Below are 57,671 nucleotides of genomic sequence, written 5' to 3' on the forward strand. Positions count from 1 at the left end.
AAAGTAAAACCCCCCTCTGCGAAAGCAGAGGGGGGTTTTCTTTTGGCTGCAGAATTCTTGTTAATTGTGATTTTCATTGCTATATTTTTAGGATAATAAATCGTTAGCTTCATATTATTAGGCGTGAGGATAGTTATGAGCAAAGAACCAAGCTGGTATGAGTTTCAAGAAGATATTAAAAAACATTTTGATTCGCTAGGAGCTGATGCAGAGAGCAATGTTAGAGTTCAAGGTGTGCGAACTTGCCATGATATAGATGTACTCGTCAAAACTAGATTTCTTGGTGAAAATATTATTTGGGTTGTTGAGGCGAAACATTGGAAGAGTAAAGTAACTAAGGCACAAGTACTAGTGCTGAGATCAATTGTAGACGACATAGGTGCAGACCGCGGTTTTATTATATCTGTAGAGGGGTTTCAAAGTGGCGCTTTTGAAGCAGCTAATAATACCAATGTAAAACTTAAAACCTTCGATGAATTAAAGATTGATACTAAACATTTAATTGAAGCTGAGATTTTAAAAACATACTATAAACGTCTTTCAATTTTAGAAGATAGATATTGGTCACATTCTAAAAAATTGAGAATTGAATATGGGTTGCGTCACCATACTGCAGACTACTCGATGCAATTTACTGGTCAGCAACTACTAACTATTGCGCGAATAGCTATTCTGGCAGCAGAAGAGCGAAACTATCCTATTGATTTGAATTCTTTTTTAGAGGAACAGAAGGGTGAGAAAGTTGCTCAGAACTTTCAACAGCTTTCGATGTGGCTGAACCTTAATTTAAATTATTTTGATGAAAAGCTACTGATTGCTGAGTTGGAAATGTATAAAAATGGTGATTATAAACCTAATACAGAATATAGAAATAGAGGCTATGAAAAATCTACTACCGAACTTATGGCTAACGCAATATATAATGCTAGAAAAGACCGTCGATAAAGTTAAAGCGAAATATATATAACGATCAAAGAGTAGATATCGTTACTTAACTTTAAATGAAAATTTTTACTCTTTAAAGCAATTCATCAATCTCAAGCACTTCATCAAAATCAAATCCCACCTATTCACTTTTAGACTGTCACATCTGCTTGATGCTCAGTTGATGTCCAAAAAAATGTTGCAAATACTGAATAATAATGTGCGATTTTAACGTTATTGTTTTTACCAACTCAATGCTATGCTGATTTTCTATTATTTATATACAGCAATTATAACAACATCAATAAGTGAGATTATACGTGAACGTTATTTATATTCATGGGCTAGATAGTGATGCTAACTCTACTAAAGGAAGGTTGTTAGAGGACTATTGCCATAAGTACCATTCTGATATCAAAGTATTACGCCCTGATTTGAATAAAAGACCTGACCAAGTTTTTAAGCAAATAGTGTCCTCAATCGAAGGCTTAAAGGTTCACAATACTATTAAAAATGAGCAGTGTGAACCTTCAAATACGGTATTGATAGGTAGTTCATTGGGTGGCTACTTTTCTACTTTGATAAGTAATCATACAGGCTGCCCTGCGCTATTATTAAATCCTAGTATTCAACCACATATTACTTTACAGCGATTTGCTGAAGATTCGACGCTAACTAATAATGTTAAAGAGGAAGGTTTGAGTAATCAGGTTATTCATTCAACAGTAGGTGGTTGGGATATTACCAATGTAGATTTACAATGGTTTGAGAAACATCAATTATCAACTATTCATTATCCCAATAAAGTTACTGTGCTCATCAAAGATGGCGATGAGTTACTCGATTCTCAATTATCTGCCGAATTTTATAGACAGCAGGGAGCTAGGGTTGTATTACAAGCCGGTGGTAATCACAGGTTTAGTGATTTTGCTGAGCATTTACCGATGGTGATTGAGACTCTAAGGCAATTACAATAGATTAAAATAGCACCGAATATTTAATAATTATGTTAATTAGAATAGACGACATCATATGACGTAAGACGCTGCGTATTCAAACTAATGATACTAATTTTCGTTATAATGGTTAGATATAATTAATTATTTTGAATACTAAAGGAAGCCGTGTGAGTCAATATAATGCGCAGTCGTTAGAAGTTTTAGAGGGGCTAGAGCCCGTTCGCCGTCGACCAGGCATGTATACCGATACGACGCGCCCCAATCATTTGGCGCAAGAAGTTATCGATAATTCGGTAGATGAGGCGTTAGCAGGTTTTGCTAAAACTATTAAAGTGCAGTTATATGCAGATGGTTCGCTATCGGTAGAAGACGATGGTCGTGGTATGCCAACGGATATGCATCCTGAGTTTGGGCAAACGGGTATTGAGCTAATTTTGACTCGTTTGCATGCGGGTGGTAAATTTTCGACCTCGAATTATCAAGTATCTGGTGGGTTGCACGGGGTCGGTATTTCTGTTGTTAATGCGCTATCGACGCGAGTTGAAGTAACGGTTTGGCGTGAAGGCAGTCAGTTTGATATGGCGTTCGAAAATGGTGCACCAGTAACGGCATTAGATGAGTCAGTCAGTTCAAATAAGCGTAAGCGCGGTACCAAGGTACGCTTTTGGGCAGACAGTCATTTTTTTGATACGCCTAAATTTAATATTAAACAGCTAAAGCACAATTTAAAAGCCAAAGCGGTATTAGCGGCAGGTCTGACAATTGAATTTATTGATGATATTAATAATGAAAAGGTCGTTTGGCAGTTTACCGATGGCGTGGTTGAATATCTAACCGAACAGTTAGATGGGTTAGAGACACTACCACCTCAACCATTTTATTACCATTATGAAGCAAAAGATGGTGAACGCGCGGCAATTACCTTTGCACTCTCTTGGCTACCGGAAGGTGGTACTCCCATTCAAGAAAGCTATGTCAATTTGATTCCTACGGCGCAAGGCGGCACCCATGTGAATGGCTTGCGTACCGGTATTTTAGAAGCGTTACGGGAATTTTGTGACATTCATAATTTACTGCCCCGCAGTGTGAAACTAACAGCAGAAGATGTTTGGGATGGGGTAAATTATATTCTGTCCTTAAGGTTCTCAGAGCCACAGTTTTCAGGACAAACGAAAGAGCGCTTATCGAGCCGTGAAGCTGCAGGAGCCGTACAAACGTTAGCAAAAGATGCGTTTAGTTTATGGCTGAATAAACATGCAGAATTGGGCGCGCAGATAGCGGAACTTGCTATTAATAAAGCGGGCAGTCGCCTTAAATCTGCGAAAAAAGTAGCCCGAAAAAAAATCACTCAAGGTCCAGCTTTACCTGGGAAATTGGCAGATTGCCGCGGTGATTTGCGCGATGGTGCTGAGTTATTTTTGGTAGAAGGCGACTCAGCAGGGGGCAGTGCCAAGCAAGCGCGCGACCGTCATTATCAGGCGATACTACCTTTACGAGGGAAGATTTTAAATACTTGGGAAGTCTCGTCAGATACCGTATTATCCAGTCAGGAAATTCACGATATTGCGATTGCCATTGGCGTTGATCCTGCCTCGTCGGACTTGTCTGAGCTGCGCTATGATAAGGTTTGTATTTTAGCGGATGCTGATTCTGATGGTCTGCACATTGCCACTTTGATTTGCGCGTTATTTGTGAAGCATTTTCCCGCATTGGTTGAAGCGGGACATCTGTTTGTCGCCATGCCGCCGCTGTATCGTGTTGATATCGGTCGCGAGGTTCATTATGCATTGGATGAACCGGAACTTACTCATATTCTGGCTGGTATCACGGGGAATAAAAAAGCACAAATTACCCGTTTTAAAGGGCTTGGCGAGATGAGTGCTGAACAGTTGCGCGAAACAACGATGAATCGCGATACGCGTCGTCTAGTGCAATTGGATATGGATGACATGGTATTAACAAATAGTGTGATGGACATGCTACTGGCGAAGAAACGAGCAGGGGATCGTAAGCTGTGGCTTGAGCAAACAGGTAATTTGGCAGATATCGTACTATAGTTTTTATTACGCTACAATGCGCTTTTACTTGGTAATTTTATAGTAATGCTTATTTAATATATTGGTAGTATTGCTATTATAAAGCTATGCTGTTTGTTCTGGAATACCACCACTACAATATCTATTTATACTGATTTTTCTAATGTGAGGGCGCTGTTTATCATGCCGATGTCATCAAAATTATCTGAGTTACGCTCGTTGTCTACCGTGTTTCCGAGAACAAAGTTGCCTAGATTAACTCGGAATGATTTAGGTCGCTCCATACCAAGACGTGGTGGAAAGATAACGCCCGTCATTGCCGCTTATTTGCTAAAAATAGCGGGTTGGCGTACGGTTGGATATATACCAGACATTCCACAAGCTGTTGTGTTGGCGTTGCCGCATACGTCGAATATCGATGGTGTTTACGCTATTCCTAGCCTATTTGCCTTAGATTTAAAAATCAGTATTATGGGTAAACATACACTATTTAAAGTGCCAGTTTTAGCTCAGCTATTACGATGGATAGGGATCATTCCTATTGATCGCGGTAATAAAGGTTCTGTCTTACAAGCTAGTATTGACAAGTTTAAGATGGGTGAACCATTATTTCTCGGACTGTCTCCAGAAGGCACCCGAAAATACACTGAAAAGTGGAAAACGGGCTTTTATTATTTGGCATTGGAGGCGAACGTGCCGATATTGCCCGTTGCGCTAGATTATAAAACCAAAGAGATTCGCTTTTTATCGCTTATATATCCAACTGGTGATATTGAAGCAGATTTACCCAAAATCTATAATCAGTATTATGGGGTGATACCGCGCCATCCTGAGCGTTTGTCGCAGCCACTACAGGATGTAAATAACGCTGCACATTAATAGATTTTTTCTTGATAAGGTAGTAAATTTATCTCTTACCTGAATAATTAAATTAATTTTTAAAATCTGGGCTGACCGTTAGAGGCGCTTACTCCGCCATCGACCGGTAGATTAACCCCAGTAATCATCGCAGCTTCATCACTTGCTAAAAATGTAATGGCAGCAGCGACCTCTTCAGGCGTTGCAAAACGTCCCATCGGACAACGCTCTATAAATTTATCCGTTTTAATCGCATCCTGTTGAATCGTACTGGTCATATTTGTTTTTGTGACACTTGGATTCACAGCATTGATGCGTACGCCATCAGCGCCGTGATCTAATGCCAATGTTCGGGTTAAGTTACTGAAGCCAGCTTTGGCGGCATTGTAAGCTGCCATGTTCCAATCACCGCCCATGCCCGAGAGTGAAGAGACGTTAACAATATTACCTTTACTGGCAATCAGGTGCGGCATGGCTGTCTGACAAACATAAAAAGTACCGTTTAAGTTAACATCGATTGCAGTCTTCCAATCTTCGGCAGTCAGTTCGGTAATTTTGCCTTGTACAGCTTTACCTGCATTATTAACTAAAATATCAATTTTATCGAACTTATCTATCACAAGCTTAATCATCTCTTTTACTTGGGTCTGAATACTGACATCGCAAACGACAACGAGATAGTTATCTGTATGAATCCAGGTGCGGTCATGTGGAAACGCGCGAGCCGTTTCTTCAAGCGTTTGCGCCGTACGCCCGACTAATACTACATTTGCGCCTTCGCGAGCAAAGCGAATAGCGGTTGCTCGACCAATTCCAGAACCTGCACCCGTCACAATGACGGTTTTTTCTTTAAAGCGTTTCATGACATTCTGTCCTTGTTATTAACTGATTGGGAAAGGCATTAATTTATCATAGCAAGTCACTGGTGTGAAAGCGATCGCTAAGCAATACGATTTTATCGTCTTTTCTTATTTGAAAACCTCTAGCTTAATACTAAATATATGCCATATTCAGAGCTAAAAAATTATTTCTCTAAATAATATCAATAAAAAAGACAGCCTAAGCTGTCTTTTTTTTATTACGGAAAATCATTGACCTTAATTATTCAATATCATTATCAGTTAATTTGCCATACTGATTAGTCGAAGTCGTATCTACGATATCGGTAGTTGGAGCATTCGGCGTTGTACCTGTTACGGTAGTACTTGCTGCTCCAGTGCTAGTTACTCCAACATTCGTTGCTGTAGTACCTGTTGATACTGTATTTGGCGTCGCAGCACGAACAGCGTCAGCGACTTTGTCTGTAGTGTTAGACGTAGTCTTAGTATGACGTGTGGTATGGACTTTCATACCAGTACGCTCTTCATCCATCTTGTCCTGCATTTTACGTAAGAAGCGAGCTGCTGCTTCTTGACCGCCAAGACCGAAAGATAGAGCAAATGCAACCGCAACCGCACCTAATGTTAGACCAAATGCTAGGTTAACAATAGAGTCTGCAATACCCATGGCTTTTAGACCCATGGCTAGCACTAAGCCCATGATCAATACGCGTACGATATTGGCTAGAAACTGTGAACCTTTCTCAGAGCGTTCGACAACACCGGCAATAATATTGGCAAGCCAAAAGCCGATAAACAGAATAATCGCACCCAGAATAATGTTAGCACCAAAGGCGATAAACATTGTGATGATGCCTGAGATAGGCTCAAAACCAAGCAAGTCAGCTGCTGCGATAGCAGCAAATAACATAGCAAAGAAAATAATCGCATAACCGACTAAGTCAGAGATTCTCTTATTGCCCATGGTTTCTTGCAAACCTACTTTCGCAGGTAACTGATTGATTTCAGTGTTTTCGATTAAACCTTTGATAATATTAGCAACCATACGTACCACATAATAAGTCACAATCAAGATCGCTGCTGCCATAAAGATATTTGGCAAGGCTTCCATGATTTTATTTAACATATTAGTTGCAGGACGTGCAATCACTTCGATTTTTAGAGCGTTTAAAGCAGCGATAATCGTTGGAATAATCACTACTAAAAATGCTAAAGAACCGGCGATATTTGGCAAACTGTTCTGTTCACTTAAGCCAGCTTTTGATGCAAGCTCTTGTACATTAAAGGTTGATACAAGGTTGGTCACGATGCCACGTACGACTTTGGCGATGATATAACCCACCACGAAAACCACACCAGCAATCAGGATATTCGGAATAAAGCTGAAGATTTTGTCAACCATATTGGTTAAAGGAGCAAATAAACCGTCTAGCTCTAATTGACCAAGAACCATAGTAAGAACAACCAATAAAATAAACCAGTAAACCATATCAGCGATGGTGCTGCTCATAGGCTTAACGCCAGCTTGGGCGCTTAAACGCTCATCCATATTAGTTTTTGAAAGTGCAGCATTTATTGCAGTGCGTGCAACTGTGGCAATAACCCAACCCAGTACACCAACGGCAATCGCGCCAATGAGGTTCGGAATAAATGCCAATACTTGATTTACCATGTTGGCAAATGGAGCGGAGATCGAGTTTAGGTTAAGTTGGCTTAGCGCGCCTGAGATGGCGATAATAAAGATAAACCAGAAAACAATCTTAGAGATAATGCCTTCTAAATCGTAAGTTTTGCCAGTAGTTGAATTCATACGTTGGTTAACGTTAAGTTTAGCAAGGACATTGCGCACTAATGCAGCAATTCCTAAAGCGACCAGCCAACCAATGATAAAAATCAAAATGGCGCCAATAATAGACCCTATGGGTCCACCAAGATAACCGTTGAAAGATGTGTATGCTGGGTTCATCCCGACCTCCTTTTAAGTATGATATAAGTATTATAATTTTAAGGTTCATAAGCTGATGTTAAGCTTTAAAAAAAACTAAAGCGTTACTCTTTTTATGACACTCATTAATAGTGATCACTATTATTAGTATTGTTGTTGTCGTTAAAATTGTTCATATACACAGTAAAAAAATATATATAAATATTATGGGATAAACATTTATTGTTAATTGAGCGATAAATAAAATAGCACTACCGCAACAATTATCTTTTAATACAAAATTTAACTGTGCACTATAAAAACTAACTGTCCATGATAAAAAACATACCTTTGGTTACTTATCATCTTAGCTGATATAGTGAAACGGTTAAAGACAGAAAGCTTAACTTCTTACTATAATTGTGTGATAAGTTGTTATTTTCGTGGTCATTATTAACAGAGATTATACATTAGCCCGATAATTTCATCGCAGACGTGGTTCCTAAAACTAAGATTTGCTATTATGGTGCGCAGGCAATCCTCTGCCACTATTTTGATAATGTGTTTGATAATTCGAGAAAACTTTATGAAAAAAATGACTACCTTGACGATCACGGCATTGACCAGTGCGATGTTACTAGTAACTGGCTGTAGTACCAATAACGGTAATAAAGAAACGGCTGCTAAAAGTGTAGCAGTGACTGAGCAAAGTCCAGCTGCTGAAAAAGTCGGTTATAGCTTGGGCTTTATGATGGCTGAAGGCAATAAAGATGCCGTCAAGGATTTGAATTTAGATAAGTTTGAAAAAGGTTTTCGTGATGGTTATGAAGGCAAAGAGCCAGCATTGACCCAAGAGCAAATGCAAGAAGTATTAATGACGTATCAAAAAGAACAGGAAGAAAGTTTCGTGAAAGAGATGCAAACTAAAGCTGGTGAAAATAAAACCAAAGGCGCAACTTACTTAGCAGAAAATGGCAAGAAAGCAGGCGTGACCACGACGAAATCAGGCTTACAATACAAAGTATTGAAAGCTGGCACAGGCAAAGCACCAAAGGCAACTGATGTGGTTGAAGTCAACTATGAAGGCAAGTTACTTGATGGTACAGTATTTGATAGCTCGTATGAGCGCGGTGAGCCAATTGAATTCCCATTAAACCAAGTAATCGCTGGTTGGACGGAAGGCTTACAGTTGATGAAAGAGGGTGGTAAATACGAGTTCTATATCCCATCAGACTTAGCCTATGGCGAAGCGGGTAACTCAGGTATCGAGCCTAACAGCACCCTTATCTTTACCGTTGAATTGCTGAAAGTAAAAGCGAAATAATATGCTTTTGATAATAGGCTGATTTTTTAACTATTTATAAAGGTAAAAAGTAGCCTAGCATTTATAGATTAGTATTCACTAATAAAAAGCCCTCATATTGATGTATGAGGGCTTTTTTGGATAAGGATTTTTGCTTTCGCATTAGCAACGATAATCATTGTTAAAGATTATATGCTCTAGGCTAGAGCATTTTTTGGAAAACTTTTGAGTTGCGGCCATTGTTATATTGCTGCTGGCGTGCTTCAGGTAGAGCGCTGGCATCGACTTCTACAAAGCCGTGCTCAACAAACCAATGCGCGGTACGGGTGGTTAATACAAACAACCTTTGCATTCCATGACTGCGCGCTTGCTGCTCCAAAAATGCTAATAAATCAGCACCACGGCTACCACTGCGGTATTCAGGGTGTACTGCCACGCACGCCACTTCTGCCGAAGTCTCATCAAGTGGATTAAGCGAAGCACAGCCCAAAATCATCCCGTCACGTTCAATCACGCTATAGTTGTCAATCTCTTGCTCTAAACGTTCGCGCGAGCGTGCTACCAAAATTCCTTGTTCTTCAAGTGGGGTCAGCAGTTCAAGCATACCAACCACATCATCAATATTGGCACGGCGAATCTCTTCATACGGATCATGGCTGATCAAGGTGCCAGAGCCGTCACGAGTGAAGAGCTCTTCAAGTAACGCCCCATCTTTGGCATAAGAGATGATATGAGTACGATGCACGCCTTGACGACAGGCGCTGCTGGCACAATGCAAGAAGTAATTAATCTCACAATTTAAGTCGCGTCCACGTAAAAAACGATCGACTTCATTTGGAATCATCTCGCGCAGTAAACGGTCATTGTCATTAATGCCCGTTTCTTCGCCTAATAAAATAAGCTTATCGGCACCCAGTGCTACTGCTGCGCTTAACGCCACATCTTCTGCCAGTAAATTAAACACTTCACCAGTAGCTGAATAGCCCATTGAGCCCAAAATCACAATATGGTCATGCAATAAGTTATTTTTAATGGCTTCCACATCAATAGAGCGCACTTCACCGGTCATCTGATAATCAACGCCATCACGAACGCCGTAAGGACGTGCGGTGACAAAATTACCTGAAATGGCGTCAATACGTGAGCCATACATGGGCGAATTTGCCAGTCCCATAGACAGTTGGGCTTCAAGTTGAAGGCGAATTGCACCAACTGCTTGCAAAATAGATGGCATAGCAACGCGTGGCGTCACACGAATATCTTGATGCAGCGCCGCGGCAATACCTGCCTCTTTAATATTTTTTTCAATTTGCGGGCGGGCACCGTGAACTAATACCAACTTAATACCTAAGCTGTGCAATAACGCAAAATCATGAATTAAGGTGCTAAAGTTAGGATGATTGACCGCCTCACCACCGAACATAATCACGAATGTCTTGCCGCGATGGGTATTAATGTAGGGGGCTGAGTTGCGGAACCAATGGACGTATTCTGGATTGATCTGAGGCATGGCGCTAGTAGTCATAATAGGAGCAATTATAGTTAGAATAAAGGAGAAGGAATGACAAAAATTTGTCGAACGTTAAAGATTTACCATAGCAAAAAATGTCGATATGAGCTATCTTTTTATTTTGAGCAAAACAATGCTACTCTATAGTTGTATTATACAGAAGCGCAACAAGGCGTTAGGATGATGCTAAAACGTTTTTGTTATGCTACGCTTTGCTAACATTGTTTATGACTTATAGTTGTAGGAAGTAGCCTATATCTGGCGTAGCTATAATTTTAACTGTCCGATTTAGTAATTGTCTTATTTAGTAGTTATTTTCTTTAGCAATTAGCTGCTTTAATAGTTATTTGCGTCATAGCGTTATTACCTTAATCTTGGCGTATGTTTTGAGTCTCCTTTAGTAACCTGTTGATACCTCCTATATCCCATTACAACGCGTGGCTGTCCTATTGCTGCTCCTTGTAGGCACCGTTTTACCGATACATTAACTAGGAATAATAATTATTATGAAAAAAAGCAACCAATTTGCCAATCCATTTGCTGCATGGACGGGTCATCGCTTATTTCACGTTGTTGCTGGCACCTTAGTTGGCGCGATGGCAGTGACACAAGCATCCGCTATGTTGCCCACGCCAGAGCCGACGATTAGCGGTCCAATCGCTGTGCAATCGGCAGACAATAATAGTCGCTCGACCAGTCAGGCAATAAACAGCAAAATAACGGCTTCTTTGATAAGCGTTGATCCTAATGGTAAAGAACTATTGGTGCCTGTGACGGGCAGTACGCGTTTGCAGTCTGGTAATATCTTAGAGTATCAAGGTCTGTTTACCAATACCAATCCGGATAGAGTGCGTAAAATGACGGTGACCATGACCATTCCTGAGCAAGTTGAAATGCTGGGTGGTATGGCACCAGATTTCCCATTTGGTAGTGCGGATGGCAATACTTTTGCCCGTATGCCGCTACGTGCCAATATTGATGGTAAGCTGCAAGAAGTGCCGTTAACTTTTTACAAAGCTGTCCGTTGGGATTTAGAAGGTTTAGGGTTAAATGAGACCGTTATGGTTAAATACCGCGCTCGCGTTAAGTAACTATTAAGAACTAAAATATCTATAGCCAAATAGATAAAATGGTTTAACGATAGATAGTAAAAAAAGCACGACAGTGAATGACTGTGGTGCTTTTTTGTTTTTATATAAATCATTATTTAACGTTTAAAGCGTGGCGTATTTGCTATTGGACTTTTCAATAATTAATTGTTTGATGGCGGCAATTTGTGAGGTCGTAGCTTGCATGCCAGCATTGATTAAGGCACGGCGCTGGCTAGTATCTAAGGAGCTTATTTGACTGACGTTAGGCGTAATGACGATGTCAGCGCGTTGCCGTTCAAGTCGAGATGAGGTAGTAGTAGCCACGGCATTACTGCTGACATTTGCCATGACATTATATTCTAATAAGCCCCAAAAGCTACTTAACGAGGTGATAGTTGGTAATTTAGTAACCGTTGGTGCTATATTACTTTTCTTAGCATCCGTACTATTAGTACTATTGTTTTTAGCGCCAGTATGCGGGTCAGTGACGTCAACAGCAATGATAATATCTGCGCCCAAATCGCGAGCGCTATCAACGGGCACCAAACTGACCACGCCACCATCAACATATTTTTTGCCCACCTGTTCTGGAATGCGCGGGGCAATAAAAATATTAGGGACACTACAAGAAGCTTGCACGGCAAGACCAGCATCGCCCGTTGTAAAGACGGCTTTGGTTAACGTGTTCTTTTCCGCAGCAATCGCGGCAAAGGTAATGGGAAAGGTTTCAATTGGACGCCCGCCAACTTTATTATTAATAAAGTTTTTAAGTTTTATCCCTTCAATAAAGCCTTGATTTGATAAAGTGAAATCCATCAGCGCACTATCGGGCGTGCTTAAGGCAATTTTTTCCAATTCAGTAGAGTTATAGCCGCTGGCGTATAGACTACCCACCAAACTACCCACACTGGTACCCACCACCAAGGTTGGGGTGATGCCGTTTTCTTCTAACGCTTTAATCACGCCGACATGGGCAAAGCCTTTGGCACCGCCGCCGCCTAATACCAAAGCGACACTTGGAATATAGGGTTCTGGAGCTGCCTGTATAGGGTTGGCACTAGGGATGCTATTGCAAGCACTGGTCAATACAGCAAGCGCACTAATAAGGCTGGCGCGCTGCCAGTATGATAAGATTATTGTGCTTATTATGCGCTGTATAGTAGAGGGTAAGGGATGAGCAAACATAGATATACCTTGAAAATAGTCGTAGCATTTTTGAATAGTTATCATATTTTAAACGTATGGATAATTGACCCTTTATAAGATAGACATCATGACTAGCAGGTTAAGATAGCAAGGTAAATAGCTAGACGCATCATTACCAAATCGCTTAGCATAAGCAATACCTTTGTCAGCTATAATGACCGTCATATATTATTTTTAATCGCTACTATAGACGTTTACCAATCAATGGGTTAGGACATTTTTGATGCCAATATCTGCCAGCCGCCCCGCTATTTCAGCCATGTCTGCGCCTATGAGTAAGGGTCATGCGCCATCGTCATTAGATATGCCAGTGACGGCGCTGGCAGGCGTTGGGGTTAAGGTGGCGGAGCAATTGGCACAATTAGGCATTGAGCGCATTTTTGATTTATTACTGCATCTACCGCGTGCTTATGAAGACCGCAGCCGTATTGTCGCGATAGGGGATGTGGCACATGGGCAGTCGGCATTGATCACAGGTCGCGTGGTGCATGTGGATAATAAGCGTAGCGGCATGACGGTAATTATAGAAGATGCAACCGGCAGTATCTCATTACGTTTTTTTAAGGTATATCCTGGGTTAGCGCAAACCATGAGTGTCGGCACGCATTTGCAGCTGTTCGGTGAAGTGAAGGTCAGTCGCTATGGCAAGCAGCTGCACCATCCAGAATATCAAGTCATCACCGATAGTGCGGCAATCGTCGATACCGGGCTGCAGCCAATTTATCCAACGGTCAAAGGCTTACATCAAAATAAACTACGTACGTTGATTAAATTGGCATTGCAAACCGTGCGTAGCCAAGGTCTACCGATGACCCTGTTTACGCCTAATGATTTTGCGGTGGTTGCTGATATGCCGTTAGCGCCTTTTACGCCTATAAGAAAACAGATTGCAGAGACGGGCGAGCCGGAAGATATATTTTCTATGCTGGCGCAACGTGTGCCGGAAAACCAGGTTCAAAAAGCAAATCCTACGAGTTATGAGGTTGCCAATACTAGCTTCAATCTCAATTCTAACACCAGCCCACACCATTCAACGGCTCATAATGTCTATAACTTAACAATATTTGAAGCCTTAGTATTACTGCATACGCCACCGATTTATACTGAGATTACTCAGCAATATGAGCTATTAACGCAATTAAGTGCGCGCAGCCATGCGGCTTGCCAGCGTCTTATCATTGAAGAATTAACCGCGCATCAGCTCAGCCTGTTATATCGGCGTCAGCAATTGCATCAACATAAAGCCCCGAAATGTGCCATTCAAAGCCCGACTACCGAGCAGTTATTTGCCGCGTTGCCGTTTAGCTTAACAGGGGCGCAAACGCGCGTTATGAAGGACATCACTGCGGATATGGCAACGTCGATTCCGATGCTGCGCTTGGTGCAAGGAGATGTGGGCGCTGGTAAAACCTTGGTGGCGGCAGGCGCGGCAGGATTTGCGCTCGATAGTGGCTGGCAAGTGGCGGTGATGGCACCGACGGAGATACTTGCAGAGCAGCATTTAGTCAATTTTAAGCAGTGGTTTGAGCCGTTAGGTATTGGTGTCGGCTGGCTGGCGGGTAAACAAACCGCCAAGCAGCGCCGCGAAGCGTTAGAAGCAGTGGCGGAAAATACGGTGCAAGTGGTCGTCGGTACTCATGCCTTATTCCAAGAGCAAGTACAATTTGCCAAATTGGGCTTGGTGATTATTGATGAGCAGCACCGATTTGGCGTTGAGCAGCGGATGGCGTTGACTAATAAAGGCGTTACTGGCAGCACGCCGCATCAACTGATTATGACCGCAACGCCTATTCCGCGTACCTTGGCGATGAGTGTCTATGGCGATATGGATACGTCCATCATTGATGAATTGCCGCCGGGGCGTACCCCAATTACCACGGTGACCATTGACCGCAATCGCCGTGATGAGGTGATTGAACGTATCGCGGTTAATTGTGAAGCAGGTCGGCAAGCGTATTGGGTCTGCTCATTGGTAGAGGAGTCGACCGCCCTCGATGCGCAAGCGGCGGAAGCGACGTATGAAGATTTAAATGAGCGCTTAGATATTCGTATTGGCTTAGTCCATGGCAAGATGAAAGCGGTCGATAAGCAAGCGGTGATGCACGCCTTTAAAACTGGACAACTGGATTTGTTAATTGCTACGACTGTGATTGAAGTTGGCGTCGATGTGCCGAATGCCTCATTAATGGTCATTGAAAATGCGGAACGGTTGGGTTTATCGCAATTGCATCAATTACGTGGTCGTGTCGGGCGTGGCTCAACTAAAAGCTATTGTGTGCTGCTATATCAAACCCCATTATCAGAAACTGGTACGGAACGACTTAATGTGCTGCGTGAAAGTACTGATGGTTTTGTCATTGCCCAAAAAGACTTAGAGCTGCGTGGTCCTGGCGAATTATTAGGCAAACGCCAAACTGGTAATGTTGGCTATTATTTAGCAGACCTTATTCGTGATGAGCAGCTGTTTGCCATTGCTCAGCGACTGGCAAAACATATTATCAGCAATCCTGCGCGCAAAGCCGATGTCAGCCAACTTATTCAGCGCTGGATGCCGGAAGCAAGTCGTTATACCAATGCGTAATGGCTATGAATAGCTTAATGACGTTGGCTCGATTGCAGATTTATACTGGTTTACCACCTAGTACTGACCAATTAGTATTTAGCATTGAATGTTTTAACATTCTACCTTTTACACGTTCAGTTTTTATTATTGCGCTGACCTATAGAGATCCTTTATGAGTGACTTTCAAGAACCCAATACTGAGCAAGAAGACCCTGCAACGTTGCCACCGGATTCAGAGCTGCCGCCTTATCGTCAACCTGATGCAATGGCAAAAAAACCTGCGTCAAAATATCCATTATGGTTGTTACCGGTCATGGCTGTGATGCTGGTTTTGGGCGTCTTATTAGGTAAATATTGGGGCGATAATAAGAGCACCGATGAGACATTAGGCAGCACGGATAGCGTCAATCAAGTGCAATCCAATACTGATAGTAATAGTTCGACATCCTTGAGTGCGCCTGAGCAAACTGTCTTATCTGTTGAAGTCATTTCCCCAAGTCAAGATAGCTTAGGCAACACTTTAAGCGCAGATGGCACGATAGCGGCAAAAGATACTGCCAGCGTTAGTGCCAAGGTTAATGGAGTAGCAATTGAGCGCATTCTTGTGGAAGAAGGGTCTCAGGTAAAAGCCGGTCAAGTACTGGCAATATTCGACACCGCTGCTCTGCAACAGCAAGTCTTACAAGCCCAAGCCGATGTCGCAGAAGCAGAAGCGGCGCTGGTCAATGCCAAATCTGAGGCGGCACGCGTGTTACCGCTACTTGAAATTGATGCGATTAGTAAGCAAGAAGCCGATCGCTATCGCAGCACCAGAATACGCGCTGAAGCCAGCTTAGATGCCGCTAGAGCCAGACTGAATACGCAGCGCTTAAACTTAAGTAATGCCAATGTTGTCGCACCCGTAAGCGGCGTTATCAGTGAAAAAATGGTAGAAGTAGGAATGGTGGCTGGCAATGATCCATTATTTACCATTATTAAAGACGGTATTTTAGAGTGGCAAGCGACCCTTGATCCTAAGCTTGTAGGTGAGGTAAAGGTAGGCACACCAGTAAAAGTGAGCTTACCAAAAGAGCAATCGGTAATGGGCGAAGTGAGCCGTATTGCCCCAACTGCAGATAAAAACCGTCAAATTACTATTTATGCGATTTTGGCAAAAAATTCTGCTGTACGTGCAGGCATGTATCAAAAAGGTGAGTTTCAATTGGGCAGCGCCAGTATGCAAACCGTGCCCAGCAGCGCCATTGTCAGTAATGATGGTTACGATTATGTGATGCTGGTTACCGATGTAAAAACTGAAGGTGAGAAAACTGAGACTGCCAAAGTTATTGGGCGTATCCAGCAGTTACGCGTCACTTTAGGAGAGCGTATTGGTGATAAAGTTGCTATTGCTGAACCGATTCCTGCGGACAGTCAATTGGTCAAGCAAGGTGGCAGCTTTCTAAATGATGGCGACTTGGTGCAAGTGGTAGCTAGTAAGGATAATAAAGACAATAACGACAAGCTACCACGCTCATGAATCTAAATGCGTCGGCATATTCGATTAGAAATCCGCTTGTTGCTATCTTATTGTTTGTCTTATTAACAATGGGTGGCTTGTTTGGCTTTCGGCAAATGAAAGTGCAACAGTTCCCGGATATTGATTTGCCTGCGGTGGTGGTGACGATAACGTTACCCGGTGCTGCACCAGCTCAGTTAGAAAACGATGTGGCAAAAAAGATTGAAAATCGGCTGACCAGCATTACCGGTATCAAGCATATTCGTAGCACACTGCAAACGGGCGCAGCAACCATTGTCACCGAGTTTGTGTTAGATAAAGACATTCAAGAAGCGGTCGATGATGTGCGCTCAGCTGTTGGTGAAGTGCGCGGCGATTTACCAGCCGCGGCAAATGATCCAATTATTACTAAGGTTTCTACCTCAGGATTTCCCGTCGTCACGTACTCTGTAACTGCCGATAATATGAGCGTTGAGGATTTATCTTGGTTTGTCGATGACACCATTACCAAGCGTTTATCCGATGTTCAAGGCGTTGGCTCAATCAGCCGTATCGGTGGGCTTGAGCGCCAAATTACGGTCGCGACTGACCCTATTGTCATGAGCGGATTACAGCTCTCTATCAGCCAGCTGTCACAGCAAATCGCTGCTATTCAACAGGACAGCTCTGGTGGTGAGGCAGAAGTTGGCAATACAACCCAAACGATTCGAGTATTAGGTGCGGTAGAACGCGCCCGCGAGTTGAACGACTTACAGATAGCGGTGCCGACTGGTGGCACGCAAGCACTGGGTCAAATGGCGCAAGTCACCGATGGCGCAGCAGACCCAAGCTCTATCGCCAAGCTTGATGATCAAACGGTGGTGGCATTTAACGTGACCCGTTCGCGCGGTGCCAGTGAAGTTGAGGTGATGGCGCTTGTCGATGAGGCGTTGAGCCAATTACATCAAGACATGCCTAATATTAGTATTGAAAAGGTGTATGACCGAGCAACGCCGATTGCTGAAGATTATCAAGCGTCGCTGCGGATGTTAATAGAAGGCGGTATTTTAGCTGTTATCGTAGTGTTCCTATTCTTGCGTAATATTCGTGCGACCATTGTCACCGCTGTTGCATTGCCTTTATCCATTATTCCCACTTTTTTGGGCATGTACCTGTTTGATTTTAGTTTAAATATTATCTCATTATTGGCATTATCCTTGGTCATTGGAGTGTTGGTCGATGATGCGATTGTTGAAGTTGAAAATATCATGCGCCATTTGCGTATGGGCAAAACGCCTTATGAAGCGGCAATGGAAGCGGCGGATGAGATTGGGCTTGCCGTAGTTGCCACGACCTTTACCCTCATTGCGGTGTTTTTACCGACGGCATTTATGGGCGGTATTGTTGGGCAATTTTTCCGCCAATTTGGCTGGACAGCCGCGCTGGCTATTTTTGCCTCGTTATTGGTCGCGCGTCTGATAACTCCAATGATGGCGGCATATATTTTGCGCCCAGAAAAAAAGCACATTGAACGCCAAAGTCGCACGATGACGGGCTATTTAAAAATGGTCACATGGACATTGCATTATCGCTGGCTAACCATGGGCGTAACCTTGGTATTGTTTGTTGCCTCGCTGGGCCTAGTCAAGTTGCTACCGACTGCTTTTATTCCTGATAATGACATTGACCAGACGCGCGTTGAGATTGAGATGACGCCAGATGTGGCGCTTGTTGACACGGAGCGGGTAGCGGCGCTGGCAAGTGCGCGTATCATGAGTTTACCTGAGGTGCGACATATTTTTACCTCAGTTGGAGAAGCACAAGCCGCAATGGGACCTAACGCTGGCTCAGGCAGTGGCAAGTCAAAAAATATTGCTGGACTCGACATCGTATTAGCGCCACGAGCAGAGCGTGGCTCAAAGCAAGAAATTGAACGCAAAATTAGTGCTATTGTTGCAGAAGTACCAAGCGCCCGTTTTACTGTTGGCTTATCAAGTGGCGGCGAGACCGGATATAATTTTTCCTTAAGCAGTACCAATCCTCAACTGTTAGAACAAACCGTACAAAAAATTATGAGCGATATCCGTGCGCTGCCGCTTGTTGGTGCAGTGACCAGTGATCGCAGCTTGCCGCGCCAAGAACTGACAGTGACGCCTGATAGACTAGCAATGGCAGATAAAGGCGTGACCACCCAAGATATCGCGACCACGCTACGCATTGCTACCGTAGGTGATTATGAGCAGCGATTATCAAAGCTCAATCTGGACACCCGCCAAATTCCTATTGTCATACGCCTGCCCGATGTCGCAAAACAGAATGTCACTCAGTTAGAAGGTCTATATGTGCCAAGCGCCCGACCAGCAGGGCAAGGGGTACGGGTAGGAGAAGTGGCGGCGCTGAACTTTGGCACAGGACCTGCGCAAATCAGCCGCTTAGACCGTGAGCGCGCCATCAGTATTACTGTGCAACCCACTAATGGTGAGCTTGGCGAGCTCGTGCAAGCCGTTAAAAACACACCGACCATACAAAACTTGCCAGCGTCAATTTCCATTATTGAACAAGGACAAGCGGAAAATATGGCAGAGCTGTTTAGCGGTTTTGTTATTGCCATGTCAGTAGGCATCGTCTGTATTTTGGGCGTATTAATATTATTATTTAAACGCCTATTACAACCGTTTACCATACTAATGGCACTTCCTTTGTCTATTGGCGGTGCTTTTGTAGGTTTGATAATTACTGGTAGTAGCTTATCGATGCCATCGATGATTGGTTTTATTATGCTAATGGGAATCGCCACTAAGAACTCAATTTTGCTGGTTGACTACGCACTGATAGCCCAGCGGCGTGGACTGGCACGATTTGATGCCATGATTGATGCTTGTCACAAGCGTGCGCGTCCGATTATTATGACCTCCATCGCAATGGGCGCTGGCATGTTGCCGCTGGTATTTGGTTGGGGCGAAGCAGATCCGACCTTTCGTCGTCCGATGGCAGCCGCGGTATTGGGCGGCTTAGTGACTTCTACTCTATTAAGTCTAGTAGTCATTCCAATGGTTTACACTTTGATGGATGATGTGTCTAACTGGTTTGGCAAGTGGTTGGTGCCGCATGGAAAAGAGGTAAACGATAAATCCGCTACTGAACACCTATAAATATTAAGAAAATGTAGCGTATAAAAAGGTCCATACTACTATCAGTGTGGACCTTTTTTATTTGTCAGAAAATAGTTACCGAGCATGAAAGAATATAAGTGGTTTTTAATAAAACATGGCTTTTATAAATATCAGCAATCTAGTTTTTGCAGGTTATACAAATTTTGATTTATTTAACTTAATCTATTTAAATAGTTACTGTAAATTATCTTGTTCTAAGTTCGATAAAAAAGCTGCGAAACCCTCTGCTGCCCGAGCTTGCAGACGGCTACTGGTTACCACTCGAACGCGATTGCTCCAAATAATAGTATACCCTTGTGCTTCGAATTTTTTAACCAAGTCCACGTCTTCATGACAAGGTAATGGCGAAAATCCGCCAACTGCAAGATAGGTCTCAGCGCTAAAACTTAAATTCGCGCCATGAATATGATGATGCCCCATTTTATCTTGATAATGAGCTTTATAAGCTTCCTGCGTCTGCGCTGTTAGATGCGCCCAGCTATCAACGCTTACTACGCCACAAATCATATCAGTCGGTTGCTGCGCAATATGCTTTATTTGCTGGACTAACCAATCTTTATTTACTACTGAGTCGGCGTCTGTACAGGTAAGCCATGTCGCTCCATGTGCGATTGCATGGCGAACGCCCAAATCTCGCGCCCGTCCCACGCAGCGATACTCAGCGCATATATAATCGACGCCTGTTGTTTTTATGATTAAAGCGGTGTCATCAGTGCAGCTATCTAGCACCACCAGCGGATAGACCGTAATGGTTGAGGGCAATTGGCGAATGGCTGTTTGAACCGCCACTAAGCAGCTGGCGATCGTCATCGTCTCGTTATGAGCAGGAATCACAATACCAATTCTTATATTACCTATAGGTTTACCAGTATTTTGCCGTTGATTATATTTCGTCATATTAAATCTTCTTGCATGGCGATTGACTCTGACGAGCGCTGCCAAACGTCCAATAAAAAATCGCTATCGATAATTTGACCCTGATGATTAAACGCGACTTGATGTTCATCTGCGCTGTTTACCGAATTAAATGCTTGGTATAGGCGTCGATGTACCGTCTCACCATTCATCTTGAAGCCGTCAATGGGGTAGCGCCAATGACAGCACAGTAGCGTGCCACCTGATGCAAGGTGTTGCTGAATCCAAGTGATGACGGTATCAATATCTTTTAAAGATAAGTAATATAAAATCTCACTAATGACAATCAAATCAAAGGATGGCTTATTAGCAAGCGTCTTGGCTGATAAAGGATAAGCTTTTATTACAGCTTCTGTTAAATTCAAGAATACGTCGGGAATGACCCCTTGTAATATTCTCACATGGGGCGATTCTGTTAGGCGCTGTTTAGCCAGTTGCACTGCCTGAGCATTGCCGTCGATACTGACCAACGCTTGACAGCGACGAGCAAGCAACTCACTAAACACGCCATTGCCACAGCCTAATTCAATGGCATCGTGATAGTGATGTTGTGGTAGTACCGCTAGGCAAATATTACGTTTTCGCTTTTCATACCAGCGGGTCTGATAGTGCCAAGGGTCGGTATTGTCATTATATAACGCATCAAAATATGTTTCTGAATAAGTAGCCGACTGGCTATCAATAGAATCACAGTCAGCTGAATGAGTCTTAGCAATCTTTAAACTATCAGGAAGGTTATTTAAATCGTCGGTAACAGGAATAGACACTGTGGATTTAGAGGTATGGCTCATATAAATAAACCTCCCAAGGTTGGCTGATTCTAGCGATGGTTTTAGCGGATAAAATTGGCGGATTGCCTGTACTCTCATCAACGGTGGTTTGGCTGGTAAAGCAAGCAATGGCTTCGGATTTACGCTGTAATTGCTCAACCGTTAAATCTAATCTGACAGCAGAGTGCCACGGAATGCGGCTATCACCAGGATTCGCCCAATGCCACGCCCAAATTAATACTTGATAACATGCCAGCTGGCATTGCTTGGCAAATGCGGCGATTACTTGTCCTGTCGCTTCATGGTCGGGATGTCCATCATAGATAAAGGGCGTTACTAAAATATCGTCAGGCTGTGTAATAGCCGCTAACTTTTGGTAAAATTGGTCTTTTTGGGCAAACACATCGCCATCCGTTATATCTAAAGCAATAGTCGTTACCTGATGTGCCACGCTCAACATGTCTAATGCGGTAGCGCTTTCTTGCGGACGAATGATATCAAGTTTCTCTGGAGGATAAATCTTTGAGTGTGGGTGGCTTTGCGTACCATTGGTGACGTGAATAAGGACGATAGGATTGCCATTTGCTGCCAACTGTTGGAGCAGACCGCCCGAACCCAGTATCTCATCGTCAGGATGTGGGGCAAAAATGCATACACGCTGGTGTGATGGGAAATTTTTTGCAATATTTAATGAAGGTAAATTCTGTAGTCCTTGCCAATTTTGCCAATCGTCCTGACTGGTGCCATCGCCTTCAATCACACGATCGCCAACAATGGGGTGGAGATGTTCAGATTTTGCGCCGTTATCTTTGAGATCAGAATCTGCTGTCACCTTGGGTGCTGACTTATTAGCTATTACAGTTGCCATATATTCACCTGCTTATCTGTTAAGTCTCGAGTAACATCACTAGATAATTCACCAATTTTTTGCAAATCAAACGCCCCATGACTTTGGCGAATAAACACGGTCAAATCTGCGGATAATCTTGCAAAATGAGCATTACTACAAAATGGTGCAGCACCTAGTGCCTGCCCGACGGACTCCATTACTAAGCGCGCCACCTTCTCGACTTGTGACCTTAATTCACGAATGACAAGTTCATGGCTACGTTGTGGTTCAGTATCTATTAAGTCACTCACATAACAAAAATACTGCCGAGTAACTGCTAGCGCTGTACCAATTTCCCCCAAATACATCGCTTTATAATCATTTGGTTTCTGCTGATAAGTAATTAATAAATAGGAAGCCATCTGAGCCGCCGCGCCATACCAGCAAGCTGCAACGCCTGCTGCACCATACCAAAAACCCAAACGTTCTAAATAAGCGTTTGCCGCGCCAACGTTATGACCCGACACCTGATTGAACTCTACGGTGGCGGTATCAGTGGCTTGCATGCCAACCGCCTGCCATTTGCTATTGTCAATCGCAATACCAGATTGACGCATATCAACAATAACCAGTTGCGAATGACCATGCTCATCTTGATACGTCATCAGCCCATGATCAACAATATTGGCACCGGAACACCACGCTTTTGTACCGCTAACTTTACCCTGCTGATAGCGGAGGGGATTGGGATGACCTTCTGACGCCCAAACTGCCCATAATCCATTGGTATCATTTTTATAACCCACTTCATGTAAGGTGCTGAGAGCGTCTAAGTGTGATTCGAACCATTTTGCAATGGTTAAATCAATGCTCGAAACATACGCTAAAATTTGCCAACGGATTAACGTACCTGAGGTTTCTTCCTCCAGATTAGTAATACTACTAGCAGGATGGGGGATTTTATCGCTATAAGTCACCAAAAATTTTAATATATCGTGCCGTAATTTATCGGTTATAGCCGATGCGTGTTCCGCTTGATCAGCCGCTATAATATTTTCTATGGCAGCTTTAAGTTGCTCTAATAAAGAGTTCTTTTCATCTAACCGTAACATTAGGGCTCCTTAATTATTATTATAAGATTGCTCTTGTTAGTCAGCTACTTGGTTGTTTTTTAACCAAGCATTAGCTATTTGGGTGATGTATTTTGCTCTCACTAAAGTTACTTTGAAAATAACTTATTGAAGATGAAATTTAGTGTCAATACACTTCATTTTAAACAGAGATCATTCAAAAAATCTTGTTGCCAACTATGTAAGTCATGCTGTTGAAGCCCTTGCAGTAATGTCTGATAGCGGCTCTGTCGCTCCTCTAATGGCATTATCAAAGCAGTATGTAAACCATGTATGATACTTTGAGGTTCGTGCGGGTCGATAATGAGCGCCGCCTGCATTTGCTCCGCCGCTCCTGCATAACGTGACAATAACAACACTCCTGGATCATTAGGATTTTGAGCCGCAATATATTCTTTAGCGACCAAATTCATACCATCCTTAAGAGAATTCACCCAGCCAACATCACTGTTCCAAAACGCAATCATTAATGCTTCTTGGCTCAATACAGTTTCGCTATAGGTAATCGCTTGCCAGTTTTCTATGAAGTCTTCACTGTTAGAAATATCTTGTCTATATTCACTAGGCGAAAATTGCTGGTTGATGTTATGAACCGCTTGTTTGACACGCTCATAAAGCTGTTGGTAAACGGGTAAATCTAAGCGGCTAGGACAAGCAATTTGTAATAATTTTAGCTGGTTTTGATAGATTGGATATTGCTGTAAAAAATCGCCATACCCAGAAAAACGCTCTAACAGTCCTTTAGAATAATCAATTCTGTCCACCGCTATTATTTGCTGAGTGGCAGATTTTGTAACATTTTCCCCCTGAATGTTTTTTATAGACTGGGAGGATAAATGAGAGGATAAACTCATAACATGCTGCTGGATTTTGGTCACATTGACGCCGATTGGGTAGGCGTTAATTACTAAACAGTGTGGTATACCCGAGTCTAGATTGAGCATTAACCGTGTACCAGCTTTGCCAGAGTCTGATTTAGTATAGAAGGTGTCTGATGGCAAACTATTTAAAAAATTGTCTTTTAAATAATGCTGGAAAACAGCCACACAGTTGATTTTATCTTGCTGAGTCTGTGTGCCGAATACATCATAATAAGCAAGATGATTGATAAGTTCAGGGCTTTTATCAAGCTGTTGCCAAAATGGTAATGGAACAAAAGGAATGTGTAAAAAAAAGCCGATACGATTACTTATACCCAACTGACGGCAATCATACGCCACGCTTAAAAAATGATAGTCATGCACCCAAATCACATCATCAGGCTGAATGATCTTTTTTAATTGTTTGGCAAAAAGAAGGTTTACTGCTTGGTAGACTGCGTAGTCCTCCGGTGCTTGGCTAATCACATCAGTTTGCTCGTGCAGTAGTGGCCATAGGACATTATTGGCAAATCCACAGTAAAACTGCTGATGCTGTTCATTATTAAAGGCTGTGGTCATATAAGTGACTGTTGTATTAGTCCCTTGCTTATCAGTATTTGTTAAAAAAGTTCGCTCGCAACTGCTAAATTCATTGATATCACCACCATTATTACTATCGATAACCTCACCATTCCAGCCCATCCATATGACTGAATTCCCATTAAAGACATCTTGCAATGCAATCGCAAGTCCACCTGCCATAGGGTTGTTGTCGGGCATTTTGACCCGATTAGATAAGACGATTAAGCGGCTCATATCTCGTGTCTCACTATGTCGTGTTACGTTCAATCGTGCGTTTGTGAGTAGTTGCTTCTATCCTCTCATCAATCAGATAACGCGCTAGATTTTTGGCAAAAACTTAAGAAGCTATGAAGTAAAATCGTCACCTCTTGAATATTATGGACATAATAATGAGCACAAGTTGGCTCACTACCTACTTTGATACCCATGCCCTGTATAGGGTCAATAGATATAGGGCTAATATAATTTTCTAATAACCTGCTTTTTTCGGTTGGTATATGGCGATCTTGTACCGCCATAAATCCTGCTTCATCGGTCATATCATCACCAATAAAAATAGGATAAATCGGTGCGCTGGTCTGCGTTTTTTGTAGTAAGGTCAAAATTGCTGAGCCTTTATTTGCTCCTTTTGGTACAGCCTCCAACACATATTTACCTGCTTTCAATGTCCAATCAGACTGTTGTTTTAATGCTTTTGTCATGATGGTATAAGCGACATCAGCTAAGGTAGGATTTTGCCGATAATGTAGAGCGACGGAATAGGGTTTGTTTTCAATAGTGAGATCATCATAAGGCATACAAAACTGGCTAATAACCTGCCTTATTGCTGCAAGTTCGACTGTATCAACAGACGTTACATCAGTATCGTTAACACTGCTCCCATCAAATGCTATTTCTAATCCATGCGTGGCTGCTATCGGCAAGTGCACAGGACATAGCATTTGCCTTGCTTCAGTCAGACTGCGTCCCGTTACGATGGCGACTTTAATACCATGATTTTGTATTTTTTGTAACAGCGTTAAGGTTTTGTTTGGAATAAAGCTATCTTTTGGATTTAGCGTAAAATCTGCCAGTGTGCCATCTATATCTAGAAACAAATAATAGTCCTGCTGATGAGATAAATAATCGGCAAAGTTTTTTGGCTGAATATATATGGGTGGACTATTTATGCTGGGGCTTCTTCCTGAAGTCACATTTATTCCTTTTTAATAAAATCCTTATTAATAAAGCGTCATCCTTTGGTTTTATTTACCTTAAATTTTAATCATTTTATCTGTTGAAAGTCGACGGGTTTTGAAATGTTAAACTATAAAAAAGCAACAAAAGTCAGTTAGAGTTGATAAAGAGTTTGCCACAAATTGAGTTATGCTCTGATAGCAAGAATGTTCAATTGGGCATGAGTTGTGTAACTCATTAAGCGCTATTTCAATTCACAACTGTCCATTCAAAAATGCATCAACTTTAGGTTAAATATCTTACGCTGCCGTGTTGCGCAGGTTATTGCTGAAGCTTATATTTCCCAATAGCTGATCAAAAATTATTTACTATCGTTCATTTAATTGGTTGATTTAAAGAATATTATTAGGCATTACTCTCTAGAGTAAAAACCAGAAGTTTTAATTCAATGCAACAACCAAAACTAAAATAAAGAGGATTGAATAATGGGACTATTAGTCGAAGGACAATGGCAAAACCAATGGTACGATACCAAATCTACTGGTGGCAGCTTTGAGCGTAAAGAATCCAGTTTTAGAAACTGGGTTACTGCAGATGGTAGCGCTGGCCCATCAGGGGTTGGTGGCTTTAAAGCTGAGCCCAATCGTTACCATTTGTATGTCTCTTTAGCGTGTCCTTGGGCGCACCGAACCATTATTTATCGCAAGCTAAAAGGCTTAGAGGACATGATATCCATGTCTGTGGTCAATCCTATTATGGGTGATGAGGGCTGGACATTTAAGGCTGGTAAGGGTGTTATTCCTGATCCCATTTTTAACGCCACGCATTTATATGATATCTATATTGCTGCGCAAGCAAATTATACGGGGCGAGTGACTGTTCCTATTTTATGGGATAAAAAAACCAACAGCATCGTGAGTAATGAGTCGTCTGAAATTATTCGTATGTTCAATAGTGCCTTTGATGACGTTGGGGCGTTGGCAGGAGATTTTTCACCGCCAGAACTATTAGCAGAAATCGATTCGCTCAATGAGTATATTTATACTACTATCAATAACGGCGTATATCGTGCTGGTTTTGCCACCACGCAAGAGGCCTATGAGGATGCGGTAATCGAGCTGTTTAATGCGCTAGATGTACTAGAAGTCAGGTTAGATAATCGTCGTTACTTAACGAGTAGCACGATAACTGAAGCGGATTGGCGATTATTTACTACCTTAGTGCGTTTTGATAGCGTTTATGTGGGTCATTTTAAATGTAATTTACACCGAATCGTGGACTACCCAAATCTTTGGGGCTATTTGCGAGATTTGTATCAAATACCAGGTGTTGCCGAGACGGTAAATATTAACTATATCAAAATGCATTATTACGGTAGTCATGAGACTATTAACCCAACACGTATTATACCTGTTGGTCCTGAGATTGATTTTAACGCGCCGCATGGTCGTGAGCGATTATCAATATTGGAATAAAGCATCTGTTATGCCCACATTAAACTGTCTAAATAAGTGACATATATGGCATGGCTAGAAGCCCAGTTATCAGTTGCCTAAAATCAGTTCACCACTACAGGCTTAGCTTGCTTCTCATTACGTTGCGATAAGTCAGATTAAATTAGTTAACATTTAATCCATGACTGGCGGCAAGATTTGATTTAAGATTTTATTATCATTTGCCAGCAGGAAGCCAGCATGTCTAACTTAACGTCAACGATCAATCAGTAGGATTATGAGTTTGATAATCTTGACCCGCGAACGACTCTACTTGATGTTTGTCGTCACCATCTATATATCACTGGACTGAAAAAAGGCTGCGATTATGGACAATGCGGCGCATGCACAATGCTTGTTAATGGACGGCGGATTAATTCATGCTTAACATGAGCAGTCATGCACGATAGTGATGATATTATTACTATTGAAGGTATTGAGTTACCTGAATCACTATTAGAGTTGCAGCAAGCTTCTAAAGACCATGATGATGCGCTTCAGTATGGTTATTGCATGCCGAGTCAGGTTTGTTCAGCAACGGGATCAATATAAGAAATCAAATAATATTGGCCGAGTCATGTGACTACTGCCTTGCAAAACCCCGATGGACTATTAGTGCAAGAAATTGCAGAACGTATGAGTGGTCATATCTGTCGTTGTTCGGTATATCCTAATATTATTAAAGCCATCTCACAAGTGCTGTAAAAGCCAGTATCACATTCCTCTTCAATGACTGACAAGGCGTGTAATATCGGGACAGCCAATCTAACTATTAGCGGTTATTTGGTCACCGCCTCCTAACGAGGCACAAATTGGCAATGCTCACCCATTCTTAGCGTAATCTTAAAAGCTCATCTTGTCATTGACGTAGCTCTAAATCTTTTAATTGAATATCTGATAGCTCAAACTGAGACTTGCTGGTCAAGGCAATGAGGTCTCCTTCTAGACGCGCCCTTTTGGGTGTGCTTAGCAGCAGATGGATATTGAAGTTATGATTATTATTATTTTTCATTATGCTTTTATGAATGTCAGAAAATAATTATCTGCCATATTGAAATTAAATCATATTTCTAGAATTAAGTGGTTCTATTATCGCAGTCTTATTAAGATGCTCTATTAATAAGTGTAATGGGATGGTTCGCTCGGGCTATATATATCGAAATATAAAAAATAATATTCTTTATTAATATTATTTGACCGTTGTCAAAAGAATATATGCTGAGTGGTCATTCGTTAGATATCAATGGTTTCTAAAAAAATAAATTAATAAACAAATGTTTAAATAGAATATTGGGAAATAGATTCTTATTCTTTATTATTATCATATTAATATATTTAATCGATATTTATCATATACTTATATTATTTTAGGTATTTTTCAGTAATGACTAATGTTTACTTTTTATTAACCTAACTATACAATATGCCGAAGAAAACTTACAAATGTATTTCTTAGGGTAATAATTATGAATAAATTTTTGATAGCAATTCCGTTATTAGCATTAGCAACTTCTACTGCATTTGCAGCTGATGGTACTATTACAATTAATGGTCAGGTTAAAGATAACACCTGTATCGTTAATGCTGGAACTACTAAAGATTTTACAGTAACACTTCCTACTGTTTCTAAGCAGGTGCTAGCAGTTGCTGGTGATACTGCAGGTCGTACACCTTTTACTATTAACCTAACTGGTTGTACAGCAGGTAGTAAAGTTGCTACTTATTTTGAGCCAGGCGCAACTGTTGATTTCAATACTGGTCGTTTAAACAACGCAACTGGTACTGCTACTAACGTTCAAGTCCAACTATTAGGTTCAGAAAATACTGTTATTCCAGTATTAGCTGCAGGGGCTGGTGGCATTCAGGCTAATTCACAATTGGTAGATGTGAGTGGCGGTGGTTCAGCGGATCTTAATTACTATGCTCAATACTATGCTACTGGCGCTTCAACTCCTGGTAGTGTTGCAACAACTGTAAAATATACAATCATTTATCAGTAATCTTGCATTAGATTAGAAAGAGCTAGGATAAGTAACAGGCCTAGCTCTTTTTTTGTTCTCAACTAGAGATAATTATATGTCTTTAAAGCACTTATTTTATAAAACCTGTTTAATCGCGCTTTTAACGCCTTTTAGTTTAGTTAACGCGGAAATCATTATTCATGGTACTCGTGCTGTTTATCCTTCTGATGCACGTGAGATTACTTTGCAATTGAGCAATGATGGAAAAAGCCCATCTTTAGTACAAGTATGGATTGATGAAGGCGATCCAAAATCGACCCCCGATCAATCAAAAGCGCCTTTTATTCTCACACCTCCTATCTCACGTGTAGAGGCTCAAAAAGGTCAATTTATACGTATAACCAGTTTACCTACAGCAAATGCGCTAAGTAAAACGGAAGAAAGCTTATTTTGGTTAAACGTATTAGACATACCACCCAAACCTTCTACAAAAGATAAAACAGCTGCCCCTGATAACTTTTTACAATTGGCTGTTCGCTCACGCATTAAGCTTTTTTATCGCCCTAGCAATATAAAACAAGATGTGACCCTAGCTCCTGAAAAAATTCAGTGGAGCAGTAAAGGCTCTAATCTACTGGCCAAAAATCCAACCCCTTTTTATATAACAATAACTGCTATCAACCAAGAAAATTCAGGCAAAAATATTGATATATTGTCAGAAGGTTTGATGCTAAAGCCTTTTTCTGAACAGAGTATTTTATTAAAAAGTCCTAGCACGCAGAGTATGACGTTCACCACCATTAATGACTATGGCGGACGTGTACACCATAAAATTAAATAAATTTCCTTTTTTTGATATCTAAGTTCACATAATCCAAAGACCTATTAGACTCTTAATAGGATGGCTATGCTATGAAGAATACCTTACATAATTATAGGCATGTTAAGCGATATACTAGATATTGTTTGGCTTGTGGAGTGATTACTTTTAGCATATCAACTTTGGCGACTGCTAGTGATATTGATGAAGGTTCTACTGCCAAAATAGCAGAGTTCAACTCTGATTTCCTAATCGGTGATGCCAAAAATATTGACATCAATCGCTTCGCATATGGTAATGCTATTTTACCGGGTCATTACAACGTAGATGTTTATGTGAATAATAATTGGTTTAGCAGAAATCAAATAGTATTTAAAACCTCTGAGAATGATAAAAATTCATATACTTGCTTTTCATCAAAGCAGTTACTTGAATACGGTATAAAAGCAGAACTTATTAAAGAAAGACTTGCAGTAAATAATGAAAGCTGTCAAAAGCTTGACGAATGGGTTCAAGATTCTTTTTATGAGTTCGATACGTCAAAATTAAGATTTGATATCTCCATACCACAAATTGCAATGGAAAAAAATGCGCAAGGGTACGTTGATCCAAGTGTTTGGGAGCGTGGGATTAAAGCAGCATTTGTATCTTACAATGCAAGCGTTTATAAGAGCTATGACAAGTCAGAAAATAGCGAAGACAATACCAATGCGTTTTTGTCCTTAAACACCGGTGCAAACATTGCAGATTGGCAGATTCGCCACAATGGTCAGTGGAAGTGGGAAGTGGGGACTAAGAATAAAGACTCTCTATCAACTTATGATTCTATCAGCACCTATGCACAACGCGCTTTTCCTGAGTACCGAGGCGTCTTAACGCTTGGCGATAGTTTTACCAATGGTGACATATTCAATTCATTTGGATATCGTGGTGCAGAGTTTTCTAGTGACGATCGCATGCTACCTAATAGTATGCTTGGCTATGCACCACGAATCCGAGGTAATGCTAAAACCAACGCTAAAGTTGAAATTCGGCAGCAAGGTCAGCTGATTTACCAAACCACAGTTGCTGCGGGAAGTTTTGAGATTAATGACTTATATCCTACGGGATTTGGTGGTGAGCTAGAAGTTTCTATTCTAGAAGCCAACGGGGACATTCAGAAATACTCGATTCCTTATGCTTCAGTAGCTCAAATGCTGCGTCCAGGAATGAGTCGTTATTCATTAATGACGGGTAAAATCCGTGATGCTGATATCGATGCTGATCCGTTCATTATCCAAGGTCAATATCAACGCGGAATCAATAACTACATAACAGCTTATGGTGGAATTCAAGGTTCAGAAGACTATAAAGCCCTTACTTTAGGAAGTGCTTTTGCAACGCCAATAGGGGCAGTTGCATTAGATGTCACTCACTCTCAAGCAGGATTTGATCGTCGTGAGAAAGAGAAAGGTCAAAGTTACCGTCTCAGTTATAGCAAGCTAATCACACCAACAGATACTAACTTAACCTTGGCAGCGTATCGTTATTCAACCGAAAATTATTATAATTTACGTGATGCCTTACTGGCTCAAGAAATAGAAAGAAATGGCGTAGGCTCTGGTTCTTTCGGCAAACAACGCAGCGAGCTTCAAGTAACATTAAACCAAGGATTGCCCACTAATTGGGGCAATCTCTATGCGACTGGCTCTTGGATAGATTACTGGGACCGTCAAGAGAACTCAAAGCAATATCAGGTCGGGTATAGTAATAATTATCGTAATCTCAATTATGGGGTGTCAGCTATTAGAAGAATGGTAGAGAATAGTGCGACGAACCAAACTGAAGATGACACTGAGTATATGCTAACCCTATCACTACCCCTTTCATTCAAACGCAATTCTATAAATTTAAATTCAGTTCATACTCAAGACAATACTACTGTCGGTATGAGTGGAGTGGTAGGAGATCGTTTTAATTATGGTGCTTCGGTATCCACAAATTATGAAGACAGTCCAAACTTAAACGTTAATGCACAATACCGTACAAACTTTACTACTTTAGGCGGTTCATACGGCACCTCAAATCAGTTCGAACAAGTTTCACTAACAGCTAGAGGAAATATTGTTGCTCATGCTGATGGTATTGTTTTTGGTCCAGACCAAGGGCAAACGATGGTCTTAGTCTATGCGCCTGATGCTACAGGCGCTAAAGTAAATAACACCAATGGTTTGACCATTAATAAATCAGGCTATGCCGTAATCCCATATGTGACGCCTTATCGTTTGAATGAGATTGTTTTAGATCCAGAAGGTATGTCTTTAGATATAGAATTAGATGGTACGAGTCAACGCATAGCACCTTATGCTGGCTCAATTTCAAAGGTTGATTTTGTAACTAAGTCAGGAAAGGCTTTATATATTCGCAGCTCAAATACAAAGGGTGGTACATTGCCATTTGCAGCCGAGGTATTTGACTCAAAAGGCGAGTATGTTGGTATGGTTGCTCAAGGTAGCTTGGTCTATTTACGTACTAATACTTTAGCGGATACAGTAACAGTAAAGTGGGGAGAATCACAAAATGAACAATGCAATATACAATATGATGTCACCACTCAAGCACTGCAGAATAAGGAAAATATGTTGATGTTAGAAGGTTTATGCCAATGAACTATAAAATCTTAAATAGTGTTTTTTTATTGATAGGCTGTACTTTAAGTTTGGAAGGATATGCAGCCTGTACAGCGGACAGAGGGTTTACAACCGTTGATATCAGTATGAATGTTGGCAGAGTAGTGGTTAGACCAAGCGATGCAGTTGGAACTGTTTTGCGTCGTGCTTCTTTTCCTATTACTCCTAATAGCTCTAAGATTACTTGTAACAACTCTGGAGGAATAATCCAAGCGGTTCTTTCAAAAAATCCTACATTAAGTGTTGCAGGTGGTGAGTCTGTATACAATACGAATATTCAAGGGATTGGTATCCGCTTGTATCGGGATGCGGGGAGTGGTTCAGTTTTTTCTGGTTATTATCCTTATAGCAGAAACTTGAATGCTAACCAGGGCTATACATTGGGTGCTGGGTTTTTTGTTATTGAAATTATTAAAACAGCTGCTTCGACAGGATCAGGAGCCCTTAGTCCAGGTATGTACAGTAGTTATCATTCGCGTGATGACGTCAGCAAGCCTTTCTTAACAAGTACAGTGTATGGTAATGCCATTACGATTGCCTCATCATCATGTCAGCTTTTAGGAGATATTAATAAAACTGTCCAACTACCTACTGTAAATAAACCTGGTTTTAAAGGCATAGGCTCTACACAAGGGACTCAAGCTTTTGATTTAAATTTTTTATGTAATGGTGGTGCAAATCCAACAGATTATGAAGAAAGTAATAAAATCAGTTTGAATTTTGAATATACAGCAGCGGCTAATACAACTAATGTTTTGGCTAATAATGCACCTATATCAACACGAGCAGGCGGCGTTGGCATTCAGCTGAAAACGAATTATAACAATGTAAGTAAAATAATTGCAAAAAATGAAAAGCTTGTATTAGGAACTGTTAAATCCAATCAAAATATTCAATATAATGTTCCATTAAGTGCAAGTTATTATCAAACTGATGCAGTTGTTACTCCAGGAAAAGTTAGCTCGGTGGCAACTGTAACTATTCAATATGAGTGATTGAACATCTCACAGCTTACATTTTTTACTAACTGATGACTGTGCTTACAACGGTACTTATCACAAACTAAAAGTTACTTAATCTTTCATCGAAAAAATCAATGCATGTACACCATGAAATACAACTTCATAATTTTGATAATTCGATCTGCTATTGTATATATGTCAGAGTCGAAAGTTAAAGTCATAACTAAGGTGACGAGCCGATTCAGTCAGCATTATCTAATTAATACGCTTCTTATTTTTAACCAAAAAAATCCTTCGTCATCTTAAAGAGATGGCGAAGGATTTGTCATATAGAATAAGAAATGATTAATAATGGTCATTAACCGCATAGATAACTAATTTCTTAAATAACTAATGGTTCAATAGCGATTAAAAATCAATAAGTATCTCTTATTCAACCGTCACTGATTTAGCAAGGTTACGCGGTTGATCAACGTCTGTGCCGCGCATGACGGCAACATGATAGGACAGTAATTGTACTGGCACGCTATATACGATTGGCGCAAGCGTTTCGCAAACGTCTGGTACATAAACAACATGCATACGGTCTTCGGCAACCATCTTGCTCGATTCGCTGGCGAAGATAAATAGTTCACCGTGGCGCGCATGTACCTCTTGCATATTGGCTTTAAGCTTATCAAACATGCTATCTTTTGGTGCAAGTACGACGATAGGCATATCCTTATCGACAAGGGCTAAAGGACCATGTTTTAGCTCGCCAGCTGCATAGCCTTCCGCATGGATATAGGAGATTTCTTTAAGCTTTAACGCACCTTCTAAAGCAATCGGAAATTGCAGACCACGACCTAAGAACAGGCAGCTCTTTTTATCCTCAAAGCTTTCACTCATCGCTTTGATATCGTTATCAAGGTGCAAGCTGGCATAAAGCTGACCGGGTAGCTTTTGTAGCTCACCAAGTAATTCAGTCAAACGTGCGCTATCAATTCGTGACTGAGTCATGCCAATTTTGAGCACCAATAACATTAAAGCAGCAAGTTGAGTGGTAAAGGCTTTTGTTGACGCCACACCAATCTCAGGACCAGCAAGCGTTGGCAAAAAGATATCCGTCTCGCGTACTAAAGATGAGGTTGGTACGTTACATAAGGCTAAGCTGACCAATCCTGCTGGATTCTGCTTCTGGGTATCACGTAATGCGGATAAGGTATCTGCTGTTTCACCCGATTGCGAGATACAAATCACTAGAGAGTTATCAACGACGACCGGATTGCGATAGCGGAACTCACTTGCGACTTCAACAGAGCAGGGCAGACGGGTTAGATTTTCAAACCAATATTTGGCAACCATACCGGCGTGATAGCTGGTACCACAAGCAATGACTTGGATATGACGTACACCAGCCAGCTGAGCGTTGTGACGCTGTAAAAAGTCATCACTTAGTTTTGAGGTTTCGTTATTATCAATAGCCATCTCAAGCGTACGGGCGACTGCATCAGGCTGCTCGTAGATTTCTTTGAGCATATAGTGCTTAAATTCGCCCTTATCGGCATTGTGTTGCTCGGCATCGATTTCATGAATTTTGCGACTGACTTCAACGCCATCAGCATAAACGGTAATGCGATTGCGTGTTAATTTGGCAATATCGCCTTCTTCTAAATACATGAAGCGATTAGTCACTGGTAACAAAGCCAATTGATCCGAGGCAATAAAGTTCTCGCCAATACCTACGCCAATCACTAATGGTGATCCTAGGCGAACGGTTATTAGTTCTTCTGGACTGTCTACATGGACAATGCCTAATGCAAATGCGCCATGAAGCATTGGAATGACTGCGCGAACGGCCTCTAATAAATCAGGGGTACTCTGATACAAATCATTGATTAAATGAGCGACCACTTCAGTATCAGTTTGTGAAGTAAATTCATAACCTTTAGCAATTAATTCTTCTTTTAACTCGGCATAGTTTTCAACAATACCGTTATGAACCACGGCGATTTTTCCAGATACATGTGGGTGCGCATTACGCTGCGCAGGCTCGCCATGCGTTGCCCAGCGCGTATGAGCAATACCGATATGACCATCAAAAAATTCTGGGTTCACCGCAACGGCATCGACCAATGCTTGTACTTTACCCACTTGGCGCTCACGATGGAGCTCGCCATCACGAATAACGGTCAGACCCGCAGAATCATAACCGCGATATTCAAGGCGCTTTAGACCTTCAAGTAAGATATTGGCAATATTACGCTCAGCAACTGCGCCGACTATTCCACACATGGCTAATCCTTAATTAAAATAGAGTTTATAAAATGTAGGTTATAAAAGAGGTTATAAAATAAATGCGCAAGTATAGATAACAAATACTGATAAAAAGACGAAGACCAATACTGAAACATACACAGACGCGTCAAATCAATGAAACGCAGGCTACGCAGTCTATAAATACGATTAAGCAGCCCCACAAAAAATTGCCGCGCTGCTTAGTATTCATTAATGACGGTTCGCTATGCCTGTTTATTTTTGAATTTTGGTTGGGCGCATATAGTTACTCTTAATCGTTTGTCTGGCGCGACCAAAAGCTAGCGTGTGCGCACCAACATCTTCGGTAATGACTGAACCTGCTGCAACAGTTGCCGTATCGCCAATCTTCACCGGTGCAACTAAACTTGAGTTTGAGCCAATAAACACATGATCTTCAATGATGGTTTGTGCTTTATTTACCCCATCATAATTACAAGTAATCGTTCCAGCACCAACATTGACACCAGTGCCAATGGTTGCATCACCAATATAGCTCAGATGATTGATCTTACTACCATGTCCAATCGTTGACTTTTTAATCTCAACAAAATTACCTACTTTACTATTATCAGCAAGTACGGTATCCGGGCGTAAATGAGCAAATGGTCCGATATCAACGCCTGCGCCAACCGTCGAGCTATCAATCACGCAATACGGTTTGATATAACATGCGTTACCAATATGAGAATTTTTAATCACACAACCGGCTTCGATATACACGTTATCGCCAAGAGTACAGTCACCCTCAAACACGACATTAACATCAACAAATACATCTTGACCCGTGCTTAAACTACCACGAATATCGACACGAGTCGGATCAGCGAACTGTACGCCTGCCACCTGTAAGTCGGTCACTAGTTTTGACTGCCATGAACGCTCTAAGCTTGCCAGCTGCTGACGGTTATTGACACCTTCAATCTCAAACGCATGCTCAGGCTCAATAGCAGCAATAGTAATGCCGTCAGCAACTGCCATTTTAACGATATCAGTCAAATAGTATTCTTGCTGAGCATTGTCATTAGATAAGTTAGGCAGATATTTATGCAATAACGCATTATCAACACAATAGATACCGCTATTAATTTCGGTGATTTGCTGCTCAGCATTGCTGGCATCTTTTTGCTCAACAATGGCCTCAATAGCGCCATTGGCATTGCGCTTAATGCGACCTAGACCAAAAGGGTTGCTAACCGTTAAAGTCAGCATTGACATACCTTCTATATTGGCACTCTGTAGCGCGGCTAGCGTCTGACTACTAACCAAAGGGACATCACCGTACAAAATTAAACTCTGTCCTTGCTTTGGTAACTGAGACAACGCGACTTTCACCGCATGACCAGTTCCTAATTGTTCAGTTTGCGCGACCCAATTGATGGGCAGATGTTCATAATTATGACCAATCGTTGCCTGTACCTGATCACCGCCAAAGCCATAAACCACGATGGTCTCGTCTACCTTTAATTGCTGGCAAGTATCTAATACATGACCCAGTAGTGGCTTACCCGCCAAAGTCTGTAAAACTTTTGGTTTAGCGGACTGCATACGAGTGCCTTTACCGGCAGCGAGAATAATTACGGATAATGATGAGGTCATAACAGCTCTATAATTGGGGAGATATAATTATTAACAGCTTTGAATCTGAGAGTCGAGTAACTGCTAATTGATAATAGTGATATTAATAATTTTTATAATTATAACGCAAATGTCGAGAAAATACACGGTCAATAGCGACGAGTGGTTTACTAGCTCGATGAGTTACATGATTAAGGCGACTAATGTCAGTACTACTGCCGCCATAATACCGGCGATGATATCGTCAAGCATAATGCCCAATCCGCCTGAAACTTTTTTATCTGCCCAGTTAATCGGGGGCGGCTTGATAATGTCAAAAAAGCGAAATAAAATAAAGGCGATAAGAATGGCAATCAGCGAAAATGGTCTAGTAATATATTGCCAAAAATCAACTGCCCCAATGCTCATATAAGACAACGGCAATAAGGTAATCCACATCCCTGCCCATTCATCCCACACAATATGCGGATTGTCATGACCGCCCATCAGTGCTGAGGTACGCTCACATATCCAAATACCAACGATACAAGATAAAATAGTCAGGATTGAAAACGCAATAAAACCCAAACTCATCAGCGGTATGCCAACAATCAAGCCACCAACTGTACCCCATGTACCCGGAGCCCGGCGCGGCAACCCGCTACCTAAACCTATACCTAGCCAATAGATTAACCGATCAATAGTACTGGCATGAGCTGGCAGTGGGGGGCAGTCATTGGCTTTACGAATATCGGGTTTGATCAAATTATCAGTCATAATTAGCCTGTAAAATGTTGATAACCCGTGAGAGGGGGTAAGGTTTTGAAAGGAGCAGGGTTCTGCGCGGTTACGGCATGATTTTGATAAAATAAAATAGGACTTGGCGATATAGAAGGTTTATTGATAACAGTTTTATTATTAATACCTTGATCATTAACAGCCTCGTCATTAATAACCGTATCATTACTAAGTGCAATCACTTCACCAATACACGTCACTTGGGAATAAACAGACGGCAGCTCAATATGAGCTGGCAAGGTAAATGCCAATTCATAATCATCGCCACCAGTTAGCTGACACAATAAGCGCTCGGGTAAATCAACGCTGGATAACGGTTTACTGGTTGGCAAGTGCTCAAGGTTGAGACGCATATTGACGCCACTTTGCTGGCAGATATGCCCTAAATCTTGGTACAGACCGTCTGAGATATCAATCATCGCTGTTGCACCACTGTTTGCTAATGCTGCACCTAATTGAACACGTGGCGTTGGCATATGTAACCGATGTGCCAGCTCACTACCAATCGCATTATCCAGGTGCTGCAACGCATAGGCAGCATCGCCGAGCGTTCCTGAAACATAAACCTTGTCACCCACTTGCGCGCCTGAACGATATACTGCGGGCGTATTTGCAGCTAACAAACCTTGTGCACTAATACTCAGTATTAACGTGTCATTACGGGTAGTATCACCGCCAATAAGCGTCACGCCAAATGATTGGCAGGCATGAAATAAACCTTTGGCAAATTCGGTGAGCCATTGCTCATTAGCAAGGCGCTCAGGCAATGCTAATGCCAGTAAAATACTGTGCGGCGTAGCGCCCATTGCTGCCAAATCTGAGACATTAACTGCGACAGCTTTATAACCAATGGCAAATGCTAGCTTATTAACTTCAGCCCAATCGGCACTAAAATGCCGACCTTGCACCAAGGTATCAATACAGCTGACCAAGCGCGCCCCTAACGGTAGCGCCATTACCGCCGCATCATCGCCAATACCTTTTTCAATACTGTGCTCAATACCATTGGCTAAGGCGCTATCGACTTGTAGCTTTAAAAATATGTGCTCAATCAGCTCAAACTCAGTCATGGCTAGTCGTTGCTTTCTTGAGCATTGCTTTCTTGAACATCGCTATCTTGATGATTCGTACCTTTTGCCGCTGCCGCCAATTCTTTAATACTGGCATTAGCTTTATTCGGACGATCACGTTTTATCGCGGCATTATTGGCACTGATACGCGGTTTGGTTGATGCCGTTAGCTCATTATCAAGAGCGTCATTAGCTGTATTCTCAGTCGTTGTTAATTTAGCAGCGGCAGACTTTGTTGCCGATTTTTGCGAAGTACGTAGATTGGCTTTGGTATCTGCTTCGACTTCAACCGCGCGTAGCTCAATGGCCATTCTGTCTAGTACAGCATTAATCAGTTTGTGCGCATCGGTTGCACCAAAGTGATTATTCAACTTCATTGCTTCATCAAGAACGACTTTATAAGGAATCTCTAGACGGTTTTGTAGCTCATACGCGCCAATTAGCAAAATAGCATGCTCAACGGTATCTAACTTATCAACCTCACGATCCAAATGCTGGGCAATCAGCGTATCTAACGCTTCAACTTGCTCTGGAATATCACGCATCATTTCATGATAGTAGCCAATGTGCACGGTATGCATGGCGTTAGAAGCGCGCGTACGAGCAGCAATATCATTGGGCGCATTGTCTTTCCAGCCAAGCTTACCAGTTGTATCAAAACGGCGGTCAGTGACCAGCCATTCGTATAAACCTTGCATGGCAAAGCGGCGTGCTTTACGGACAGCGGTGTGACTGGTCTTATAAGAAGACTCACTCATATCGAAGATTTGTTCACCCGCACTGCTGCTTGCAATACCAACAGCATTGGTAGTATCAGAGGTGGTTTGTGCGGTTTTCGCCGCGCTAATAGCGCGCTTGAGTTGGTCAGTCATAGGGGGTCAATACCTGAGTGTCGAAATAATGTTTTTAAATAGTGTTTTAACAAAAGTTGTTAAGGGTAATGCCAGTAATTGAACTATAGATAAAAGCAAAAGAGCATATGAGAATTATACGGTTAATAAATCCTACTAACCGTTTAGCTCCTAGCTATATAATAATGCGTAAGCGCTGCCAACATTCGTGACAACGCTTATCTAAAATTTAAAAGAGTTTATTTATATAAACCAAGCTTATTTAAATCATATTAACTTAAATAAAATGGCATTAACCAAAATTTAATTAAGCAATATCACTGCTGTCATCGATATCTAATTGCGACAATACCGCAATCATTTCTAGTACAACCATCGCCGCTTCCGAGCCTTTATTACCGGCTTTAGTACCTGCGCGTTCAATCGCTTGCTCAATACTATCGGTAGTTAATACGCCGTTACTTACAGGGATGTTATAGTCAGTCGCAACATTGCTTAAACCTTTAGCAGACTCGCTTGCTACAAAATCAAAGTGCGGCGTGCTGCCACGAATAATCGCGCCCAAAGCAACGATAGCATCAAAACGGTCTGACTCAGCAGCGCGCTGGGCGACAAGTGGCAACTCAAATGCACCCGGCACACGAATAACGGTAATATTGCTGCCCAATACGCCATGACGGAGTAGCGCGTCGATTGCGCCATCAACCAAGGACTCAACGACAAAACCATTAAAACGTGCCACTACGATACCAATACGGGCATCTGCATTTTGATGAAGATTACCATCAATATGGGTGACGGCATTGCGCTGCTGTTGTAAATTTGACATAAAAATACCCTTGGTTATAAGTAGACATTATCAATTAGATTAAATGGTTGTTTTTTTTGAATGAGTTAATAGATAACTGAGTGAAAATAAGTGCTTAGCGCTATGATAACATTTTTTCTATTTGTATTTACAGGCGCATTTTTGTTTTACAAGCGCATCTGAATGCCTTGCGCTGCCATATATTGTTTGGCTTCCATAATCGTGTGTTCGCCAAAGTGAAAAATACTGGCAGCCAAAACCGCATCCGCGCCACCTTGTAACACACCATCGGCTAAATGTTGCAAGTTGCCGACGCCGCCTGAGGCAATGACGGGTACATTCACTTGACTGGTGATTTGTTTCATCAATGGCAAATCATAGCCTTTTTTGGTGCCATCACCATCCATTGACGTGACCAATAATTCACCTGCGCCAAGTGCTGCCATTTTAATTGCCCACTCAACGGCATCAATACCGGTTGGCTTGCGACCACCGTGAGTAAAGATTTCCCAGCGCGGTATAATAATGCCATCAACGTTGATATCGGCAACGCGTTTCGCATCAATAGCCACGACAATACATTGGTTGCCAAATTTTTGCGCCGCTTCACCAACGAATTCTGGGGTAAATACGGCAGCTGAATTAATCGCCACTTTATCCGCGCCAGCATTCAATAAGTTACGGATATCATCGATTTTACGGACACCGCCGCCTACTGTTAACGGCACAAATACCGTTTCTGCCATGCGCTCAACCGTATGATACGTGGTATCGCGTGCGTCACTGGTTGCGGTAATGTCCAAAAAAGTAATCTCATCAGCGCCTTGTTCGTTGTAGCGCCTTGCCACTTCGACCGGATCGCCAGCATCTTTAATATCGACAAATTGCACGCCTTTAACCACACGACCGTTATCGACATCCAAACAAGGGATGATACGCTTTGCTAACATAGGGGTTTTCACCTTATAATCAATTCATTCCATAGGCGCAAGTGTAGCAAAATCACCGCCATATCAGGCAGCTTTTCGCCAAATTAACGCGCTTTTAGTTAAAGTTATGGCATTCGCGCTGTATTTGTCGCTATTACCGTTGAAACTTGTTCTTATTGCTATCTAAATTTATCCCTACTTATCTTTCCATTTACCTTTTTAATTGTCATAAGTGAGATGTCATGTCTGTTTATACCCAGTTAACCGATGCCCAATTTGCTACCTTTTGCCAACGTTTTGGCGTGGCGTTTGCCCGCGCCATTCCGATTACCCAAGGTATCAAAAATTCTAACTGGTTTATTCAGACGACAGAAGATAATGATGGTGAGCACTCTTATGTCTTCACGTTATTTGAAGAGCGTCCGCCAAGCGATATCGAGAAAATGGCAGTAATTCTTAATCAATTGGTAGGTAAATTACCCGTAGCGGCACCAATGGCATTGGCTGACAGTAATAGCAGCAATGAAAAAAGCTACGTGATTCATTATGATAATAAAGCCATTACCCTAGTACCGTGCTTGAGTGGCGCGCATCCTAAGCAAACTACCGAAACCATGTGTGCGGATATGGGCGCGGCATTAGCCGTACTTCATGACACCTTGCAAGCATTGCAGCCAAGCGAAGATTATGGCGTGGCGCTGTATCCATGGAATGAGGTGCGCGACCGTGAAATTCAGTTTATGCCAAGCGATGAAGCCAAGCTGATGCGTGATATTTGGCAGTCTTATAGCGATTTGCCGCTCGATACCTTACCAAAAGGCTTATGTCATCTCGATATGTTCGCTGATAATACCTTGTGGCATTTAGACAACAATAGCGAAACTTTGAGCGGATTGCTCGATTTTACCGAAGTCAGTGTCGAGCATTATGTAATGGATATTGCTATTACTATTAATGACTTTTGTACCACGTGGGGCGATGCTGAACAAGGCGAATCGGTTGATTTTGACCGTCGAAAAATGGCAGTGTTTTTACAAGGTTATGAGTCAAAACGCACTTTGAGTAATGATGAGAAACAAGCGTTACCAATTATGCTCGCAAAAGCGGCAGTAATTTTTTGGTTATTGCGTCTCAACGTCATTCATTACAACCGTACTGAAGGGCGCACGGGCGATAATATCATGGTTAAGAATCCTGACCTTATGAAACGGCTTGCTGCTTATCATTGGTCACATGTTGAAAAAGCGTAATATTTATCCAATAAGCTAAACCTGCTTAATAAAATTAGCTTAAGGGATTATGAAGTAAAAGAAGCAAATAACAGCGGCAAATGAAAATAGCAATTTGACATATTGCCGTTGAAGATGGCGAGCACTCTATCTCTAAAAGGAATTTACCATGACTGATCAAATCGATAATTGGCACAAACTGGCGCGCTACGACACCAATATACAAGGTGAGCTTCACGCCAACCTGCTACGCAATAATGATATCAAAGTATCCGTTCAAGCATTAAGTAGCCTGCCGGGTATGAATTCAGGCGCTGTATTATGGGTGCAAGATACTGATTTGGCACAAGCCCAGCGTATTTTGGCAAGCATTGATACTAATCTTAATGATGCTGACCTCATCGACAATAATACGATAGTACTCGATGGCACAGTAAACCGTTCAACGAATGACGTTTTAACGAATGACGACAATGGTAATAATATTAATAAAGGCGGTAATGCGTAAATGTGTCAACTTTTAGGAATGAACTGTAATACTCCAACCGATATTGGCTTTAGCTTTGCCGGATTTCGTCGTCGTGGTGGCATGACCGACAGCCACGAAGATGGCTTTGGCATTGCGTTTTTTGAGCGCAGCGATTGTCCGTCGAGTAACGGTAATAGTAACGGCAATATAAATAATGAAGAGTCGCAAAATGCCTCAACCGGTTTGCGTTTATTCCATGACAACCGCCCCAGCCATTTATCCCCCGTTGCCGATTTGGTCAATAACTATCCTATTAAAGCCATGAATGTCATCGCTCATATCCGTAAAGCAACGCAGGGGCAAAACTGCTTGGCTAATACCCATCCCTTTACCCGCGAAGTGTGGGGCGAGCAGTGGGTATTTGCGCATAATGGACAGATGAACAAAGGCTTTATCGATCGCTGTCAGCGTTTGCAAGACAATGGCAATGCGTCGCACTGTCAGCCTGTTGGCTCGACCGATTCTGAAATGGCATTTTGTTATCTGATTAATCGCTTGAAAAGTAGCTTTAAAACTCGCCCTGATGACCAAACGTTATTTAATTTCTTAACCACACAATGTCGTTATTTGGCGGCAAATGGCTTGTTTAATTGCTTAATATCAAATGGCAGGTGGCAGTTGGCGTATGCCGGCAGCTTATTATTTTATCTCACGCGCCAAGCACCGTTTGGTGAAGCAAAATTGGCAGATGATGATTTAGCGATTAACTTTAGCGATGTGACTACGGATAACGATAAAGTGACCATCATCGTCACTGTCCCGCTCACTGAAAACGAAAAATGGCAGCAGCTTGCGGTGAATGAATGCCTAATTTTTCAAGATGGCGAGGTTCTCTATAAAGACAGCCCAAGCCAACGGAAGTTTTTGACTATTGAAGAAGGTATTGCGGTGGCAAGAGCAGTTGGAGCGAGTGTATAGGGTTCAATCATAATCAGTATTTTAGGCTTTAAAATAGCTTTCTATACCATACATACGAGCACTGATTATTTTAGCAAAATAGGAGTGTCTATCATTGTTTTATAAAACGATAATAATTTGTATTATGGCATCCTTAGTGGGTTGCAAACAGACCATACCTAGTAATGATGAGGATCATACATTAGAAACTCGAAGTGCTAATGTAGAAGTAGTTAATGTAAACGGTCAATCTGCTAATAAAAATGACAACAATAGGATAGCCACTTGGGAGAAAAAGATATCGGATGGTTATCCTTCCGGTATGGTTGCTGCGTTAAATGGTCATTTACAATTTAAAGATGATTGTATTGTAGTGGTTACGGAAAGCGGGCATATTGAACAGCCCGTATTTCCTTCTTACAATGTAGGTTGGAATGATTCTACAAACACCTTAATTTACGATTCTAAGATATATAAAAGCGGTGACTCAATATCGCTTACAGGGGGTGGTTTAACAAGTGATATTGCTTTTGAAAAAGAGACTAACGTCCATATACCAAGATGCCTAAATAGCTCACTATTTGTAGTTGCGGGATAATAAAACCTAACGAACAGTTGCAGTTGAAAAAGTAGGTAGAAATAGTTCAGTTTAGGAAAAGCTTAATTATATAGCCTATAAACCTTAAAAATATTATGAAATAAAACGTTCTAACTGATATCAAAAAGGAATAGTTTACCCGTAAAGTGCTGATTAAAGAAATTAAGCAATCTTAAACAATAAGCCATAGTTTGTATCCAATATATTTTAAAGTAAATAAACCCCACAACACCGCTTAAACTTCTCACCCGACCCACAAATACACGGCTGCTTTTGGCTCACGGTCATGGCAACTGTAGGGTCAAGGAAGTACCAGCGTTCATTTGTCGGACTAGCAAATTTATCGTTTATTTTTACGAAAGTAGATAGTTCATGATGCGCTTGCAACCCATTTTCAGTGTTGTAGAACGCTTTAAATTCAACTTGCGCGTGGCGTTTTCCCAGCTTTGGTGTATGCGTTACGATTTGCAGTCCCGCCCAATCGGTCTCTTTTGCCCACGATTTTATTGATTCAATATCAAGAAAAACTTGCTGCGCAGGCAACGTCGTCTTGATAATATAGTCCGGCTTGACCAATATAAAGGCGCTATAACGGCTGCGCATCAAACACTCTGCACTGTCTGCCTTGATGCCATCTATGTTATCAATATTGTCATGAAATTCCTGACAGCAGTTTTTATAAGATAGTAATGTGGTTGCCGCGTCTTTTGGATTGATTTGGCAAGGGCAGGTTAGTGGTGTATTTTTAGTCATAAGTAAGAATCGTTTTTTAAAGTAAAAAATGACGGTGTTAGGAGATTAATGACGCAAACTATTTATGTAAGCTATCTATTCAAATTATCTATTAAAGCAGGTAGCACGCCAACCTTAAGCTGTGCCCACGGTGCAGGATCGCGCAGCTGCTCCCAAAACGGTGCAAAAGGCGGCGCGGCGTACACCAATAATCCTAGCAGCACATATAATAATAGATACCATTGTTTATCTTTATGTTGATAAAACTTCATCGCAGTACCTGCTGAGCGTTTTAGCGTCATCCCTGATAAATTCACGCTATACATCTCATCAAGCGTCAGATGCACCATTGCCCCACCAAATAAAAATAGCCCATAAAACCAGCTAACCGCTAGCGAGTTATGCAAGCCATAATAGCTTAAACAGGTCAGCCCTAGTCCTAATATTGCCATATACGGCACCGAATGAATCACACCGCGATGCACCGTCATGCTAGTAAATAATCGGAATACCACATAGCGCATAAAACCATAGCCAGCAAGCCATAAGGCAATAAGTGCAATCAAGCTCAGCTCACTGCGCCAGTGCATTACCAGCCCAAAGGCAAAAATAAACGAGGCAATATTAAAGCCAAGTTTAATTGGTGTGGAATTATCAGAATCCAAGTCGGGCAGCAAGCCGCCTATCGTGCCAAGTGCCACACACATTAAAAAGCAAGCATCGTTAATCAAACCGGCTTTATACACCGTCAAGCCGAGTACGCCACTAACAGCGAATGCGCCATTTAGGTGGGTGTTAAAATTTGCCATAAAGAATTACCATCGTGAGCTTACTAACTACTAAAAAAGGACTAAATAGGCGCTAAAAAAGCGCACTATGATACCATGAGCCACCGCGCCAAATTCATAGAGATTTACATCATAAAAATCACAAGACTCGTAGAGATTGTCATCATGACCGATACTGTTCGACCCACACCATCATTAACAATGCCTAAAGCAGAACTTGATTTAAGCTTTGCTGCCATTGACTGGCAAGCGCCATGGATGGCACATATCAGCCAGTTAAGATTTCTCAGTCAAAGGGTACAAAATCTAAGCAATCGTACAGCGCACTCGGCTGACTGTTCTTCTGCTAAAAACTTGGAAGCGCATGAGGTGAATGACAAGGTTGATTCTAAAGCTAGTTATGGCGAGAGTAGTACCGTTATTGCTGATTTATTAAATACAGCAATGTGCCAAAAAGCATCCAGCACTCATCATCAATATCAGCCACAAACAAAACCAACGTCAGATAATCAAGCGCATAATTTGAGATTTGTATCGCAAGATGATTTGCCAGAAGGCATGGGATATGAGCATTTTATTGGTACGACAGGTCAAATCCCCACCCGTGACAACTTGCATGATTTATTTAATGGCAGTATTTGGCTGACTTTTCCTAAGACCAAAGCCCTGCTTAATTATCATCATATGCTTGAAATTGCGAAGCAAGGTATTGGCGCAAGCCGTGGACGGGTGCGCGATACCATCACGGTATTTGATGAAAATGGGGCGATATTGGTCACGTGTGAGCCAAATATTGGTGAGGCATTGATTGATTTTAACTGGCAGGTAAGTTTGGTCACGTCGCGTGCTGGATGGGATAATCCGCTTGCGCCACGCACTGATGCCAAAACGGTGGTTTATATCTTTGGTCACGCATTACTTGAGCAACTGATTCAACCTCGTAAATCTTTATGCGCGCATAGTATGGTGCTTAATGTGCCAGTAGGTTTTTTTGAATTGGCATTGCCTGAACGAATGATTTATTTAGACAAAAAATTGGCGGAGCATATGCATCACTTACTCTCACAAGCGGAAGTCACACCGCGTCAGCTTGCCCCATTACCTATTTTAGGTGTGCCGCATTTTTGGGCAGACAATGTCGATTCTAGCTTTTATGATGACCAGCATGTCTTTCGTAGCGGTCGCCGACGTAAATCTTAAATTAGAATAATTTTATTTAAACATAAGCGTATAAGCAACTGTTTCGGTTACGATTTTGCCACCATTTGTTAACCACTGAGCGTTAACAAATGGTGGCTTTTTTGTTATGGTAAAGGGGCGTTACTGTTAATTATTACGTTTCTACTTATAAATTTTGTTAATAATTATTATTAATAAAGAATGACAAACGTACAGATTAAGATCTACTTAGTATTTAGCCACCTGTTATAACCTTCTATAACGTAGATAAGGAAGCTACCATGAGTGATATTTTTAACGTAAAACATACCCTCTCAGTCGATGGCAAGGATTATGCCTACTTTAGTTTACCTGAGCTCGCCAAAACTTATAATAATATTGACACCTTACCATTTTGCATGAAAATCGTCCTTGAAAATCTGCTGCGTAATGAAGACGGTGGACAGTCGGTCGGCAAAAATCATATTGAAGCGGTCGCTAACTGGGATTGTGGCGCGGAGCCGTCACATGAGATTGCGTTTATGCCAGCACGTGTGGTGTTACAAGATTTCACCGGTGTGCCTTCCGTGGTTGACTTGGCAGCAATGCGCGATGCGGTGGTTAAGCTTGGTGGTCGTGCGGAACAAATTAACCCCTTTATCCCAAGTGAGTTGGTCGTTGACCACTCAGTGCAAGTGGATGTATATGGGCGCGAAGATGCACTGGATTTAAATAAGAAGATTGAGTTTGAGCGTAATAATGAACGTTATGAATTTCTGCATTGGGGCAGACAAGCGTTTAAAAACTTTGTCGTCGTACCACCGGCAACTGGCATCGTGCATCAGGTGAATTTAGAGTATTTGGCGCGTGTGGTAATGGCAGCTGACGTTGATAATGGCGATGGAGTGGAGTTGACCGCTTATCCGGATACCGTCTTTGGTACTGACAGTCATACCACGATGATTAATGGTATTGGCGTGCTGGGTTGGGGCGTGGGCGGTATTGAAGCAGAAGCCGCGATGCTTGGGCAACCGTCATCGATGCTGATTCCGCAAGTCGTCGGCTTTGAGATGACGGGTAAGTTATCCGAAGGTGTTACCGCAACCGATATGGTACTGCGTGTGGTTGAGATGCTGCGTGCCCACGGTGTCGTCGGTAAATTCGTCGAATTCTACGGTGAAGGCTTGCACAATATGCCGCTTGCCGATCGTGCAACCATTGCCAATATGGCACCGGAATATGGCGCAACCTGTGGTATTTTTCCGATTGATCAAGTGGCCATTGACTATTTGCGTTTATCAGGTCGAGAAGATACGCAAATCGCGCTGGTGGAAAAGTACGCCAAGGCTCAAGGTCTCTGGCATGATGCCAATACGCACGATGCCTGTTATTCAAGCAAACTGCATCTTGATTTAGCCACGGTTCAGCCGTCACTGGCAGGACCAAAATTACCTCATCAACGCATCAACTTAGCGGATATGCATAAAAGCTTTAGCAATACTTTAGAGACCATGACTAAAGACCGTAAGGCGGCTATTAAAGGGAAAGTTCGTTTTGATGAAGAAGGTGGTCAACAAGAGCAAGCAAAAACCTTAGCCGCTGAACCTAGCGCATTTTGCGATGTAGATAGTAACTTCTGTAGCATTGTTGATATTAACGATGAAAAATACAATTTGCGTGATGGTGCGGTGGTTATCGCAGCGATTACCTCTTGTACCAATACCTCTAACCCTGCTGTCATGATTGGAGCGGGACTGGTCGCCAGAAATGCAGCGGCAAAAGGTCTTACAGCTAAGCCGTGGGTAAAAACATCGCTGGCACCGGGTTCAAAAGTAGTGACTGATTATCTTAAAAAAACCAAACTGATGGACGAGCTGGAAAAAATTGGCTTTTACTTGGTTGGTTATGGCTGTACCACGTGTATTGGTAACTCAGGACCCTTGCTTGAAAGTATCGAAAAAGGTATTGAAGAAAATAACTTGGTCGCTGCTGCTGTGTTATCTGGTAACCGTAACTTTGAAGGACGCATTCACTCGCATGTGAAAGCTAACTATTTAGCGTCACCGCCACTAGTGGTCGCTTATGCGCTGGCAGGGACGGTAGACATTGATATGACTACCCAACCACTTGGACAAGATCAAGATGGCAATGATGTATTCCTAAAAGATATCTGGCCGACGTCTGCTGAGATTAATGAGCTTATCGCTAATAATATCGATGCAGAAATGTTCCATAAAAACTATGGCGAAGTCTTTAATGGCAGTAAGGAGTGGAATGCTATCTCGTCTCCAGACAGTCAGCTGTATCCATGGAGTGAGGAATCAACCTACATTCAGAATCCACCATTTTTTGAAGGGATGACGATGGAGCCAGAAGGTATTCCTGATATTACAGGCGCGCGTATATTGGGTATATTTGGTGACTCCATCACCACTGATCATATCTCACCCGCTGGCAATATCGATGCGGACTCACCAGCAGGCAAGTATTTGCAAGATCGTGGCGTGATGGAAGCGGATTTTAATAGCTACGGTTCACGCCGTGGTAATGACGCCGTCATGACTCGCGGTACGTTTGCCAATATTCGCATCAAAAACTTGATGATGGATGGTAAAGAGGGCGGCTATACCTATTACTTTAAAGGTGATAAAGCCACCTTACAAGATGGTGAAGCCATGTCCATCCATGATGCCGCAATGAAGTATAAAGAAGACAAGCGTCCACTCGTGGTACTTGGTGGTGACGAGTATGGCTCAGGCTCTAGTCGTGACTGGGCTGCTAAAGGCACGATTTTGCTAGGTGTCAAAGCTGTGTTAACTGGCTCTTTTGAGCGTATTCACCGCTCTAACCTTGTCGGTATGGGCGTGTTGCCGTTGACCTTTAAAGATGATGAAAATGCCCAGTCTCATAATCTCGACGGCTCAGAAGTATTGAGTATCACCGGACTGAATAACGGTGAAAGTAAAACCGCTACTGTTACCGCCACTCGCGCTGATGGTTCGACAGAAACTTTTGAAGTCAATGTAATGTTACAGACGCCAAAAGAGCGCGAATACGTGCGTCATGGCGGTGTGCTTCATTATGTCTTGCGCCATTTAGCTTGCGAGAATAAAGAAGAGGCGTAATTACTCACAGTTAATTGGAGTATTTAAAGTGTTAAAAAGCTCAATCATAATGATTGGGCTTTTTATTGGGTGATACAATCAAAGCATTACCGTAATATTTAAGTTGAATAGTTCGTATGCTACCTTAGCGCGTCAAATCCAATTTTCTTAGATATCACATAATATTAGCCTACTCCCAAACTGAGTAAATAATGACCCGACGCGACCTGATTACCTTTTTTACCCTCTCATTTATGTGGTCGCTCTCTTTTATATTTTATCGAGTGGGTGTGCCTGAGTTTGGCTCTTTAGCATTTGCCAGCCTACGTGTGGTATTGGCGGGGTTAACTATGCTGGTTTTTGTGTTGTTAAACCCAAAAAATCGCCAAGGTATTCAAGAAAATTATAAAGCGCTGACCGTGGTTGGCTTACTGTCTGCTGCCATTCCATTTGTATTGTTTGCATTTTCCGCACAGACAGTGAATGCCGGTGTATTGGCGGTACTTAATGCGTCTGTACCCATGATGAGTGGGTTTATTGCCAGTACCTTTTTTAAAGATAAACTGACGAAAAAACAGATTGCCGGTTTAATGATTGGCATTGTGGGCGTTTTTATCTTAATGAGTGAAAGCTTATTTAGTGAGCAAAGTGAAGCTACGACTTTCAGCTCAAGCTTATTGCCGATGAGTTACGGTTTATTGGCATGTGTCGGTTACGCAACGGGAGCAAACGTCACTAAAAACTATCTATCTGAGATGTCACCTATAGCTATCACCGCAGGCTCGCTCATTATTGCTAGCTTGATTATGCTGCCGATTGCGATTTACGCATTTCCGTATGGTAAAACTATCAGTACAACGGCATGGTTTTCGGTGATTTGCGTTGGTGTATTCTCGACCGCTATCGCACTTATTTTTATGAATCAGCTGATTAAAAACATTGGTGCCATGCGTGCGACGAGTATCACCTTAGTGATTCCGATTTTTGCGATATTTTTTGGTTACGTATTGCTTGATGAGGCGTTAGATGTCGGTGCAATCATCGGCTCAGTGGTGATATTGTTTGGTACATACTTATCTTTGAATTTATCTTTAAAGAGTTTGTCCCGTTCGTAAAAAAGGATGAGTTCTACAAGATTGTTATTAGAGTAGATTGCTTTGTAAGCTGTTCATGCCAATAGCCAATAAATAAGATATTCAAGCCATAAAAAAGCTCAATTTTTATAATTGAGCTTTTTATTCAGTGATTTTTATAGTGTATTGAACCTTGCTTTCTATTTAACGTTATCACCCCAAGTGACAATAGGCTTGGCTAAACGGTAATTAGATGCAGCACCTTTGGCACCAGCAATACTAGCAATAAAGGTTAAAATCGTGCTGATTAACCAGAACAGACCAGTGTATAAAGCCGCTTTACGAGCAACGTCTTCAGCTTGCTGTAATTTTTCTTCAGCCATCTGTTTGGCTTCGGCAATGGCTTTTTCAGTTTTCATTTTATATTCATTGAATGATTTTTGAACTTCTGTACGAACTTCGATAGCTTGTGCTTCAGTCAGGCCTTCTTGTTGCAAACGGTTGATAAGTGTTGGACCTTTGATTTCATTTTCTATCGCTAACATGCGCTGTTTGGCATAATCGTCAATGTTGCGCCAGGTATTGATATCTGTGAAGTCCATATCGGCAACTTGACGTTTTGTTTTGTCAAACATACCTTTAATAACGTCAGTGGTTGCCGCAATTTGTTGTTGATTTAGATTTTGGGTGTTTTTGGCAACCATAGCTTGCAAATCTTCTTCGCTGATATCGCCAGAGACGCGTTGATACATCTCTTGCGCTTTTTGCTGTACGCCATCATTTTGGGCAGTAGCACCGGCAGCCGCTGCACCTACTGTTGCGGTAGTCGCTGCTGTTTTAGCCACAGTACTGACCGTTGCACCCACAGCATTACCCGCAGTTGCTAAAATACCAGTGGCACTACTTAGAGTAAAAAATGTCGTGAGTAATACAATCAACGCAGCAGTCAGCATGCCAGTCAATGTTGCATCTTTTTGGTCAATGTCTGTGCCATCACCAAATAACGCTTCAGGCGCAGAATATTTAATCGCAAAATGACCGGCGACATAGGCACTGACCAATGCCGTGACTGCCGCATAAATACCAGCAGCAATGCTGGTGCCTTTTAAATCAAATGGTAATACCGAACTTAATACTAGAGCGAGAGCGATCATCGCCATGACGACCAGCAGTCCCATTATCAGACCAGCTAGTACACCGCGCCATGATGGGCGCCGTTGAGGAGCATAAGTATGTAACATAGCCATTCCTTATAATAATATATTGTTGTAATACATTTTTTCTATGATGGTATCAACCTCTTAATTCAGAATTTATAAACACTTTATGTAAAAATTCTGATAAATCTAATAAGTACAATGTCATCATAGGCAATAAGGAAATATATTGGTAACACCTTTAGGTAGAAAAATAATAGCATTGTGTATAAAGGCGTTACACTATGTCAGTAAACGTTTTGAGTGTAATTTTGCGTAAACTTATTAGCAAGTTAACGAGGAAGTGTTATATTCAATCTGATTTTCTGAATAGATATCATATAAAAATAAGATGAAAAAATAGGCAAGAAAAAGCCCAATCACAATGAGTCATGATTGGGCTTTTTTGTAGTGCGCTTATTAGTCTGATCTGATACTTTTCAGTAAAATGGCTAACAAGTGACGCCATATAGTGGCGTCCCCACGGGGGTTCGAACCCCGGTTACCGCCGTGAAAGGGCAGTGTCCTAGGCCACTAGACGATGGGGACGCATAGTGTTGTTATAAACTATCTATAACGGTAACAACATCAGATTGCTTAAAAAGCGGTGCCTAGACTGATGCTGTACTATTAGCAAGTTATTCATCATAAACAGTGGAGACTTACAGTAAATAGTATGGTGGAGCTAAACGGAGTCGAACCGTTGACCCCTTGCATGCCATGCAAGTGCTCTACCAACTGAGCTATAGCCCCTCGCTAAGAGTGAGCACATTTTAGGGAAGTAAGGGGGGTATGTCAACAGCTATTTTGAATAAATCGCAATAAATGCTTTAAAAACTGAATTTAATACGATTTTATCTGAGTTATCAGTACAAACTATCTTGGATTTTGCTTACTAGCAATTTCTTTAATGGCTTTATCGGTAGTGAATTCTGCTTGAGTGTCATCAGCAAAAATTACTGCACAACATTCAGTAGGAACATATCTGCCACTATTTTGGATGACTGCCATGACGCCTTTAAAACCAATAATATCAGTATCTTTTAAGCGACTCATTTGATAGTTATTATAACCACAGTAAGTCGTGTATATCCATTTTAAATCATCAAAGTCCTGTCCAGCAGACAATGTGAGGTTGGTATTATAAAGCTCTTCGACTACTTTACGATAATAGTGCTGCGCTTCTTTTAACGTTGGAAATACAACGTCTTGGCTTTCTATCGTGACGGTCTTAACTGCCATATTTATGTCCACTTGATACGTTCAGTAAAATAATAGGTTCATTAAAATATTAGTTTTAAGAAAAGACGGGCCAGTAAAAGCCTGCCCCGTCCTCTGTAAATTAAAACACTATTCATCTGCCAAAAAATCTGGCAATTCCGCTGCCTGTTTCTCTAGCTTCTTCAGTTTCTTTTTACCAAGACCGCCAAGCGCTTCAACGCCATGACGTAAGCGTATCAGCGTCATATCTGCACCGATAATTGCCATAGAGTTCATGACTGGTGTCGATGAGGTGCTACCGGCAATGGCGACAAAGAACGGTGCCATAAAGTCGCGCATCTTAATAACAAGCGCATCAGACAGCCCTTTCATGGTGGCATAGATGTTTTCTTCCGACCATGTGGGTAAGACTTCGAGTTGCCAGATTGCCAGTTGCAACATTTCCATGATTTGCTCATCTGATAGAGATTTGTGGCTAAAGCTTTCAGCACTGATATCTGGCAAGTTTTGAAAGTAAAATCCGCCCCAATTGACTGCATCAGAGAGCAATTCAATACGGGGCTGAATCGCTGCTGCCATCGCGGTTAATTTATCGCTGTTATTTGCCCAATCGAGAATTTTGTTTTTTAGTTCTTCTGGCGTTAGCGCACGTAGCCATTCAGCATTAAGCCAGTTGAGTTTTTCGATATCAAAGATAGGGCCGCCAAGCGATACACGTTGAATATCAAAGCTGGCAATCATTTCCTCTAAGGTGAATTTCTCAGCATCATCAGGCATGGAGTAGCCCATACGTCCAAGATAGTTGAGCAAGGCTTCAGGCAATACGCCCGCGTCACGATAATAGGTGATTGACGTTGGGTTTTTGCGTTTAGATAGCTTTGATTTATCAGGGTTACGCAGTAATGGCATATGGCATAGAACCGGCATTTCCCAACCAAAATATTCATACAGTAATTGATGCTTAGGGGCAGAATTTAGCCATTCTTCACCGCGCAATACGTGGCTAATGTCCATCAAATGGTCATCGACAACGTTCGCAAGATGATAGGTTGGTAAGCCGTCTGTTTTTAACAAGACTTGCATGTCGACTTGCGCCCATGGAATCTCAACCGTACCGCGTAGCATATCCTCAACACGGCACACGCCTTCTGTTGGTACTCGCATACGAATCACAAAAGGCATGCCATCAGCGACCATTTTATCGGATTCTGCGCGCGGCAAGTTGGCATAACGACCGTCGTAACGCGGTGTTTCACCGTTTGCCATTTGTGCGGCGCGCATAGTGTCCAACTCTTCACTGGTACAAAAACAGCGGAATGCATGATCGCTATCCAGCAGTTGCTGCGCGTGTTGTTTATAGATATCCGCGCGCTCACTTTGACGATAAGGCGCATGCGGACCACCAACGTCAGGACCTTCTGCCCAGTCAAGCCCAACCCAACGCAAGGCATCCAAAATCATCTTTTCAGATTGTTCTGTTGAGCGCACTTGATCGGTATCTTCAATGCGTAAAATAAACTCACCGCCATGCGCTTTGGCAAAGGCTAAATTAAAGAGAGCGATATAAGCGGTGCCGACATGTGGAAAGCCAGTCGGGGAGGGTGCAATGCGAGTGCGTACAGGGCGGTTGCTGCTAGAAGGCGACGAAGTTTGGGTCATAGAAATCTCAAAATATTAGGGTCTTGGAGCGAATAGACGTTAAAAAAGAAGGTAAAATGGCGTAAAATGTAGCGCTATTATAACAGGGATGGCGACTATTTTTGTCGAAAAGCCCAGTTGGCGCTTGACTACAGATATATCCTTGCGATAATAACGCATGACAAGTCATAACTTGTTTATTTTTATCTAATTATTGACCAGATTGGTCGTCATTTACTGAGTTATTTGTGTCCTCATCCAATTGTACAGCTTCACCCTTATCCGCTGACGCCCCATCAGCGTGCCTTGATGTGCCTCAAACTGAACCTGACCTAGCCATAGACGCAACACTCGACTTTAGCCACGATGCGGTATTGTTAGAGGAAACTGTTGCTGCGGTACTTGGTATCAAGTCGCTACCTAAGCGTAAAGAGGGTAACGAAGAAGGTGGTAAGAATAGTCAACCAAAAGCCAGTGGCATTTATGTGGATGCGACCTTTGGGCGCGGTGGGCATAGCCGTTTACTGCTCACTCAGCTTGCGGATGATGCGAAGCTTATTGTCTTTGATAAAGACCCGACCGCAATTAGCGTTGCGCGTGAATTGGCACGTATAGACAGCCGCGTAACCGTGGTTCATGATAGCTTTGCGACGCTAACAGCCAGCTTGGCGGCAATGGGTATCTCCCAAGTCGATGGCTTGATGGCAGATTTGGGCGTATCGTCGCCACAAATCGATGATGGCAGTCGCGGCTTTAGCTTTATGCGTGATGGTGCGATTGATATGCGTATGGATACCAGTCGCGGCGAGTCAGTTGCCGAGTGGCTGAGCTATGTTGATGAAGAGACGCTTGCTAATGTGCTGTATGACTTTGGCGAAGAGCGTCACAGTCGCCGTATTGCACGTGCCATTAAAGCGATGGAGAGCTTTGATTCTACCTTAGCCTTAGCTGAAGTAATCAAAGTCGCGCATCCAAAATGGCAAAAAGGCAAACATCCCGCGACCCAAAGCTTTCAAGCGATGCGTATCTTCATTAATAATGAGCTTGGTGATGTCGATAGCTTTTTGGCGCAAAGCATTCCTATAATAAAAGCTGGCGGTCAGCTGGCGGTAATTAGCTTTCATTCGCTTGAAGACAGACGCATTAAGCAATTTTTGCAGCGCCATAGTAAAG

The 57,671-nt window shown here is 42.0% G+C and carries 47 protein-coding genes and 2 tRNA genes (1 of these 49 running past the window's edge); 25 read left to right on the forward strand and 24 right to left on the reverse strand.

All coding sequences use genetic code 11. The annotated features are described in order from the left end of the window. Positions 1 to 135 precede the first annotated feature (135 nt). The 4 genes from H2245_RS09310 (at position 136) to H2245_RS09325 (ending at position 4,798) form a co-directional block, all read left to right on the forward strand. The gene (locus tag H2245_RS09310; RefSeq protein WP_182407130.1) at positions 136 to 945 is read left to right on the forward strand and encodes a restriction endonuclease; all 810 of its coding nucleotides are present in this window, start codon (positions 136 to 138) and stop codon (positions 943 to 945) included. Between the two features lie 299 nt (positions 946 to 1,244). Beyond that, positions 1,245 to 1,901 (forward strand): YqiA/YcfP family alpha/beta fold hydrolase, encoded by a 657-nt coding sequence (locus H2245_RS09315; protein WP_182407131.1) that lies wholly within the window; start codon positions 1,245 to 1,247, stop codon positions 1,899 to 1,901. A 149-nt stretch (positions 1,902 to 2,050) separates the two neighbouring features. Then, a complete protein-coding gene (parE, locus tag H2245_RS09320) occupies positions 2,051 to 3,940 on the forward strand; it encodes a DNA topoisomerase IV subunit B (protein ID WP_182407132.1) in 1,890 nt (629 codons plus the stop codon). Between the two features lie 168 nt (positions 3,941 to 4,108). Then, positions 4,109 to 4,798 carry a lysophospholipid acyltransferase family protein gene (locus H2245_RS09325; RefSeq protein WP_259365167.1) on the forward strand — a complete coding sequence of 230 codons (690 nt, stop codon included), beginning with the start codon at positions 4,109 to 4,111 and terminating at the stop codon, positions 4,796 to 4,798. A 59-nt stretch (positions 4,799 to 4,857) separates the two neighbouring features. Here H2245_RS09325 and H2245_RS09330 read toward each other — a convergent pair whose 3' ends face one another. Continuing rightward, positions 4,858 to 5,640 carry an SDR family NAD(P)-dependent oxidoreductase gene (locus H2245_RS09330; RefSeq protein WP_182407134.1) on the reverse strand — a complete coding sequence of 261 codons (783 nt, stop codon included), beginning with the start codon at positions 5,638 to 5,640 and terminating at the stop codon, positions 4,858 to 4,860. A 238-nt stretch (positions 5,641 to 5,878) separates the two neighbouring features. After that, positions 5,879 to 7,582: a mechanosensitive ion channel gene (locus H2245_RS09335; protein ID WP_182407135.1), complete on the reverse strand. Its 1,704-nt coding sequence runs from the start codon at positions 7,580 to 7,582 to the stop codon at positions 5,879 to 5,881. A gap of 544 nt (positions 7,583 to 8,126) precedes the next feature. On the opposite strand from H2245_RS09335, the gene H2245_RS09340 reads away from it, so the two are divergent. Beyond that, positions 8,127 to 8,864 carry an FKBP-type peptidyl-prolyl cis-trans isomerase gene (locus H2245_RS09340; RefSeq protein ID WP_182407136.1) on the forward strand — a complete coding sequence of 246 codons (738 nt, stop codon included), beginning with the start codon at positions 8,127 to 8,129 and terminating at the stop codon, positions 8,862 to 8,864. A gap of 181 nt (positions 8,865 to 9,045) precedes the next feature. On the opposite strand, the gene argA is transcribed toward H2245_RS09340, so the two are convergent. Next, a complete protein-coding gene (gene argA, locus H2245_RS09345) occupies positions 9,046 to 10,368 on the reverse strand; it encodes an amino-acid N-acetyltransferase (RefSeq protein WP_182407137.1) in 1,323 nt (440 codons plus the stop codon). A 491-nt stretch (positions 10,369 to 10,859) separates the two neighbouring features. Here argA and H2245_RS09350 point away from each other — a divergent pair, with 491 nt between their 5' ends. Beyond that, positions 10,860 to 11,444: a hypothetical protein gene (locus H2245_RS09350; protein ID WP_182407138.1), complete on the forward strand. Its 585-nt coding sequence runs from the start codon at positions 10,860 to 10,862 to the stop codon at positions 11,442 to 11,444. 123 nt (positions 11,445 to 11,567) lie between these two features. Here the strand turns inward: H2245_RS09350 and H2245_RS09355 are convergent, their stop codons facing one another. Then, positions 11,568 to 12,629 (reverse strand): patatin-like phospholipase family protein, encoded by a 1,062-nt coding sequence (locus tag H2245_RS09355; protein ID WP_182407139.1) that lies wholly within the window; start codon positions 12,627 to 12,629, stop codon positions 11,568 to 11,570. 280 nt (positions 12,630 to 12,909) lie between these two features. Between H2245_RS09355 and recG the strand changes: the two genes are divergently transcribed. The 3 genes from recG (at position 12,910) to H2245_RS09370 (ending at position 19,839) form a co-directional block, all read left to right on the forward strand. Beyond that, complete coding sequence (recG, locus tag H2245_RS09360; protein WP_182407258.1) at positions 12,910 to 15,231, forward strand: ATP-dependent DNA helicase RecG; 2,322 nt, start codon at positions 12,910 to 12,912, stop codon at positions 15,229 to 15,231. A 154-nt stretch (positions 15,232 to 15,385) separates the two neighbouring features. After that, entirely contained in the window at positions 15,386 to 16,729 is a 1,344-nt protein-coding gene (locus tag H2245_RS09365; RefSeq protein WP_182407140.1) for an efflux RND transporter periplasmic adaptor subunit, read from the forward strand. Further along, positions 16,726 to 19,839: an efflux RND transporter permease subunit gene (locus H2245_RS09370; protein WP_182407141.1), complete on the forward strand. Its 3,114-nt coding sequence runs from the start codon at positions 16,726 to 16,728 to the stop codon at positions 19,837 to 19,839. The genes H2245_RS09365 and H2245_RS09370 overlap by 4 nt, the downstream gene beginning before the upstream one ends. A gap of 195 nt (positions 19,840 to 20,034) precedes the next feature. Here H2245_RS09370 and H2245_RS09375 read toward each other — a convergent pair whose 3' ends face one another. The 6 genes from H2245_RS09375 to otsB all read right to left on the reverse strand — a co-directional run bounded on the left by H2245_RS09375 (position 20,035) and on the right by otsB (position 26,139). Continuing rightward, on the reverse strand, positions 20,035 to 20,709 hold the full coding sequence (locus H2245_RS09375; protein ID WP_182407259.1) for a glycosyltransferase: 675 nt from the start codon (positions 20,707 to 20,709) through the stop codon (positions 20,035 to 20,037). A 44-nt stretch (positions 20,710 to 20,753) separates the two neighbouring features. Next, complete coding sequence (locus H2245_RS09380) at positions 20,754 to 21,566, reverse strand: trans-aconitate 2-methyltransferase (protein ID WP_182407142.1); 813 nt, start codon at positions 21,564 to 21,566, stop codon at positions 20,754 to 20,756. Next, positions 21,550 to 22,413 carry a PIG-L deacetylase family protein gene (locus H2245_RS09385; RefSeq protein WP_182407143.1) on the reverse strand — a complete coding sequence of 288 codons (864 nt, stop codon included), beginning with the start codon at positions 22,411 to 22,413 and terminating at the stop codon, positions 21,550 to 21,552. The genes H2245_RS09380 and H2245_RS09385 overlap by 17 nt, the downstream gene beginning before the upstream one ends. Continuing rightward, positions 22,401 to 23,486: an acyl-CoA dehydrogenase gene (locus H2245_RS09390; protein WP_182407144.1), complete on the reverse strand. Its 1,086-nt coding sequence runs from the start codon at positions 23,484 to 23,486 to the stop codon at positions 22,401 to 22,403. The genes H2245_RS09385 and H2245_RS09390 overlap by 13 nt, the downstream gene beginning before the upstream one ends. 155 nt (positions 23,487 to 23,641) lie before the next feature. Continuing rightward, positions 23,642 to 25,180: a trehalose-6-phosphate synthase gene (locus H2245_RS09395; protein WP_182407145.1), complete on the reverse strand. Its 1,539-nt coding sequence runs from the start codon at positions 25,178 to 25,180 to the stop codon at positions 23,642 to 23,644. 68 nt (positions 25,181 to 25,248) lie between these two features. Then, complete coding sequence (gene otsB / locus H2245_RS09400; protein WP_182407146.1) at positions 25,249 to 26,139, reverse strand: trehalose-phosphatase; 891 nt, start codon at positions 26,137 to 26,139, stop codon at positions 25,249 to 25,251. 468 nt (positions 26,140 to 26,607) lie between these two features. Between otsB and H2245_RS09405 the strand changes: the two genes are divergently transcribed. From H2245_RS09405 to H2245_RS09430, 8 genes are all read left to right on the forward strand, one after another. After that, the gene (locus H2245_RS09405; protein WP_182407147.1) at positions 26,608 to 27,597 is read left to right on the forward strand and encodes a glutathione S-transferase family protein; all 990 of its coding nucleotides are present in this window, start codon (positions 26,608 to 26,610) and stop codon (positions 27,595 to 27,597) included. 318 nt (positions 27,598 to 27,915) lie between these two features. Next, positions 27,916 to 28,008 (forward strand): hypothetical protein, encoded by a 93-nt coding sequence (locus tag H2245_RS12100; RefSeq protein ID WP_404944675.1) that lies wholly within the window; start codon positions 27,916 to 27,918, stop codon positions 28,006 to 28,008. 6 nt (positions 28,009 to 28,014) lie between these two features. Then, on the forward strand, positions 28,015 to 28,167 hold the full coding sequence (locus H2245_RS12105; protein ID WP_259365160.1) for a hypothetical protein: 153 nt from the start codon (positions 28,015 to 28,017) through the stop codon (positions 28,165 to 28,167). A 27-nt stretch (positions 28,168 to 28,194) separates the two neighbouring features. Beyond that, positions 28,195 to 28,320, forward strand: coding sequence for a 2Fe-2S iron-sulfur cluster-binding protein (locus H2245_RS12190; protein WP_310734132.1), 126 nt, complete (start codon positions 28,195 to 28,197; stop codon positions 28,318 to 28,320). Positions 28,321 to 29,081: 761 nt separating this feature from the next. Further along, the gene (locus tag H2245_RS09415; RefSeq protein WP_182407148.1) at positions 29,082 to 29,615 is read left to right on the forward strand and encodes a fimbrial protein; all 534 of its coding nucleotides are present in this window, start codon (positions 29,082 to 29,084) and stop codon (positions 29,613 to 29,615) included. A 76-nt stretch (positions 29,616 to 29,691) separates the two neighbouring features. After that, complete coding sequence (locus H2245_RS09420; protein WP_182407149.1) at positions 29,692 to 30,417, forward strand: molecular chaperone; 726 nt, start codon at positions 29,692 to 29,694, stop codon at positions 30,415 to 30,417. Between the two features lie 71 nt (positions 30,418 to 30,488). After that, the gene (locus H2245_RS09425; protein WP_182407150.1) at positions 30,489 to 33,044 is read left to right on the forward strand and encodes a fimbria/pilus outer membrane usher protein; all 2,556 of its coding nucleotides are present in this window, start codon (positions 30,489 to 30,491) and stop codon (positions 33,042 to 33,044) included. Next, entirely contained in the window at positions 33,041 to 34,060 is a 1,020-nt protein-coding gene (locus H2245_RS09430) for a fimbrial protein (protein WP_182407151.1), read from the forward strand. Before H2245_RS09425 ends, H2245_RS09430 begins: the two co-directional genes overlap by 4 nt. Positions 34,061 to 34,456: 396 nt before the next feature. Here H2245_RS09430 and glmS read toward each other — a convergent pair whose 3' ends face one another. From glmS to hisF, 7 genes are all read right to left on the reverse strand, one after another. Then, positions 34,457 to 36,301 carry a glutamine--fructose-6-phosphate transaminase (isomerizing) gene (gene glmS, locus H2245_RS09435; RefSeq protein ID WP_182407152.1) on the reverse strand — a complete coding sequence of 615 codons (1,845 nt, stop codon included), beginning with the start codon at positions 36,299 to 36,301 and terminating at the stop codon, positions 34,457 to 34,459. Between the two features lie 237 nt (positions 36,302 to 36,538). Beyond that, positions 36,539 to 37,921 carry a bifunctional UDP-N-acetylglucosamine diphosphorylase/glucosamine-1-phosphate N-acetyltransferase GlmU gene (glmU, locus tag H2245_RS09440; protein WP_182407153.1) on the reverse strand — a complete coding sequence of 461 codons (1,383 nt, stop codon included), beginning with the start codon at positions 37,919 to 37,921 and terminating at the stop codon, positions 36,539 to 36,541. Positions 37,922 to 38,083: 162 nt separating this feature from the next. Then, positions 38,084 to 38,656, reverse strand: coding sequence for a phosphatidylglycerophosphatase A (locus H2245_RS09445; protein ID WP_182407154.1), 573 nt, complete (start codon positions 38,654 to 38,656; stop codon positions 38,084 to 38,086). Between the two features lie 2 nt (positions 38,657 to 38,658). Continuing rightward, positions 38,659 to 39,747: a thiamine-phosphate kinase gene (gene thiL / locus H2245_RS09450; protein ID WP_182407155.1), complete on the reverse strand. Its 1,089-nt coding sequence runs from the start codon at positions 39,745 to 39,747 to the stop codon at positions 38,659 to 38,661. A gap of 2 nt (positions 39,748 to 39,749) precedes the next feature. Continuing rightward, complete coding sequence (nusB, locus tag H2245_RS09455; RefSeq protein ID WP_182407156.1) at positions 39,750 to 40,619, reverse strand: transcription antitermination factor NusB; 870 nt, start codon at positions 40,617 to 40,619, stop codon at positions 39,750 to 39,752. A 286-nt stretch (positions 40,620 to 40,905) separates the two neighbouring features. Then, positions 40,906 to 41,427 (reverse strand): 6,7-dimethyl-8-ribityllumazine synthase, encoded by a 522-nt coding sequence (ribE, locus tag H2245_RS09460; protein ID WP_182407157.1) that lies wholly within the window; start codon positions 41,425 to 41,427, stop codon positions 40,906 to 40,908. Between the two features lie 146 nt (positions 41,428 to 41,573). Next, positions 41,574 to 42,356 (reverse strand): imidazole glycerol phosphate synthase subunit HisF, encoded by a 783-nt coding sequence (gene hisF / locus H2245_RS09465; protein WP_182407158.1) that lies wholly within the window; start codon positions 42,354 to 42,356, stop codon positions 41,574 to 41,576. Between the two features lie 221 nt (positions 42,357 to 42,577). Here hisF and H2245_RS09470 point away from each other — a divergent pair, with 221 nt between their 5' ends. From H2245_RS09470 to H2245_RS09485, 4 genes are all read left to right on the forward strand, one after another. After that, positions 42,578 to 43,585 (forward strand): homoserine kinase, encoded by a 1,008-nt coding sequence (locus H2245_RS09470; RefSeq protein WP_182407159.1) that lies wholly within the window; start codon positions 42,578 to 42,580, stop codon positions 43,583 to 43,585. Between the two features lie 148 nt (positions 43,586 to 43,733). Next, entirely contained in the window at positions 43,734 to 44,072 is a 339-nt protein-coding gene (locus H2245_RS09475; RefSeq protein WP_259365161.1) for a hypothetical protein, read from the forward strand. Beyond that, entirely contained in the window at positions 44,073 to 45,011 is a 939-nt protein-coding gene (locus tag H2245_RS09480) for a class II glutamine amidotransferase (RefSeq protein WP_182407160.1), read from the forward strand. A 124-nt stretch (positions 45,012 to 45,135) separates the two neighbouring features. Next, positions 45,136 to 45,588, forward strand: coding sequence for a hypothetical protein (locus H2245_RS09485; RefSeq protein WP_182407161.1), 453 nt, complete (start codon positions 45,136 to 45,138; stop codon positions 45,586 to 45,588). A 207-nt stretch (positions 45,589 to 45,795) separates the two neighbouring features. Here H2245_RS09485 and H2245_RS09490 read toward each other — a convergent pair whose 3' ends face one another. Both H2245_RS09490 and H2245_RS09495 read right to left on the reverse strand, forming a co-directional pair. Then, positions 45,796 to 46,341, reverse strand: a complete 546-nt coding sequence (locus H2245_RS09490; protein WP_182407162.1) for a YchJ family protein — start codon at positions 46,339 to 46,341, stop codon at positions 45,796 to 45,798. A 71-nt stretch (positions 46,342 to 46,412) separates the two neighbouring features. Then, a complete protein-coding gene (locus tag H2245_RS09495; RefSeq protein WP_182407163.1) occupies positions 46,413 to 47,129 on the reverse strand; it encodes a metal-dependent hydrolase in 717 nt (238 codons plus the stop codon). A gap of 144 nt (positions 47,130 to 47,273) precedes the next feature. Here H2245_RS09495 and H2245_RS09500 point away from each other — a divergent pair, with 144 nt between their 5' ends. The 3 genes from H2245_RS09500 to H2245_RS09510 all read left to right on the forward strand — a co-directional run bounded on the left by H2245_RS09500 (position 47,274) and on the right by H2245_RS09510 (position 52,485). Then, positions 47,274 to 48,308 (forward strand): DUF3025 domain-containing protein, encoded by a 1,035-nt coding sequence (locus tag H2245_RS09500; RefSeq protein ID WP_182407164.1) that lies wholly within the window; start codon positions 47,274 to 47,276, stop codon positions 48,306 to 48,308. 260 nt (positions 48,309 to 48,568) lie between these two features. Then, on the forward strand, positions 48,569 to 51,391 hold the full coding sequence (gene acnA, locus H2245_RS09505; RefSeq protein WP_182407165.1) for an aconitate hydratase AcnA: 2,823 nt from the start codon (positions 48,569 to 48,571) through the stop codon (positions 51,389 to 51,391). A gap of 191 nt (positions 51,392 to 51,582) precedes the next feature. Beyond that, complete coding sequence (locus tag H2245_RS09510) at positions 51,583 to 52,485, forward strand: DMT family transporter (RefSeq protein ID WP_182407166.1); 903 nt, start codon at positions 51,583 to 51,585, stop codon at positions 52,483 to 52,485. Positions 52,486 to 52,643: 158 nt separating this feature from the next. Here the strand turns inward: H2245_RS09510 and H2245_RS09515 are convergent, their stop codons facing one another. The 5 genes from H2245_RS09515 to gltX all read right to left on the reverse strand — a co-directional run bounded on the left by H2245_RS09515 (position 52,644) and on the right by gltX (position 56,519). Beyond that, the gene (locus H2245_RS09515; protein ID WP_182407167.1) at positions 52,644 to 53,684 is read right to left on the reverse strand and encodes a hypothetical protein; all 1,041 of its coding nucleotides are present in this window, start codon (positions 53,682 to 53,684) and stop codon (positions 52,644 to 52,646) included. A 428-nt stretch (positions 53,685 to 54,112) separates the two neighbouring features. Further along, a tRNA-Glu gene (locus H2245_RS09520) sits at positions 54,113 to 54,188 on the reverse strand. 128 nt (positions 54,189 to 54,316) lie between these two features. Continuing rightward, positions 54,317 to 54,392, reverse strand: a tRNA-Ala gene (locus H2245_RS09525). Positions 54,393 to 54,515: 123 nt separating this feature from the next. Next, positions 54,516 to 54,881 carry a hypothetical protein gene (locus H2245_RS09530; RefSeq protein ID WP_182407168.1) on the reverse strand — a complete coding sequence of 122 codons (366 nt, stop codon included), beginning with the start codon at positions 54,879 to 54,881 and terminating at the stop codon, positions 54,516 to 54,518. Positions 54,882 to 54,989: 108 nt separating this feature from the next. After that, positions 54,990 to 56,519 carry a glutamate--tRNA ligase gene (gene gltX / locus H2245_RS09535; protein ID WP_182407169.1) on the reverse strand — a complete coding sequence of 510 codons (1,530 nt, stop codon included), beginning with the start codon at positions 56,517 to 56,519 and terminating at the stop codon, positions 54,990 to 54,992. 290 nt (positions 56,520 to 56,809) lie between these two features. Between gltX and rsmH the strand changes: the two genes are divergently transcribed. Then, a protein-coding gene (rsmH, locus tag H2245_RS09540; protein WP_182407260.1) for a 16S rRNA (cytosine(1402)-N(4))-methyltransferase RsmH crosses the window boundary here: on the forward strand, positions 56,810 to 57,671 show its 5' portion. 176 nt of this gene lie beyond the right edge of the window; only the first 862 of its 1,038 coding nucleotides appear in the window; its start codon is at positions 56,810 to 56,812; its stop codon lies beyond the right edge, outside the window.

This window comes from Psychrobacter sp. GP33 (genome assembly GCF_014119005.1).
In the GTDB taxonomy this organism is placed as follows: domain Bacteria; phylum Pseudomonadota; class Gammaproteobacteria; order Pseudomonadales; family Moraxellaceae; genus Psychrobacter.

Bases quoted from the DNA above. Each gene is read 5' to 3' on its own strand.
- H2245_RS09495 (WP_182407163.1), bottom strand. From the start codon at position 47,129: ATGGCAAATTTTAACACCCACCTAAATGGCGCATTCGCTGTTAGTGGC.
- H2245_RS09325 (WP_259365167.1), top strand. From the start codon at position 4,109: ATGTCATCAAAATTATCTGAGTTACGCTCGTTGTCTACCGTGTTTCCG.
- H2245_RS09490 (WP_182407162.1), bottom strand. From the start codon at position 46,341: ATGACTAAAAATACACCACTAACCTGCCCTTGCCAAATCAATCCAAAA.
- H2245_RS09310 (WP_182407130.1), top strand. From the start codon at position 136: ATGAGCAAAGAACCAAGCTGGTATGAGTTTCAAGAAGATATTAAAAAA.
- H2245_RS09335 (WP_182407135.1), bottom strand. From the start codon at position 7,582: ATGAACCCAGCATACACATCTTTCAACGGTTATCTTGGTGGACCCATA.
- H2245_RS09395 (WP_182407145.1), bottom strand. From the start codon at position 25,180: ATGAGCCGCTTAATCGTCTTATCTAATCGGGTCAAAATGCCCGACAAC.
- H2245_RS09515 (WP_182407167.1), bottom strand. From the start codon at position 53,684: ATGTTACATACTTATGCTCCTCAACGGCGCCCATCATGGCGCGGTGTA.
- H2245_RS09355 (WP_182407139.1), bottom strand. From the start codon at position 12,629: ATGTTTGCTCATCCCTTACCCTCTACTATACAGCGCATAATAAGCACA.
- H2245_RS09385 (WP_182407143.1), bottom strand. From the start codon at position 22,413: ATGGCAACTGTAATAGCTAATAAGTCAGCACCCAAGGTGACAGCAGAT.
- glmU (WP_182407153.1), bottom strand. From the start codon at position 37,921: ATGACCTCATCATTATCCGTAATTATTCTCGCTGCCGGTAAAGGCACT.
- H2245_RS09415 (WP_182407148.1), top strand. From the start codon at position 29,082: ATGAATAAATTTTTGATAGCAATTCCGTTATTAGCATTAGCAACTTCT.
- H2245_RS09500 (WP_182407164.1), top strand. From the start codon at position 47,274: ATGACCGATACTGTTCGACCCACACCATCATTAACAATGCCTAAAGCA.
- H2245_RS09430 (WP_182407151.1), top strand. From the start codon at position 33,041: ATGAACTATAAAATCTTAAATAGTGTTTTTTTATTGATAGGCTGTACT.
- ribE (WP_182407157.1), bottom strand. From the start codon at position 41,427: ATGTCAAATTTACAACAGCAGCGCAATGCCGTCACCCATATTGATGGT.
- H2245_RS09425 (WP_182407150.1), top strand. From the start codon at position 30,489: ATGAAGAATACCTTACATAATTATAGGCATGTTAAGCGATATACTAGA.
- H2245_RS09330 (WP_182407134.1), bottom strand. From the start codon at position 5,640: ATGAAACGCTTTAAAGAAAAAACCGTCATTGTGACGGGTGCAGGTTCT.
- recG (WP_182407258.1), top strand. From the start codon at position 12,910: ATGTCTGCGCCTATGAGTAAGGGTCATGCGCCATCGTCATTAGATATG.
- H2245_RS12105 (WP_259365160.1), top strand. From the start codon at position 28,015: ATGCACGATAGTGATGATATTATTACTATTGAAGGTATTGAGTTACCT.
- H2245_RS09365 (WP_182407140.1), top strand. From the start codon at position 15,386: ATGAGTGACTTTCAAGAACCCAATACTGAGCAAGAAGACCCTGCAACG.
- acnA (WP_182407165.1), top strand. From the start codon at position 48,569: ATGAGTGATATTTTTAACGTAAAACATACCCTCTCAGTCGATGGCAAG.
- H2245_RS09485 (WP_182407161.1), top strand. From the start codon at position 45,136: ATGGCATCCTTAGTGGGTTGCAAACAGACCATACCTAGTAATGATGAG.
- thiL (WP_182407155.1), bottom strand. From the start codon at position 39,747: ATGACTGAGTTTGAGCTGATTGAGCACATATTTTTAAAGCTACAAGTC.
- glmS (WP_182407152.1), bottom strand. From the start codon at position 36,301: ATGTGTGGAATAGTCGGCGCAGTTGCTGAGCGTAATATTGCCAATATC.
- H2245_RS09350 (WP_182407138.1), top strand. From the start codon at position 10,860: ATGAAAAAAAGCAACCAATTTGCCAATCCATTTGCTGCATGGACGGGT.
- H2245_RS09340 (WP_182407136.1), top strand. From the start codon at position 8,127: ATGAAAAAAATGACTACCTTGACGATCACGGCATTGACCAGTGCGATG.
- gltX (WP_182407169.1), bottom strand. From the start codon at position 56,519: ATGACCCAAACTTCGTCGCCTTCTAGCAGCAACCGCCCTGTACGCACT.
- H2245_RS09420 (WP_182407149.1), top strand. From the start codon at position 29,692: ATGTCTTTAAAGCACTTATTTTATAAAACCTGTTTAATCGCGCTTTTA.
- H2245_RS09380 (WP_182407142.1), bottom strand. From the start codon at position 21,566: ATGAGCCATACCTCTAAATCCACAGTGTCTATTCCTGTTACCGACGAT.
- H2245_RS09445 (WP_182407154.1), bottom strand. From the start codon at position 38,656: ATGACTGATAATTTGATCAAACCCGATATTCGTAAAGCCAATGACTGC.
- H2245_RS09470 (WP_182407159.1), top strand. From the start codon at position 42,578: ATGTCTGTTTATACCCAGTTAACCGATGCCCAATTTGCTACCTTTTGC.
- nusB (WP_182407156.1), bottom strand. From the start codon at position 40,619: ATGACTGACCAACTCAAGCGCGCTATTAGCGCGGCGAAAACCGCACAA.
- H2245_RS09530 (WP_182407168.1), bottom strand. From the start codon at position 54,881: ATGGCAGTTAAGACCGTCACGATAGAAAGCCAAGACGTTGTATTTCCA.
- H2245_RS09475 (WP_259365161.1), top strand. From the start codon at position 43,734: ATGACTGATCAAATCGATAATTGGCACAAACTGGCGCGCTACGACACC.
- H2245_RS09405 (WP_182407147.1), top strand. From the start codon at position 26,608: ATGGGACTATTAGTCGAAGGACAATGGCAAAACCAATGGTACGATACC.
- H2245_RS09510 (WP_182407166.1), top strand. From the start codon at position 51,583: ATGACCCGACGCGACCTGATTACCTTTTTTACCCTCTCATTTATGTGG.
- H2245_RS09390 (WP_182407144.1), bottom strand. From the start codon at position 23,486: ATGTTACGGTTAGATGAAAAGAACTCTTTATTAGAGCAACTTAAAGCT.
- argA (WP_182407137.1), bottom strand. From the start codon at position 10,368: ATGACTACTAGCGCCATGCCTCAGATCAATCCAGAATACGTCCATTGG.
- H2245_RS09370 (WP_182407141.1), top strand. From the start codon at position 16,726: ATGAATCTAAATGCGTCGGCATATTCGATTAGAAATCCGCTTGTTGCT.
- hisF (WP_182407158.1), bottom strand. From the start codon at position 42,356: ATGTTAGCAAAGCGTATCATCCCTTGTTTGGATGTCGATAACGGTCGT.
- H2245_RS09480 (WP_182407160.1), top strand. From the start codon at position 44,073: ATGTGTCAACTTTTAGGAATGAACTGTAATACTCCAACCGATATTGGC.